The sequence below is a fragment of the Mycobacterium sp. NGS22 genome (assembly GCF_059813095.1).
This window is the reverse complement of record NZ_JCALDY010000008.1, coordinates 56,305-113,975: the sequence shown is the minus strand read 5'-3', so window position 1 is coordinate 113,975 and position 57,671 is coordinate 56,305. Positions and strand designations below refer to the sequence as shown.

Annotated in this window: 47 protein-coding genes, 1 tRNA gene and 1 pseudogene (2 of these 49 only partly in view); 30 read left to right on the top strand and 19 right to left on the bottom strand. The window is 66.5% G+C overall.

Going from position 1 to position 57,671, the window contains the following annotated elements; all coding sequences use genetic code 11:
- The 3 genes from AC5Y47_RS09975 to AC5Y47_RS09965 form a co-directional block, all read left to right on the top strand.
- Positions 1-82: the 3' end of an ATP-binding protein gene (locus AC5Y47_RS09975; protein ID WP_499943789.1), read on the top strand. 347 nt of this gene lie to the left of the window's left edge; only the last 82 of its 429 coding nucleotides appear in the window; its start codon lies off the left edge, out of view; it ends in the stop codon at positions 80-82.
- 102 nt (positions 83-184) lie between these two features.
- Positions 185-1,945 carry an N-acyl-D-amino-acid deacylase family protein gene (locus AC5Y47_RS09970; RefSeq protein ID WP_499943788.1) on the top strand — a complete coding sequence of 587 codons (1,761 nt, stop codon included), beginning with the start codon at positions 185-187 and terminating at the stop codon, positions 1,943-1,945.
- Positions 1,946-1,955: 10 nt separating this feature from the next.
- The gene (locus tag AC5Y47_RS09965) at positions 1,956-3,248 is read left to right on the top strand and encodes an aromatic ring-hydroxylating oxygenase subunit alpha (RefSeq protein WP_499943787.1); all 1,293 of its coding nucleotides are present in this window, start codon (positions 1,956-1,958) and stop codon (positions 3,246-3,248) included.
- A 67-nt stretch (positions 3,249-3,315) separates the two neighbouring features.
- On the opposite strand, the gene AC5Y47_RS09960 is transcribed toward AC5Y47_RS09965, so the two are convergent.
- The gene (locus AC5Y47_RS09960; RefSeq protein ID WP_499943786.1) at positions 3,316-6,621 is read right to left on the bottom strand and encodes a helix-turn-helix transcriptional regulator; all 3,306 of its coding nucleotides are present in this window, start codon (positions 6,619-6,621) and stop codon (positions 3,316-3,318) included.
- 209 nt (positions 6,622-6,830) lie between these two features.
- Here AC5Y47_RS09960 and AC5Y47_RS09955 point away from each other — a divergent pair, with 209 nt between their 5' ends.
- The 4 genes from AC5Y47_RS09955 (at position 6,831) to AC5Y47_RS09940 (ending at position 11,150) form a co-directional block, all read left to right on the top strand.
- A complete protein-coding gene (locus AC5Y47_RS09955; RefSeq protein ID WP_499943785.1) occupies positions 6,831-8,054 on the top strand; it encodes a cytochrome P450 in 1,224 nt (407 codons plus the stop codon).
- Between the two features lie 118 nt (positions 8,055-8,172).
- Positions 8,173-8,877 carry a PP2C family protein-serine/threonine phosphatase gene (locus AC5Y47_RS09950; RefSeq protein ID WP_499943784.1) on the top strand — a complete coding sequence of 235 codons (705 nt, stop codon included), beginning with the start codon at positions 8,173-8,175 and terminating at the stop codon, positions 8,875-8,877.
- Positions 8,878-8,886: 9 nt separating this feature from the next.
- On the top strand, positions 8,887-9,537 hold the full coding sequence (locus AC5Y47_RS09945; RefSeq protein ID WP_499943783.1) for a hypothetical protein: 651 nt from the start codon (positions 8,887-8,889) through the stop codon (positions 9,535-9,537).
- Entirely contained in the window at positions 9,534-11,150 is a 1,617-nt protein-coding gene (locus tag AC5Y47_RS09940) for an FAD-binding protein (RefSeq protein WP_499943782.1), read from the top strand. Before AC5Y47_RS09945 ends, AC5Y47_RS09940 begins: the two co-directional genes overlap by 4 nt.
- Here the strand turns inward: AC5Y47_RS09940 and AC5Y47_RS09935 are convergent.
- Positions 11,126-12,067 carry an alpha/beta fold hydrolase gene (locus AC5Y47_RS09935; protein WP_499943781.1) on the bottom strand — a complete coding sequence of 314 codons (942 nt, stop codon included), beginning with the start codon at positions 12,065-12,067 and terminating at the stop codon, positions 11,126-11,128. The genes AC5Y47_RS09940 and AC5Y47_RS09935 overlap by 25 nt on opposite strands.
- 66 nt (positions 12,068-12,133) lie before the next feature.
- On the opposite strand from AC5Y47_RS09935, the gene AC5Y47_RS09930 reads away from it, so the two are divergent.
- Positions 12,134-13,294, top strand: coding sequence for an NDMA-dependent alcohol dehydrogenase (locus tag AC5Y47_RS09930; protein ID WP_499943780.1), 1,161 nt, complete (start codon positions 12,134-12,136; stop codon positions 13,292-13,294).
- Between the two features lies 1 nt (position 13,295).
- On the opposite strand, the gene AC5Y47_RS09925 is transcribed toward AC5Y47_RS09930, so the two are convergent.
- Genes AC5Y47_RS09925 through AC5Y47_RS09910 form a run of 4 tightly spaced genes read right to left on the bottom strand, consistent with a single transcriptional unit; the run spans position 13,296 to position 18,036 of the window.
- The gene (locus AC5Y47_RS09925; protein WP_499943779.1) at positions 13,296-14,078 is read right to left on the bottom strand and encodes an SDR family NAD(P)-dependent oxidoreductase; all 783 of its coding nucleotides are present in this window, start codon (positions 14,076-14,078) and stop codon (positions 13,296-13,298) included.
- A complete protein-coding gene (locus AC5Y47_RS09920) occupies positions 14,071-15,675 on the bottom strand; it encodes an AMP-binding protein (RefSeq protein ID WP_499943778.1) in 1,605 nt (534 codons plus the stop codon). The genes AC5Y47_RS09925 and AC5Y47_RS09920 overlap by 8 nt, the downstream gene beginning before the upstream one ends.
- Before the next feature lies 1 nt (position 15,676).
- A complete protein-coding gene (locus AC5Y47_RS09915) occupies positions 15,677-16,426 on the bottom strand; it encodes a GntR family transcriptional regulator (protein WP_499943777.1) in 750 nt (249 codons plus the stop codon).
- Positions 16,426-18,036 (bottom strand): SMP-30/gluconolactonase/LRE family protein, encoded by a 1,611-nt coding sequence (locus AC5Y47_RS09910; protein ID WP_499943776.1) that lies wholly within the window; start codon positions 18,034-18,036, stop codon positions 16,426-16,428. Before AC5Y47_RS09910 ends, AC5Y47_RS09915 begins: the two co-directional genes overlap by 1 nt.
- A gap of 215 nt (positions 18,037-18,251) precedes the next feature.
- Here AC5Y47_RS09910 and AC5Y47_RS09905 point away from each other — a divergent pair, with 215 nt between their 5' ends.
- The 12 genes from AC5Y47_RS09905 to AC5Y47_RS09850 all read left to right on the top strand — a co-directional run bounded on the left by AC5Y47_RS09905 (position 18,252) and on the right by AC5Y47_RS09850 (position 34,616).
- The gene (locus AC5Y47_RS09905; RefSeq protein WP_499943775.1) at positions 18,252-19,097 is read left to right on the top strand and encodes an SDR family NAD(P)-dependent oxidoreductase; all 846 of its coding nucleotides are present in this window, start codon (positions 18,252-18,254) and stop codon (positions 19,095-19,097) included.
- Complete coding sequence (locus AC5Y47_RS09900; RefSeq protein ID WP_499943774.1) at positions 19,097-20,482, top strand: aromatic ring-hydroxylating oxygenase subunit alpha; 1,386 nt, start codon at positions 19,097-19,099, stop codon at positions 20,480-20,482. The genes AC5Y47_RS09905 and AC5Y47_RS09900 overlap by 1 nt, the downstream gene beginning before the upstream one ends.
- Positions 20,479-22,329: a flavin-containing monooxygenase gene (locus tag AC5Y47_RS09895; RefSeq protein WP_499943773.1), complete on the top strand. Its 1,851-nt coding sequence runs from the start codon at positions 20,479-20,481 to the stop codon at positions 22,327-22,329. Before AC5Y47_RS09900 ends, AC5Y47_RS09895 begins: the two co-directional genes overlap by 4 nt.
- Positions 22,330-23,253, top strand: coding sequence for an SDR family NAD(P)-dependent oxidoreductase (locus AC5Y47_RS09890; RefSeq protein WP_499943772.1), 924 nt, complete (start codon positions 22,330-22,332; stop codon positions 23,251-23,253). It abuts the gene before it with no gap.
- 235 nt (positions 23,254-23,488) lie between these two features.
- Positions 23,489-24,706 (top strand): CaiB/BaiF CoA transferase family protein, encoded by a 1,218-nt coding sequence (locus AC5Y47_RS09885; RefSeq protein ID WP_499943913.1) that lies wholly within the window; start codon positions 23,489-23,491, stop codon positions 24,704-24,706.
- A gap of 2 nt (positions 24,707-24,708) precedes the next feature.
- Positions 24,709-26,415 carry a thiamine pyrophosphate-binding protein gene (locus AC5Y47_RS09880; protein WP_499943771.1) on the top strand — a complete coding sequence of 569 codons (1,707 nt, stop codon included), beginning with the start codon at positions 24,709-24,711 and terminating at the stop codon, positions 26,413-26,415.
- A gap of 24 nt (positions 26,416-26,439) precedes the next feature.
- Positions 26,440-27,873 (top strand): aldehyde dehydrogenase family protein, encoded by a 1,434-nt coding sequence (locus AC5Y47_RS09875; RefSeq protein ID WP_499943770.1) that lies wholly within the window; start codon positions 26,440-26,442, stop codon positions 27,871-27,873.
- 7 nt (positions 27,874-27,880) lie between these two features.
- Positions 27,881-28,864 (top strand): acrylyl-CoA reductase (NADPH), encoded by a 984-nt coding sequence (acuI, locus tag AC5Y47_RS09870; protein WP_499943769.1) that lies wholly within the window; start codon positions 27,881-27,883, stop codon positions 28,862-28,864.
- Positions 28,865-28,876: 12 nt separating this feature from the next.
- Positions 28,877-30,058, top strand: coding sequence for a MaoC family dehydratase (locus AC5Y47_RS09865; RefSeq protein ID WP_499943768.1), 1,182 nt, complete (start codon positions 28,877-28,879; stop codon positions 30,056-30,058).
- A gap of 2 nt (positions 30,059-30,060) precedes the next feature.
- Entirely contained in the window at positions 30,061-31,758 is a 1,698-nt protein-coding gene (locus AC5Y47_RS09860) for a class I adenylate-forming enzyme family protein (RefSeq protein WP_499943767.1), read from the top strand.
- Positions 31,759-31,873: 115 nt separating this feature from the next.
- Positions 31,874-34,111 carry an NADP-dependent isocitrate dehydrogenase gene (locus AC5Y47_RS09855; protein WP_499943766.1) on the top strand — a complete coding sequence of 746 codons (2,238 nt, stop codon included), beginning with the start codon at positions 31,874-31,876 and terminating at the stop codon, positions 34,109-34,111.
- 226 nt (positions 34,112-34,337) lie between these two features.
- Complete coding sequence (locus AC5Y47_RS09850; RefSeq protein WP_499943765.1) at positions 34,338-34,616, top strand: ribbon-helix-helix domain-containing protein; 279 nt, start codon at positions 34,338-34,340, stop codon at positions 34,614-34,616.
- On the opposite strand, the gene AC5Y47_RS09845 is transcribed toward AC5Y47_RS09850, so the two are convergent.
- Together AC5Y47_RS09845 and AC5Y47_RS09840 are read right to left on the bottom strand one after the other, a co-directional pair.
- A complete protein-coding gene (locus tag AC5Y47_RS09845) occupies positions 34,552-34,938 on the bottom strand; it encodes a RidA family protein (RefSeq protein ID WP_499943764.1) in 387 nt (128 codons plus the stop codon). The genes AC5Y47_RS09850 and AC5Y47_RS09845 overlap by 65 nt on opposite strands.
- A gap of 14 nt (positions 34,939-34,952) precedes the next feature.
- Complete coding sequence (locus AC5Y47_RS09840; protein WP_499943763.1) at positions 34,953-35,780, bottom strand: phytanoyl-CoA dioxygenase family protein; 828 nt, start codon at positions 35,778-35,780, stop codon at positions 34,953-34,955.
- Between the two features lie 150 nt (positions 35,781-35,930).
- Here AC5Y47_RS09840 and AC5Y47_RS09835 point away from each other — a divergent pair, with 150 nt between their 5' ends.
- Entirely contained in the window at positions 35,931-36,548 is a 618-nt protein-coding gene (locus AC5Y47_RS09835; RefSeq protein WP_499943762.1) for a TetR/AcrR family transcriptional regulator, read from the top strand.
- A 485-nt stretch (positions 36,549-37,033) separates the two neighbouring features.
- Here the strand turns inward: AC5Y47_RS09835 and AC5Y47_RS09830 are convergent, their stop codons facing one another.
- The gene (locus tag AC5Y47_RS09830) at positions 37,034-37,627 is read right to left on the bottom strand and encodes a hypothetical protein (RefSeq protein ID WP_499943761.1); all 594 of its coding nucleotides are present in this window, start codon (positions 37,625-37,627) and stop codon (positions 37,034-37,036) included.
- A gap of 98 nt (positions 37,628-37,725) precedes the next feature.
- On the opposite strand from AC5Y47_RS09830, the pseudogene AC5Y47_RS09825 reads away from it, so the two are divergent.
- The 3 genes and pseudogenes from AC5Y47_RS09825 to AC5Y47_RS09815 all read left to right on the top strand — a co-directional run.
- Positions 37,726-37,833: pseudogene (locus AC5Y47_RS09825) on the top strand (hypothetical protein); the annotation flags it as partial.
- Positions 37,834-37,890: 57 nt separating this feature from the next.
- A complete protein-coding gene (locus AC5Y47_RS09820; RefSeq protein WP_499943912.1) occupies positions 37,891-39,111 on the top strand; it encodes an acyl-CoA dehydrogenase family protein in 1,221 nt (406 codons plus the stop codon).
- Positions 39,108-40,145, top strand: coding sequence for a phosphotransferase family protein (locus AC5Y47_RS09815; RefSeq protein WP_499943760.1), 1,038 nt, complete (start codon positions 39,108-39,110; stop codon positions 40,143-40,145). Before AC5Y47_RS09820 ends, AC5Y47_RS09815 begins: the two co-directional genes overlap by 4 nt.
- A 103-nt stretch (positions 40,146-40,248) precedes the next feature.
- On the opposite strand, the gene selB is transcribed toward AC5Y47_RS09815, so the two are convergent.
- The 3 genes from selB to AC5Y47_RS09800 all read right to left on the bottom strand — a co-directional run bounded on the left by selB (position 40,249) and on the right by AC5Y47_RS09800 (position 43,472).
- On the bottom strand, positions 40,249-42,027 hold the full coding sequence (selB, locus tag AC5Y47_RS09810) for a selenocysteine-specific translation elongation factor (protein ID WP_499943759.1): 1,779 nt from the start codon (positions 42,025-42,027) through the stop codon (positions 40,249-40,251).
- Between the two features lie 11 nt (positions 42,028-42,038).
- Positions 42,039-43,346, bottom strand: a complete 1,308-nt coding sequence (gene selA / locus AC5Y47_RS09805; RefSeq protein WP_499943758.1) for an L-seryl-tRNA(Sec) selenium transferase — start codon at positions 43,344-43,346, stop codon at positions 42,039-42,041.
- A gap of 32 nt (positions 43,347-43,378) precedes the next feature.
- Positions 43,379-43,472: transfer RNA gene (locus tag AC5Y47_RS09800), tRNA-Sec, on the bottom strand.
- 129 nt (positions 43,473-43,601) lie between these two features.
- Here AC5Y47_RS09800 and selD point away from each other — a divergent pair.
- Positions 43,602-44,567 (top strand): selenide, water dikinase SelD, encoded by a 966-nt coding sequence (gene selD / locus AC5Y47_RS09795; RefSeq protein WP_499943757.1) that lies wholly within the window; start codon positions 43,602-43,604, stop codon positions 44,565-44,567.
- Here the strand turns inward: selD and nrfD are convergent.
- From nrfD to fdh, 3 genes are read right to left on the bottom strand one after another with little or no spacing between them, the layout of a single operon-like run.
- On the bottom strand, positions 44,564-45,634 hold the full coding sequence (gene nrfD / locus AC5Y47_RS09790; protein ID WP_499943755.1) for an NrfD/PsrC family molybdoenzyme membrane anchor subunit: 1,071 nt from the start codon (positions 45,632-45,634) through the stop codon (positions 44,564-44,566). The two genes, selD and nrfD, sit on opposite strands and share 4 nt — an antisense overlap.
- Positions 45,631-46,596, bottom strand: coding sequence for a 4Fe-4S dicluster domain-containing protein (locus AC5Y47_RS09785; protein WP_499943754.1), 966 nt, complete (start codon positions 46,594-46,596; stop codon positions 45,631-45,633). Before AC5Y47_RS09785 ends, nrfD begins: the two co-directional genes overlap by 4 nt.
- Positions 46,596-49,871 carry a formate dehydrogenase gene (gene fdh / locus AC5Y47_RS09780; RefSeq protein ID WP_499943753.1) on the bottom strand — a complete coding sequence of 1,092 codons (3,276 nt, stop codon included), beginning with the start codon at positions 49,869-49,871 and terminating at the stop codon, positions 46,596-46,598. Before fdh ends, AC5Y47_RS09785 begins: the two co-directional genes overlap by 1 nt.
- A gap of 97 nt (positions 49,872-49,968) precedes the next feature.
- Between fdh and AC5Y47_RS09775 the strand changes: the two genes are divergently transcribed.
- From AC5Y47_RS09775 to AC5Y47_RS09765, 3 genes are read left to right on the top strand one after another with little or no spacing between them, the layout of a single operon-like run.
- Positions 49,969-51,024 carry a DUF1214 domain-containing protein gene (locus AC5Y47_RS09775; protein WP_499943752.1) on the top strand — a complete coding sequence of 352 codons (1,056 nt, stop codon included), beginning with the start codon at positions 49,969-49,971 and terminating at the stop codon, positions 51,022-51,024.
- A complete protein-coding gene (locus tag AC5Y47_RS09770) occupies positions 51,021-52,256 on the top strand; it encodes a sulfotransferase family protein (RefSeq protein WP_499943751.1) in 1,236 nt (411 codons plus the stop codon). Before AC5Y47_RS09775 ends, AC5Y47_RS09770 begins: the two co-directional genes overlap by 4 nt.
- Positions 52,253-53,722 (top strand): flavin-containing monooxygenase, encoded by a 1,470-nt coding sequence (locus tag AC5Y47_RS09765; RefSeq protein WP_499943750.1) that lies wholly within the window; start codon positions 52,253-52,255, stop codon positions 53,720-53,722. Before AC5Y47_RS09770 ends, AC5Y47_RS09765 begins: the two co-directional genes overlap by 4 nt.
- Here the strand turns inward: AC5Y47_RS09765 and AC5Y47_RS09760 are convergent.
- Positions 53,709-54,284 (bottom strand): TetR/AcrR family transcriptional regulator, encoded by a 576-nt coding sequence (locus AC5Y47_RS09760; RefSeq protein ID WP_499943749.1) that lies wholly within the window; start codon positions 54,282-54,284, stop codon positions 53,709-53,711. The two genes, AC5Y47_RS09765 and AC5Y47_RS09760, sit on opposite strands and share 14 nt — an antisense overlap.
- A 94-nt stretch (positions 54,285-54,378) precedes the next feature.
- Here AC5Y47_RS09760 and AC5Y47_RS09755 point away from each other — a divergent pair, with 94 nt between their 5' ends.
- Both AC5Y47_RS09755 and AC5Y47_RS09750 read left to right on the top strand, forming a co-directional pair.
- Complete coding sequence (locus AC5Y47_RS09755; protein WP_499943748.1) at positions 54,379-54,780, top strand: hypothetical protein; 402 nt, start codon at positions 54,379-54,381, stop codon at positions 54,778-54,780.
- The gene (locus AC5Y47_RS09750) at positions 54,777-56,255 is read left to right on the top strand and encodes an FAD-dependent oxidoreductase (RefSeq protein ID WP_499943747.1); all 1,479 of its coding nucleotides are present in this window, start codon (positions 54,777-54,779) and stop codon (positions 56,253-56,255) included. The genes AC5Y47_RS09755 and AC5Y47_RS09750 overlap by 4 nt, the downstream gene beginning before the upstream one ends.
- Before the next feature lie 3 nt (positions 56,256-56,258).
- On the opposite strand, the gene AC5Y47_RS09745 is transcribed toward AC5Y47_RS09750, so the two are convergent.
- The 3 genes in view from AC5Y47_RS09745 to AC5Y47_RS09735 are tightly spaced (at most 3 nt apart) and all read right to left on the bottom strand, a layout consistent with a single transcriptional unit that may run on beyond the window.
- Positions 56,259-57,461 (bottom strand): NAD(P)/FAD-dependent oxidoreductase, encoded by a 1,203-nt coding sequence (locus AC5Y47_RS09745; protein WP_499943746.1) that lies wholly within the window; start codon positions 57,459-57,461, stop codon positions 56,259-56,261.
- Positions 57,462-57,464: 3 nt separating this feature from the next.
- Entirely contained in the window at positions 57,465-57,653 is a 189-nt protein-coding gene (locus tag AC5Y47_RS09740; RefSeq protein WP_499943745.1) for a ferredoxin, read from the bottom strand.
- A protein-coding gene (locus AC5Y47_RS09735) for a metal-dependent hydrolase (RefSeq protein WP_499943744.1) crosses the window boundary here: on the bottom strand, positions 57,650-57,671 show its 3' portion. The gene runs 923 nt beyond the window's last position; 22 of the gene's 945 nt are visible here — the last part of the coding sequence; its start codon lies off the right edge, out of view — the gene reads right to left on this strand; the stop codon is at positions 57,650-57,652. The genes AC5Y47_RS09740 and AC5Y47_RS09735 overlap by 4 nt, the downstream gene beginning before the upstream one ends.

Below are 57,671 nucleotides of genomic sequence, written 5' to 3'. Positions count from 1 at the left end.
GCTGGCCGACACGGCCAGGATCGACGGCACGCCGCACGGCACGCAGGTCACGTTGACCTGGCGTCATCTGACCGCCTCCTGAGTCATTGACTCGGGCGAGCCGGGCGCCTACCGTCGTCAGTACATACGCTACGCATCGTAGCGAAATAACCATTCGGCCCTGGTTCGCTGCCCTGGAGGCATCATGTTCGACCTGAAAATCATCGGTGGCACCGTCGTCGACGGAACCGGCGCCGAACGTTACCGCGCCGACCTCGGCATCAGGGACGGAAAGATCGTCGAGGTCTTCCGTCGCGGCACGGATTCCGCGGAACTCGCCGGCGAGGCCGCCGAGACCATCGACGCGACCGGACGTGTGGTGGCGCCGGGATTCGTCGACATCCACACGCACTACGACGGACAGGTCAGCTGGGACAGTTCGCTGGAACCGTCCAGTGGCCACGGGGTCACCACGGTGGTCACCGGCAACTGCGGCGTCGGCTTCGCGCCGGTGCGACCGGGAACCGAGGATTGGCTGATCAGCCTGATGGAAGGCGTCGAAGACATTCCCGGCACCGCGCTCACCGAAGGCATCACCTGGGGCTGGGAGACCTACCCCGAGTATCTCGACGCCATCGACAAGCAGCAGTTCTCGATCGACGTCGGCAGCCAGGTCGCCCACGGCGCCATCCGCGCCTACGCGATGGGCGGGCGGGGTGCCCGCAACGAGCCGGCCACGCCCGAGGACATCGAAGCGATGGGGCGTCTGGTCACCGAGGCGGTCGAGGCGGGCGCACTCGGGTTCTCGACGTCGCGGACGATGGGGCACCGCGCCATGGATGGCGAACCCGTACCCGGCACTTTTGCCGCCGAAGACGAACTGTTCGGCCTGGGTCGGGCCATGGCCGCGGGCGGCCAGGCGGTCTTCGAACTCGCCCCGCAGGGCTCGGCGGGGGAGGACATCATCGCACCCAAGAAGGAGCTCGAGTGGATGCGGCGACTCGGCGCCGAGATCGACCGTCCGGTGTCGTTCGCGCTGATCCAGGTGGATGCCGACCCCGGGTTGTGGCGGGAGATGCTGGATCTGTCGGCGGATGCACACTCCGCAGGCGCCCGCCTGTACCCGCAGATCGCGGCGCGTCCGTTCGGCATGATGATCGGCTTCCAGGGCCACCACGGGTTCAGCCACCGGCCGACCTACCGGCGACTGAAAACCGAGTGCGGCCGCGAGGAGCTCGCGCAGCGTCTGGCCGACCCCGCGGTGAAAGCCGCGATCCTGGCCGAGGACGATCTTCCGGTTGATCCGTCCCTGTTGTTCGACGGCATGTTCGCCCTGGTGCAGCACTCGCTGCACCGGCTTTACGCGCTGGGGAACCCGCCCGACTACGAGCCCACGCCGGACCGCACGGTCCAGGCGATCGCGCAGGCGCGCGGCGAAGACCCGCTCTCGACGCTCTACGACCTGATGCTGGAGCGGGACGCGAGCGCGATGCTGATGCTGCCGCTGTTCAACTACGCCGACGGCAACCACGACGCGATCCGGGAGATGCTGCTGCATCCGGCCGGTGTGCTGGGCCTGTCGGACGGCGGCGCGCATTGCGGAATGATCTGCGACGCTTCCTATCCCACGTTCCTGCTGACGCACTGGGCGCGTGACCGGCACCGCGGGGACAAGTTGTCACTGGAATACGTGATCCGCAAACAAGCCCGCGACACCGCGCATCTGTTCGGCCTCACCGACCGCGGCACCATCGAGCGCGGCAAAAAAGCCGACCTCAACGTCATCGACATGAACGCGCTGACGCTGCACCCTGCGGCGATGGCGTGGGACCTGCCGGCGGGCGGAAACCGAATCCTGCAGGGCGCGAGTGGATACGACGCGACGATCGTCAGCGGCACCGTGACCCGCCGCAAGGACGTCGACACTGGCGCCCGGCCGGGACGATTGGTGCGTGGCGCGCGTTAGGGTTTCGTCTGTGGACGTGATGGCGGGCAACCCGGCCCGGGTGCGCGACGAGGACGCTATCGGCGACCCGCCCGCGTCTCCGACCCTGGTGCCCGCCGAGCGCTACTACTCACCGGCGTTCGCCGCTTTGGAGATCGAGCGGATGTGGCCGAGGGTTTGGCAGGTCGCCTGCATGGTGGACCACGTCGCCGAGGCGGGTGACTACTTCGAATACCGTTGCGGCCCATATGGAGTGCTGATCGTCCGCGGTGACGACGGGGTGCTGCGCGCCTTCCAGAACGCGTGCCGCCACCGCGGCAACTCGTTGTGCGTCGGCTCGGGTTCAGGGCTGCGCGAACTCAAGTGCGGGTACCACGGCTGGACGTGGGACCTGGCCGGGATGCTCAAGCGGGTGCCCAACCGCAAGGGCTTCGGGTCGCTGAAGATGTCCGAATTCCCGTTGCTGCCCGCCGCCGTCGACACCTGGGGAGGCATGGTCTTCGTCAACCTCGACGTCGAGGCGATGCCGTTGATCGAATACCTGGACGCTGTTCCGGCCGACATCGCCTGGTGCAACATTGACGACTTCCGTTGCTACGCAACGTTGACGGTCGAGGTCGAGGCCAACTGGAAGACGATCGCCGACGGGTACAGCGAGACCTATCATATCCAGACGCTGCATCCCGAGTTGTTGCGCTGTGTCGACGATATTCATGCGCCGCAACAGATTTGGCTCCACGCGGGTAAGTCCGACCAGCCCTACGGTGTGCAGAGCCCGCGGTTCGAGGGTGCCCTGACCGACGAGGAGGTCTGGGACGCTTACGTGTACACCCAGGGCGCGCTGATGGGTGCGGCCGAGGGCACGCCTTTTCCCGAGCGCACGGGGGATCAGACCGTCGCTGACCTGATCGCGGCCCGCACCCGGGAGTTCGCGGCCGGACGCGGGGTGGATCTGGACTGGGCCGACACCGACCGCATCACGCGCCTGCACCAGTACAACGTGTTCCCGAACATGACGTTCCTGGTCAACGCCGACCACCTGACGATCATGACGTCGCGGCCCGGCCCGGATCCGGACCACGGCGAGTTGACCATGTTCCTGATGACTCGGATGCCACCGGGAGCGCCGCGTAACAGGCCCACCGATATGCGGATGTCGGCCGCCGATGCCGAACCGGGAATCGTTCTGACCCAGGACATCCGGGTGTTGCCGGGGCTGCAGCGCGGCCTGCATCAGCCCGGCTTGACGCACCTGGTGTTGTCCAACGAGGAACGTCGGGTGATCAACATGCACCGCAACCTGGAGCGCTATCTCGACCTTTAAGCGCGAGCAGACGCAAAAGCGCCCCAAAACGGCACGTTTTGGGTGCTTTTGCGTCTGCTCGCGGGAGTTAGTGACGCGCGGCTTCCTGGGCGAGTTGGACACGGGACGTCAGGCCCAGCTTGGTGTAGACGTGGGTGAGGTGGGTCTCGACGGTGCGCGGTGAGACGAAAAGCCTTGCGGCGATGTCCTTGTTGCCCAGGCCGTCGCTGACCAGCCGGACGACGTCGAGTTCGGCCGGGGTCAGCGAGCCCCAGCCGGTGGACGGGCGTTTGCGCTCGCCGCGGCCGCGCCGCGCATAAGCGATCGCCTCCTCGGTGGAGAGCCCGGCTCCTTCTACGCAGGCTACGTCGAAGTCGTTGTCTCCCATCGCCTCTCGCAGCGCCGCAACCGAGGCTTCGTAGTCGGGCTGATGGATTGCATACCGCACCTCGCCGGTGCGCTGGCGGATACCCGCGGCCGCGCCGAAGAGTCGGGCCGCTTCCACATGGCTCGCACCTCGCGCGGCCAGCCTGGCAAGTCCCTCGAAGACATCGGGCGCGCCCAGCTGCGCCCCGGTATCGGAAGCACACGCCAAAGCCTCATTCGCATAGCGCTCGGCGGCTGCCCAATCGTTCTCGGCGAGAGCCACGCGGACACGGGCATTCAACGCGAGCATCCGGAAATATCCCGCGGTCACCGACACCGCCTGATCGGCCCAGAGGCGGGCCGTGCCGATGTCGCCTGTCGTGCGCTCGGTGTCAGCTCTCCACATCAGGTTCGTCGACGAAAAGCCGGCATCCGGTATCCGGCCGTAGGCCTTTGCCAGAGCGTCCTTGGCGGCCACGGCGTCTCCCGCGGCCAGGTGCGCTGCACCCAGCGCCAGATAACCGAGTCCCTCGATGGACGCGCCGAGCTCGGCGGCGGACTCGATCGCCGCCTCCGCGGCAGCGAGCGCCGCGATTGTCTTGCCCTGCCACCCGAGCACAAAGCTTTGCGCAATCAGGGCGTTGAACCTGGTCAGCAAGTCGCCGGCCGCATCAGCGTCGGCGAGTACATCGCGGACCTCGTCCTCAGCGCCCTGCAGGTCGCCACGCATCGTGCGCCCGCCGGCAATACCGTACAAACGGCACTGGCCCGAGGCGACCCGGTCACCGATCGCGTCGGCAAGTTCGCGCCCTTCGGCGGCCGCGTGCTCCGCGATCGAGCTGCCGGCCATAGACGCCGCATAGGCTTGGAAGCCGAGTAGCTGGCTCAGTCTCCAGTTGTCGCCCAGGGCGCGCGCCAAATCGATGGCTTCGACGAAGAATGTTTCTGCCTGCTCTGGGTTCAAAGCGGCCGCGGTAGCGACGCAGCCAGTGAGGGCACGGACCAGCAGCACAGGGTCGTCGAGTCGGCGAGCGATCGCGAGCGCTTCGGTGGCCTGTTCCATCCGCGCCGGCAGACCGAGCCAGCCGTCGAACAAGGCCGCGTCGCCCAGCGTTCGCGCCAGCACCGCCGGTGCGACCTCGCGATCAGCGGAGTCCGCGTCGGCGAGCGCCTCGTCGATCCACCTCATTCCTTCCCGCAGGCGGCCGCGCGTGAGCCACAGCGGCTGCAGCGACGTCGCGAGCTGCAAGGCCGACTCGATGTCACCGTTGTCGCGGCTCCAGGTGAAAGCCCCGCGCAGGTTGTCGATCTCGGATTCTGTTTGCTCGACCCGGTGCTGGTGGCCGGTGGCGGCGGGCGCGTCGAGCACGGCAGCCATCGCCAGGTAATAGTCCCGGTGACGTGCCCGCACAGCGTCCTCCTCGCCGGATTCACCGAGCTTTTCCGAGGCGTACTGGCGCACGGTCTCCAACAGGCGATAACGCATCTGACCGCCGGTGTCGTCGGCCACCACCAGTGACTTGTCCACCAGCAGAGTGAGCTGGTCGAGGACCTGGTACCGCTCGATCCCGGTGTCTCCGGCGACAGCACGCGCGGCGGCGAGGTCGAATCCACCCTGGAATGCGGCGAGGCGTCGGAACAGCACCCGCTCGGAGTCGGTCAGCAGCGCGTGCGACCAGTCCACCGACGCGCGCAACGTCTGCTGGCGACGCACGGCGAGGCGCCCGCCGCCGGTCAGCAACCGGAAGCGGTCGTGCAGGCTGTCGACGATCTCGTCGAGTGACAACGCCCGCACTCGCGCCGCCGCCAATTCGATGGCCAGCGGCATGCCGTCCAGGCGACGGCAGATCTCCTTGATTGCAAGGACTTTGGCGTCGGCTATGTCCAGATCGGATCGCACCCGCCGCGCCCGATCGACAAACAGCGCGACCGCATCGTCATCCAGCGACAGGGACGGCACCCGCCAGGTCACCTCACCTGGCACGTCGATCGGCTCGCGACTGGTCGCCAACAACGTCAACCCGGGGCATGGGGTCAGCAGCGCGACCGCCAGTGCGGCAACCGCGTCGAGAAGGTGTTCGCAGTTGTCCAGCACCACCAACATTTGACGGTCTGCTATGAACCGGGTCAACGCTTCGGTAGTGGAACGGCTCGGTTGATCGGCCAAACCGAAGGCACCCATCATCGCGTCCGGCACCAGATCGGCATCGGTGATCGGCGTGAGGTCGACATACCAGGAGCCGTTGCCGAAATCGGCGGCTACCTGCCCCGCCACCTGGATGGCAAGCCGGGTCTTACCCACGCCGCCGGCACCGGTCAGGGTGATCAGCCGGTTGCCTGCAAGGATCTGCTTCACCCCGTCGATCTCGGCGCCCCGGCCGATGAAGTTCGTCAGTTGAACCGGAAGATGTTCAGCGCCAACGTGTCTGGATGTTTTGAGCGGCGGGAAGTCGTTGTTGATGTCGGAGTGGCACAGCTGGGCCACCCGTTCGGGACGCGTGATTCCGCGCAGTTCGTGCCTGCCGAGGTCGGTCAGCCACGCATCGGGCGGCAGCGAGTCTACGACGATGTCTTCGGTGGTGCCGGACAGCACCGTCTGGCCGCCGTGGGCGAGATCGCGCAGCCGCGCCGTCCTGTTGATGGTCGGGCCGACGTAGTTTCCCTCATCCCGTAGCTGCACCTCACCGGTGTGCAGGCCGATGCGTAACCGGATCGGAGCGAGCGGCGCCCGCTGCAACGCCAGTGCGCACGCAACCGCAGCGGTGGCGCGGGCGAACGCGACCACAAAGCTGTCGCCCTCGCCTTGCTCCACGGGCCGCACCCCGCCGTGTACGACGAGTAGTTCGTCCAGCACCCGGTCCAAACGGGCAACAGCCGCCGTCATCTCCTCCTGTTGGGTTTCCCACAACCGCGTGGAGTTCTCGACGTCGGCGAGCAGCAGCGTCACCGTGCCGGTTGGCAGCTCACCCACGACCAACTCATTCCAGGTCAACGACGGCGGATCCGCACGTGGATCAGTCTCGGTCATGCTAGCCAGCATCCGCTGGCGAAGGGCTGCAAAACATCGTGGAAACCCCGTAGCGGGGGCGCATTCACTCTGCGCTCAGGGCGAACCCTGCTCGCGCTTTCGTCGCCGTAGCCGCAGATACGCCGTCTTCGGATTTCCGCGTTCTCCCCGATGATGCGCGGCCCCGAACACCAGATAGTCGATTTCGAACCGACTCGAGGAGGATCTCCATGACCGTCACGACCCAGTGCCCCGGTGTTTTCGAAGCCGGGCTTCCGACCGTCGACTACGAATCCGCCCAGCACCCAGACGACGCTCACGCGATCATTCAGCGCGTCCGCGCGGAGTCGCCGATCGCCGTCGGCGCCTACGGACCCGAGTTGCTGAGTTACGACCTCGTCCACACCGCACTCCGCGACCCGCGTTTCCGGGTACCGCAGGGCATGTTCCTTGCGGCGCAGGGAATTACGTCCGGACCGCTGTGGGACCGCATCGGCGATCTCATCATCAGTCTCGACGGCGAACAGCACCATCGGCTGCGCCGACTGGTCAGTAAAGCCTTCACACCCAAGGCGACGGCACGGTTACGCACGACGATCGTCGACATCATCACCGGGTTGGTCGACAGCGTGAGCGCGAGCGGGCGATGCGACGTCGTCACCGACATCGCCCGGCAATATCCCATTCCGGTCATCTGCGCATTGATCGGCGCGCCACCCGAGGACTGGGAGCTGATTTCGGACTGGGCCGATGACATCATGGAGGCCTTCGGCTGGAACGCCGCGAGCCAGGCGCCGCAAATTCTGGCAGCGTGGGAGGCATTCGACGCCTACCTCGACGAGATGCTCGCCTACCGGCGCCGGGCACTCAAAGACGACCTGATCTCCGAGCTGATCCGCGCCGAGGACGACGGCGACCGCCTCAATGGCGATGAACTGCGCAACATGGTCGCCGCGTTGCTGCTGGCAGGTACCGACACTACCCGCTTGCAACTGGCTGCGGCGGTGCACGTGCTCTGCGATCACCCCGACCAGTGGGCACTGCTGGGCCGGCAGCCTGAACTCGCCGCCGGCGCCGTCCACGAGTTGATCCGTCACTCGCCGATGTCGTTCGTCACCTTGCGCATCGCCGTACAGGACGTCGAACTCGCCGGCGTCACGATTCCGGCGGGCACCATCGTCGTCGTCAACACCGGCGCCGCCAACCGCGACCCCGCCGTCTACGACGATCCCGACCGTCTCGACATCACCCGCGTGGGAGCCGCACCGATGCAAACGTTCGGCGGCGGCGCGCACTACTGCCTGGGCGCCAACCTGGCCCGTCTCGAGTTGGCCGAAGCGCTGGCGGTGATGACCCGGCGGATGCCGAATGCCCGACGCACCGGGCCCGCCCTGTGGAACCGGGTGAGCGCGTTGGGTGGGCCCGTCACCCTGCCGATCGAATTCGACACCTGACAGCCAGGTATCGTGCTCACCCATCGACACAGACCGTGACCCCACGCTGCCGGAGAACGCGAACGCGCCCGGCGGTGACACGACATCCGGCAAGGTCCAGTTCGCGGGTCTGAGTGACGTGGGTCGACTGCGCGCCACCAACCAGGACCATTGGGGCGTCGACGCCGATCAGTCGCTGTTCATCGTCGCCGACGGGGTGGCCCGCAGCACCGACGGCGCGCTGGCCGCCCACCTGGTTGTCGAACTGTTGCCCACCTATGTGGCCCGCCATCTCAAGCCGGACGACGACGCCACAGCCGAGTTACTGGGACAGGCAATGATCGACTACTGCAACGACTTTCGCACCTACGCGGCCACCGACACCCGCGCCGCCGGCGCCAACACGACCGTGGTGGCTGCCGTCGTCGCCGGGTCACGCGCACTGCTGGCTCACCTCGGCGACAGCCGCGCATATCTGTTCCGCGACAACAAGATCGAACAGCTGACCCGCGATCACAGCGTGATTCAGGACCTGATCGACGCGGGCGAGGTCTCGCCCGAGGAGGCCGAACAACACCCCACCCGCGCCATCCTGACCCGGCACGTGGCGATGATTCCGGATCCGTTGCCCGACACCGCCACCGTGGATCTGCTGCCGGGTGATCGGATCCTGCTGTGCAGCGACGGATTGCACGGTGTCCTCGACGACGCCACTCTGGCCGCGATTCTCGACTCGGATCCCGAACCGTCGGATGCGTGCGCAGCCATGATCGCCGCGGCCAACGAGGCCGGCGGGCCGGACAACATCACCGCGCTGGTTGTCGATATCTCCGACGATCAATAGCCTTACGCGATGACAAGTCGCTTGGCCGTGATGGCGGCCCTGCTCACCGCACTGATTGTGCCCGTCGCCGGGTGCTCGACTTCGAGCCGACCTGCTGCTACCAGCACCAGCGCGTCGGCCCCGTCGAATCGACCGGCAACCACCACGCCCACGACGTCCGCACCCGAAGGGCCAAGGCGCCACGGAACGGCCGACGGCCTGTCCATCACCCTTGCTCCGCAAGGCGACACGACCATCAGACCGGGCGGGCGGCCGCTGTCCTTCAACGTCGCGCTGCTCAACACCACCCCGGCCGACATGAGCCAGATCGGATTGGTGGTGTCCCTGGGTCACTGCGGCTGCGGCTCACCCGAGGAACACATGATGCCGCTCGGGTCGTTGCGCATGCTCGACCCGAACACAAACAAGTGGGTCGTCGCTCCCTACAACCGGCAGGCAGGCGGAATGGACTTCCTGCTGCAGACGCTGGTGCCGCCGTTCGACCTCAAGGCCGGGCAGATCGTCAACTATCAACTCGAGTTGCAGCTCGACGCGCACCAGGACTTCACCGTCGGCAAAGGTGACGGCGCCGTCAACGTCACCAGGACCAACGTCGGCACCCATGATCCGATCGGCCCCAATCCCGCGGCGGCCCTTCGGTTTTCGGTGGAACCATCATGAGGGATGAGGGGCACTGGTCCGAATCCGCCGACGTCGTGGTGGTCGGCTTCGGGGCGGCCGGAACGTGCGCGGCGATCGCCGCGCGGGAAGAAGGCGCCGACGTCGTCGCCGTCGATCGCGCCAATGGCGGTGGCTCGACCGCGATTTCGGGTGGAATCATCTACGCCGGCGGCGGTACCTGGGTTCAGCAAGAGGCCGGCGTCGAGGACACCGCCGAGCAGATGCTGGCCTACCTTCGCCTCGAGGTCGGCGATGCCGTCAGTCCCGAAACCTTGGAGTCCTTCGTGGCGGGCAGCCCGGAGATGATCCGCTGGCTCAGCGAACGCGGCGTGCCGTTCGACTCAACGTTGTGCCCCTACAAGACGTCGTACCCGAACAACCGCTACTACCTGTACCACTCCGGCAGTGAGAACGCCGGCGCCTTCCGCAGCCGCACCCCGCCCGTCCAGCGGGGACACCGGGTGAAGGGCAAAGGCACCTCCGGCAAGGAGCTGTATGCGCCGCTGGCGAGATCCGCACTGGCCCTAGGTGTTCAATTCCATCCGCACACCATCGTCACGGATTTGGTGCAGGACTCGGCCGCCCGGGTGACCGGGATACGTGCCATGACGATGCGCGATGCGCCGCCCCGCATCCGGCAGGTGTACTCCCGGTTGGCCGCGCTGTCGACCAAACCCGGTATCTACTACCCACCGCTGCGCACTCAGATGGAACGACGGCTGCGAGGTCTCGAGCGCCGGTACGCACGCCCGATACAGATCGAAGCGCGACGCGGCGTAATCCTCTGTGCCGGCGGCTATATGGCGAACAACGAGTGGATCCAGCGGTACGCGCCGCAATACGCCGGGGGTCTGCAGCTCGGCACCAGCGGTGACGACGGCAGCGGTATCGCGCTGGCGCAGAGCGTCGGCGCCGTCACCGAGCGGATGGACAATGTCTCGGCGTGGCGATTCATCACGCCGCCAAGCGCTTTCATCAGCGCGATCATCGTCGACGAGCAGGGCCGGCGCATCATCGACGAGACCCGCTACGGCGCGGCGGTCGGACACGCCATGGTGCGACACCACGACGGCAAGGGCTGGATCCTGGCCGACGCTGATCTGATGAAAGAAGCACGACGGCAGATGATTTCGCAACCGTTGTGGTTTCAGCGCGGGCAATCGGCCGCGCAGATGCTGCTCTCGTCGTCCAAAGGCGCTTCACTGCGCGAGGTCGCCGAACGCGCCGGCATCGACCCCGACGGACTGACAGCCACCGTCGATGCGCACAACCAGGCGTTCGATGCCGGTGACCCGGATCCGGTCGGGAAGCCAAGCGATTTCGTGCGCCGCATCAGCACGCCCCCGTACACCCTGCTGAACATTTCGATCCGGCCGAATCTGTTCAATCCGACCCCGATGCTGACCCTTGGCGGTATCCGGGTGGATGAAGCCACCAAAGCGGTGCTCGACGGATCGGGCGCACCGATTCCCGGCCTGTACAGCGCGGGACGCACCGCGACCGGGATCTGCTCCAACTCCTACGTCAGCGGACTGTCGCTGGCCGACTGCGTGTTCGGCGGCCGGCGCGCAGGCACGCATGCCGCCGCTCAGCGGTTGGTGCCGGACCGCTGAATCACCAGCTCGACGGCGGCCGCGACGAGGTCGGGTTGGTGGATCTGGACGAAATGGTCACTGCCGGTGGCCTGCACGTGGGGTGTCTGCGGCCGCAGACCGACGAGTTTGGCGGTGGCGTCGCGCCAGGCCTGTTCGAGCTTGGCGGCTTTGTCGGCCGGCAGGTCCGGCGGGATCAGGAACGGTTCGGTCCGGGTCAGGACGACGGTGGGGATGGCCGGGAACGGTGCTGCCGCGGCGACTTGGGCGACACTGGCGTCGATGTCGATCTCCTCGAACCACTTCGGGTCCCCGATCTGCGCGGGCGGTGCGTCCAGTTCGCGCCGATAGTCGGGCCAGTCGGGTCCCATCAGGTCGGGGATTTCGATGCCGAACGCGTCGACGAACACCATCGCGCGCACCTGGTCCGGGTAGGTCTGGGCATACAACCGCGCGAACAGGCCGCCCAGCGAGTGCCCGGCAAGCACGTACGGGCCCGGCACGTGCGCGGCGTCGAGCAGCGTGTGCAGGTCGGTGACCACGTCGCGTGCGGTGCGCGGCATGGGCACAGGTGAGCTGCTGTCGACGACGACGGGCGGATCGGAGAAGCGCAACGTACCGGGCCGGTCGTAGGCACAGACACGATGTTCACGGGCAATCGTGGACAGCACCGCGGGACCGGTCGCCGGAGCGGTCGCGTCGGACTTGCTCCACGGATCCGACGAGTTGTGGTAACCGGATTCCAGAATGACCGTCGGGGCGCCCTGGCCGCGGCACTCCAGATAAAGGTGCCGTCCGTTGCCGATCTCTACCGGACCGGCGATGTCACCCGGGGCGAGCGGCGCGGGCCGGCTGCCCGCAGGTTTGCCGGCGCAACCCGTCAAAGCGAGAAGCAGCGCAGCGATCAACAGGGATTGGCGGAGACCCGATGCCAGCATTGGGCCATTGTGTCGGGTGTGCGCACCGGCGCGTAGGTTGAGCCTCACGTCACCACGGAGGATGCAATGAAATGTCGTGCCGCTGTGCTGCGGGGGGTCGGTGAGCGTTGGGAGATCGTCGAAATCGATCTCGGCGCGCCGCGCACCGGTGAGGTCCTGGTGCGGATGGCCGTCGCGGGTGTCTGCCATTCCGATGACCACCTGATCACTGGTGATGTGGTGCCGACGCCGGAAGTGCTGGCCGCGAGCGGAATGGTCGCGCCGGACTGGTTTCCGCTGTTGGGTGGTCACGAAGGCGCCGGCGTCGTCGAAGAGGTCGGTCCCGGCGTGACGACGGTGCAGCCCGGGGACCGGGTGGCGATGTCTTTCATCCCCGCATGCGGGAACTGCCGATTCTGCGTCAACGGCCAGAGCTACATCTGCGACGCCGGCGCCAGCCTGTTCGCTAAAGAGATGCCCACCGACGGAACCTGTCGTCGTCACCTCGACGGCGAAAAGCTGTTGGCTTACGGCCAACTCGGCACGTTCGCCGAATACGCGGTGCTGTCGGAACGGTCCGTCATCAAGATCGACGACGCGATTCCCTTTCACGCCGCCTCGCTGGTGTCGTGCGGCGTCAGCACCGGCTGGGGTTCGGCGACGGTGTCGGCGGGGACCGAGCCGGGCGACACCGTTGTCGTCATCGGCACCGGCGGTGTCGGGATGAACTCGCTGCAGGGTGCGCGCGCCGCGGGGGCAACTTATATCGTCGGAGTCGATCCCGTTGACACCAAGCGGGATTCGGCCAAGATCTTCGGCGCCACGCATACCGTCGCCAGCTGCGAGGAGGCGATCCCACTCACCGAAGCCCTCACCGCCGGGGTGATGGCAGACCGCGTCATCGTGACAGCCGGCGTGGTGCATGTGGACCTGATCCCGTTGGCGATGCGGCTGCTGCGCAAGGGCGGTACGTGCGTGGTCACCGGCATCACCCCGTACAGCGAACCCTTGGTGCCGCTGGTGTTGCAGGAGATGGTGCTGTCGGCCAAACAGCTCAAAGGGGTGCTCTACGGCGGGATGAATCCACGCACCAGCGTGCCGAAGCTGCTGTCGATGTATCGCGCCGGGACCCTGAAACTCGACGAGTTGGTCACCCGCCAATACCGGCTCGACGACATCAACGAAGCCTTCGAGGACCTGCGCGACGGCCGGAACATCCGCGGCATCATCGAGTTTGGCGACCTGTGAGTCAGCGGGCGACCCATTCCGATGTCAGCGCGAATTCGGAGAGGTACTTCGTCGCGCTCCAGCCGCCGTCTACGACTATCGTCTGCCCGTTGATGAAACTCCCACCCGGTGAGCACAGGAACGCGACGGTGCTGGCGATGTCGTCGATGCTGCCCAGCCGCTGATGGGGCGTCATCTCGGTGTTGATCTTGCGGAATCGCGGGTCTTCCAAACGCTTTTCGGTCATCGGCGTCACCGCCACCCCCGGCGCGACCGCGTTGCAACGAATGCCTGACGCCCCGTATTGACAGGCGATGTGGGTGGTCAGCGCGGTCAGTCCGCCTTTGGCAGCGGAGTACGCGCCGCCGCGGAGACCGCCGATGACAGCGAAAGTCGACGTGACGTTGATGATCGCCGCTCCGGCCCGCATGTGGGGCAGCACGTCGCGGGCCAACCGGAACGGGGCACGCAGCATCAGATCCAGGAAATAGTCCAGCGTTTCGTCGTCGGTTTCGTGTAGTGGCTTGGGACTGCCCACCCCGGCGTTGTTGACCAGGAAATCGATGCGGCCCCACCGATCTACCGCACGTTCCACGATGCGCCGCGGTGCGTCGTCGTCGGTCAGATCGACAGCCAGCGTCGCGACCCGGTGCGGATCGTCGATGGCGTCCTCCAGCTCCGCCAACCGCTCGTCGCTGCGCCCGGTGCCCAGGACCGCCATTCCCATCTCGGCGAGTTTCGTCGCGCACCCGAAACCAATGCCACTGCTTGCTCCCGTGACGATTGCGACCTGCATCTCAGCCATCCTTCTGCACCAGCACCGCTCTGATCTGATGCTTGAGAACTTTCCCCGCATCGTTTTTGGGCAACGCATCCCAGATGAAGACCTGTTCTGGCGCTTTGAATTTCGCGACACCCATCCGTTCGAGCATCGACCTCAGACTTGCGACGTCCGGTGGCTGCGGGCCGGCTGGCACGATCACCGCGCACGCCCGTTCCCCGGTGCGCTGGTCGGGAACCCCGACGACCGCGATTTCGGCGATGCCGTCGTGGCCGACGAGCCAGTCTTCGACTTCTTTGGCCGAAATGTTCTCGCCATTGCGCACGATGATGTCCTTGGCCCGACCGGTCACGACGAGGTACCGGTCCTCGACCCAACGGCCCAGATCACCGGAGCGGAAAAACCCGGCGGCGTCGAAGCAGTCGCGGTCGTCCTCCGGATGCCGGTAACCGACCAGCATCTGCGGACCGCGCAGACAGATCTCCCCTTCGCCTGCTGGCGCGGCGGGGTGGGCGGCGAGCGTGATCTCGGCGATGCCGGGTCGTCCGTCGGTGTCTGCGGCGTACCCCGCTTCGTCGGGGCGCGGTGCGCCGACGGTCGCGACGGGCACCTCGGTGCAACCGTAGACCCGGGTGATCACCGCCCGCTCGAAATGAGCGGCGGCACGGCGGATCAGCGTCGGTGACACCGCGGCACCCCCGCAGATGAACACCCGCAAATGGGGCAGGCGGTTGCCGGTACTGTCGGCGGCCGCCAGAAGTTGCTGCAGAAAAGGTGTCGCCCCGGCCATGTGAGTGCACCGCTCACCGTCCATCAGCGCCAACGCCGTTGCCGGATCCCACTTGTCCATCAGTACCGCGGTGGTGCCCAGCAGCAGCGGGCACTCGACCGCGTAGATCGAGCCGCCGATGTGGGCGACCGGGGACGGCACCAAAAAGGTGTCGCCCGGCTCGACGGCCCAGGCCTCGCGGATCTGGCGGATCAGTGCATGGATCGAGTTGTGGCTGTGCAGAACACCTTTGGGGCGTCCCGTGGTACCTGATGTGTACAGCACCAGGCGCACGGCGTCGGGGTTCAGCTCCGGTAGCGGCTCCGGTTCGGGATCGCTTAGCTGCAGCAACGCCGAAAACGGTGTGTGCGAGCCGGAATCCCCACGCACCACCACCACCTCGGGGGGCGAGCTCATCGCGGCCGCCACCCGGTCGAGCATCCCCGCGTAGTCGTGACCGCCGAATTGCCCCGGGACGAAGATCATCCCAGCCCCGACGTCTTCGAGGATCACCCGCAGATCGTGATCCCGCAGCGACGGCAGGATCGGGTTGACCACCATCCCGGCCAGCGTCGCGGCCAAATACACCACGGCGGCCTCGTGCCAGTTCGGCAACATGAACGACACCACGCTGCCGGTCGGCAGGCGGGACAGCAGTGCGCCCGCCAGGGTGGTCGCCTGGTCGTAGAGCGTCGCGCAGTCCAGTCGGACATCGTTGTCCACCAATACTATTCGCTGGGGAGAGCTGGCCGCGGCAGCGCGGATCGAGTCCGCCAGCGTGGTATGCACCCACAACCCGCGCCGGTATGCCTCCGCCGCGCGGGCCGGGTCCTGATGCGCCCGGACCGTCACCTCAACCGGCGTATCCAGTCACGCGGCGCATGGTGATCGCGTACCGAAAGCTCGACGACAGGTGCGTGTTGACGGTCACCTGCGCGATCTCGCCGTCCGAGGTTTTGTACGTGCGCCGCATCTGCAGCGCCGCCGTTCCCGTCTCGACGCCGAGCGGGCCGGCTTCCTCGGGTGGCAGCAGCACGGCGGCGATCTCCTGCTGCAACTCGGCGATACTGACGCCGAACAAGTCCTCGATCAACGGGAACACCGGGCCGGTGTGCCGTTGCAGGAGCCTGCCGACCGCGGCGAATGCCCGGTTGATGTAGTACTCCGCCCGGCACAGCGGCACCGACGCGTCGTCGGCCTGCCGGTAGCCCCGCACCGACAGCCACTGCGTGCCGACGTCGAGTCCGGTGCGGCCGGCAAGCTCGCCGTCGATTGTCACCATCGCGTTGGACTCGATGGTGAGCTGCGCCCCGGAGGCGAAGGCGAGCAGGTCGTCGATCGACATCACGTCCTGCGCATAGGAACTCGCCGTCGCCCGGGGTACCACGCGGGTGCCCGCGCGTGGCCGCGACGCGACGAGGTTGTCTTCACGCAGCCGCCGCAGCGCTTCGCGCACTGTGTAGCGGCTGACGGCGAATCGCTCGCACAACTGCTGCTCGGTCGGCAGTTGCGAGCCCACCGGATACACGCCGTCGACGATCTCCTTGCGCAGGGTGCGCGCGATCTGCAGATAACGGTGATCGTTCGAGATGGCCTGGGACATCACGGCCCGTCCGGTGACGGGCGCAGGGCCAGTACGCTGCCGTCGGCGTCGGCCGAGATGAACAACGTGCCGTCGGGCGCGGCCGCGATGCCGGCGAAGGGTCCCTGGGGTCCGGAGAACGGCGGCATGCCCTTCAACGGTTTGGCGACCACACCCGGCGCAGGTCCGACCGGCAGGCCGGACACCAGGGTGCGCCGCGCATTGGTCTGCAGATCGTAGGAGATCAACTGCTTGGCTCCGGAGTCGACGATGTACAACACACCGTCGCGCACCAGAATGCCTTCCGGGCGTTGCAGATTGGTGACGACGGCCTCGGCATTCAGGCCACCGACTTTCACCACTTGCCCGGCGCCGGCCTCCGCGGTCAGACACGCTCCGTCGGCGTCGATTGCGACCCCGATCGGTTCGCGCAGCCCGGTCGCGAGCACCTCTGTGTGTCCCGACCGCACGGACAGCACCCGCCCGGTGCCGAACTCGGCAACGATCACCCCGCCCGGCACGACCGCGACACCATAGAGTTGGTCGAAACCCTCGGCCAGTACTTCGCTTTCGTTCGCGGCCGGTCGGTAGCGGGTGACCTGTCCGATGGAGGTGGTCACGATGAACTCACCGGGTCCGCTGACGTCGACGCCGCGCAGGAATCCCGGATAGCCGGGACTGAACAGCATCGCCACGGTCTGCAGGGAGCCGCCGGGCTCAGCGGCGTAGAAGTACGTGCCGTCGGCGATGTAGAGCCGCCCATCGTGGCCGACGGTCAGATCCAGCGGCCAGTTCAGGCCACCCGGCAACACCATCCGCATCCCACCGTCCGGGGACAGCTCGGTGATCTCGCCGGTGAAGTTGGACACGAGCAGCTTGTCGTCGACGAAGGTGCAGTTGTCCAGGCCCGGATTGAGTTGGGCCAGCACCTGTTTGGCGCCGCTGCGCGGATCGATGCGCAGCACCTGTCCACTGGCCACCTGGGTCGAGACGATGAAGCCCTGCGCGTCGAACTTGACCGAGTCGGGTACCCCGAGATCGCCTGCGACGACCTGGGCTTCGCCGCCCTCCGGATCGACGCGCCAGATCTCGTTGGCGCCCATCACCGGGAAGTACAGCAGTCCGTCCGGACCGACCTCCATCGCGTTGGGCATCGGCAGGTTCTCCAACAGCAACCGGGGCGGGCCGCCGTTGAGATCCAGTTCCAGCAGCCGGCCACCTTCCCGGCACTCGTTGATGAACAACCGGTCCTGATAGACGGTGATGCCGTTGGCCGACGGAAGATCGTCGCGCAGCAGACGAGTTCCCCCGGCGGGATCGAGCATGCTCACCCGACCGTCCATCACCTCGGTCGCATAGAGGTTCCCGTTGGTGTCGAACGCGACGTCGTCGGGCGCGATGATGTCGCCACCCTTGGCGCTGACCGTTGTCACCAGTCCGGTGCGGTGATCCAATGCGCTGATCTGACTGCCGGTCACCTGCGCGATGTAGATGCGGCCGTCCGGGCCGGTTCGCAGACCGTTGGCGCCGAATAGACGACTCGGCGGGGTGACCCGTTCGAGTCGCCAGCCCTCGGCGACTTCGACCGGGTGCGCCAGTGCGTACCGCGAGGGCTGCGCCATCAGAGCCATGGTCCCGCTCGGATCCTTCCGCTTCGAAACACGTGCGTCGTCGGGACGTTATCAAGATGCAGCTAGTCCAGACAATAGCTGCGTAAGCAGCTGCCCTCATCTTGACAGGCCCGTCTCACGATCGGAATAGTGTTCTCGTATAGACAGAATGCCATATTTTGTCCGGACAAAATGGCGGCAGCGACTTTCGCCCGGCCGCAGCAACGGAAGCAGGTATGGAGGACTTCCTCAGACTCGACGGTCGCATCGTGGTAGTTTCCGGCGCCGGCGGCGGCGGTATCGGCACCACGGTGACCGCGATGACGGCCCGTGCGGGCGCCACCGTGATCGCGGTCAGCCGATCGCAGCAAAACCTCGACGAGCACGTCGCACCGCTGGCGCGCGAAGGTCTCGCGGTCATCCCTGTCGCGGCCGACGCGTCCACCGACGAAGGCATCGAGTCGATCATGGAGCAGGTGCGGCGTACCGACGGCAGCCTCTACGGTCTGGTCAACGTCGCCGGCGGCGCCGCGCCATCGACGTGGATGCCGTCCACCCGGGTCGCGCGCAGCGACTGGCGCCAGATCTTCACCGACAATCTCGAAACGGCGTTCTTCATGAGCCGCGCCGTCGCAGCCGAACTCGTTGCGCAGCAGCTACCCGGATCGATCGTGTCGATCTCGTCGATCAGCGGCATGAACAGCGCTCCCTTCCACATCGCCTACGGCACAGCGAAAGCCGCGGTCGTCGCCATGACGCGCACGATGGCTGTCGAGCTCGCACCGTCGGGCATCCGGGTCAATGCGGTCGCGCCGGGGGTCACCGAGACCGCGGCCTCGCGCACCTACACCGAAGCGGACCCCGAACGGGATCAGCGGGCGATCGCCATGGGCAGGCGGGGCCGCCCCGAGGAGCAGGCCGGCGCCATCCTCTTCCTGCTCTCGGAGCTGTCGGGCTACATCACCGGACAGACGCTGCTCGTCGACGGCGGGCTCAACCTCAAATGGAACCATCTGGGTGCCGACAACACGTCGCTGTTTCTCAAAGACGAATCCTTCCGCGCGTCGATTAGGAGGATGTGATGACCGATGTCGCGAAAGACGTGAATTCTGCTGCGGCCGAGGAACTCTCGACCCCGATGACCATCGGTGTCGACGCATACATCAGCGCGGACTATGCCCGAGCCGAGCGCGACAAGCTGTGGCGGAAGGTCTGGCAGCAGGTCGGCCGGGTCGAAGAACTGCCCGACGTGGGCAGCTACCTGACCTACGACATTCTCGACGACTCGATCATCGTGGTGCGCACCGGCGAGCACGAGTTTCACGCGCACCACAACGTCTGCATGCACCGCGGCCGTCGCTTGATCGACACCCCCGAGGGCGCCAAGAACGCCCGCGGGCGCGCCCGCAAGTCGTTCGTCTGCGGCTTCCACGGCTGGACCTACAGCCTGGACGGGGCATGCACCCACATCCGCGAGCAAGACGACTGGCAGGGGACGCTGTCCTCCGACAACACCCGACTGCGCCCGGTCCGAGTCGACACCTGGGGCGGTTGGTTGTGGATCAACATGGACCCCGACTGCGAGCCGCTGGCCGATTACCTGTTTCCCGCCGCCAAGATCCTCGACCCGTTCGGCCTGGAGAACATGCGCTGCAAATGGCGCAAATGGCTGTCCTTCGACTGCAATTGGAAGGTCGCGCTCGAGGCGTTCAACGAGACCTACCACGTTTTCACCACGCACCCGGAATTCAACAAGTTCGGCGAATTCAAGGGCTGGGCCAAGGCGCAGGGCCGGCACAGCAACATCGGCTATGACGCTCCGAAGGACATGGAGGCCACCAAGTCCAAGATCCGCCTCGGCATCGGCACCGATCCGCGTGTGTCGACCGCGGAGATGCAGATCTACACGATGGAGGAGACCAACGCCACCACCACCGAGACGCTGGTGAAAGCCGCCAAGCGTCTGGTGGACGAACTGCCCGAGGGGACACCGGCCGACAAGGTGCTCGAACACTGGTTGGCCTCGGCACGCCGAGACGACGAAGCGCGCGGCGTGGTCTGGCCGACGATTCCGGCCGACATCCTGGGTCAGGCCGGTACCGCGTGGCAGATCTTTCCGAACTTCCAGATCGGGCAGGGCCTGACCAGCGCGCTGTGCTACGGCGCGCGGCCGCACCCCAGCTACAACCCCGACAAATGCATCTTCGAGGTCTCGGTCTTCGAGCTGTACCCGAAAGGTCAAGAGCCGCAGACGGAGTGGGAGTACACCCCGGTGGGTGACCCCAGGTGGCGATCGGTGCTGCCGCAGGACTTCTCCAACATGGCCGCGGTACAGCAGGGCATGAAATCCCTTGGCTTCCCGGGCACCAAGCCCAACCCGTACCGCGAACGCAGCACCGTCAACCTCCACTACCAACTGGCGAAATACATGGGTACCGGCGAACCGCAGGAGCTTCGAGACAAATGACACTATTCGAGACCTGCGGACCCACGCGGACCCCCGACGACATCGACATCGACGCGCTGCGAGAGAAGTACCGGATAGAGCGCGACAAGCGTCTTCGCCCGGAAGGGTCCAAGCAGTACCTGGAACTCGCGGGCGACTTCTCGGAGTTCTCGGAGGTCGATCCGCACACCCCGGTGACGCCCCGAACGCCGATCGACGAGAACATCGAAGTCGCGGTTCTCGGTGGCGGCATCACCGGCCTGCTGGCCGGCGCCTACCTGAAGAAGGCGGGCGTCGACGACGTCCACATCATCGAGATGGGCGGAGACTTCGGCGGGGTCTGGTACTGGAACCGCTTCCCGGGCATCCAGTGCGACAACGACGCCTACTGCTACATCCCCATGCTGGAAGAACTCAACTACATCCCGTCCAAGAAGTTCGCCGACGGCGCCGAGATCTACCAGCACTGCCAGCGCATCGCAAAACATTTCGGTCTCTACGACGGTGCGATCTTCTCGACCCAGGTGCGCGAGGCGCGCTGGGACGAGTCGATCAAGCGGTGGCGCTTGAGCACCAATCGCGGCGACGACATCCGGGCCCGGTTCGTGGTCATGGCGCAGGGCTCGTTCAACCGTCCGAAGCTGCCCGGCATCCCAGGAATCAAAGACTTCCAGGGACACATCTTCCATTCCGCCCGTTGGGATTACGACTACACCGGTGGGGATGCCAACGGCGGACTGCACAAGCTGCACGACAAGCGGGTCGCGCTGGTCGGCACCGGTGCGACCGGGGTCCAGCTGGTACCCCACCTGGGCCGAGATGCGCAGCATCTGTACGTCTTTCAGCGCACCCCCTCGTCGGTGGACCTGCGCGGCAACGTGCCCACCGACCCGCAGTGGGCGGCAGCACTGCAGCCGGGCTGGCAGGAAGAACGCAAGCGCAACTTCCACCGTTGGTCGCCGCTGGGGGAGGGCGCGGTGTTCGACGAACCGGACATGGTCTGCGACTTCTGGACGGAGCTGGGGCGCAACCTGACCGCGCGAATCGCCGCTTCCGAGGATCCGACCGCGCTGAGCATCGAGCAGATCATGACCTTCCGCGAAGAAGAGGATTACAAGGTCATGGAGCGACTGCGGCGTCGTGTCGAGGAGGTCGTCGAGGATCCGGCGACCGCCGAGGCCCTGAAGCCGTACTACCGCTTCATGTGTAAGCGTCCCTGCTCCAACGACGAATACCTGCCGACCTTCAACCGTCCGAACGTCACGCTGGTCGACGTGTCGGAATCCAAAGGGGTGGAACGGCTTACCCCGAAGGGGATCGTCGCCGGCGGCGTCGAGTACGAGGTGGATTGCGTGATCTTCGCCAGCGGTTTCGAGATCACCACGGACATCAGCCGGCGGTACGCGCTCGACGCGATCGAGGGCCGCGGCGGCCTGTCGCTCTTCGATCACTGGCGCGACGGATACAAGTCGCTGCACGGCATGACGAGCCGCGGCTTTCCCAACCAGTTCTTCACCGGCTTCATCCAGGGCGGGGTGGCCGGCAACACCACCGCGATGCTCGAGCAACAGGCCGAACACATCGCCTACATCATCTCCGAGGCAACAGCGCGCGGTGCGGCGACCGTCGAACCGAGCCAGCAAGCCCAGGACGACTGGGTCCAGACGATCCGCGAAACCTCCATCGACGCATCGGAATTCGCGATCTCCTGCACACCCGGCTACTACAACAACGAGGGCGGCGGGGGTGGGGAAGGCATTCGTTCGGCAATCGGGGACCCCTACATGCCGGGCTTCTACGTCTTCGACGAACTCCTCGCGCAATGGCGCGCCCAAGGCGACCTCTCCGGCCTGGTTCTCGGTAAATAGGTGGCTGACTTGCGATTCGACGGCAGGGTGGCGGTTGTCACCGGCGGTGGGCGCGGGTTGGGCCGCAGCTACGCCACACTGCTCGCGGCCAGGGGGGCGGCGGTCGTCGTCAACGATCCCGGCGGTGGTCTGACCGGTGACGGTGGCGACGGCGCTCCGGCCTCTCAGGTGGTGCGCGAGATCGTCGCCGCCGGCGGTCACGCCGTCGCCAACACCGACTCCGTGGCCACCGCAGCCGGCGGCAAGGCGATCATCGACGCGGCGCTCGACACCTATGGCCGCCTCGACATCCTGGTGCACAACGCCGGGATCGTGCGCCGCGCATCGCTCAAAGAGATGAGCTACGAAGACTTCGAGGCGGTGCTCGACGTCCATCTACGTGGGGCCTTTCATGTTGTGCGGCCTGCGTTTCCGGTGATGTGCGCCGCGGGCTACGGCCGCATCGTCCTGACGTCGTCCATCGGCGGGCTGTACGGAAATCACGGGGTGGCCAACTACGCGGTCGCCAAAGCCGGTGTGATCGGGCTGTCCCACGTCGCCGCTCTGGAGGGGGCGGCCGAGGGAGTGAAGAGCAACGTGATCGTGCCGGCGGCCGTGACGAGGATGGCCGAAGGCATCGACACGTCGGCATATCCGCCGATGGAACCTGAACTGGTGGCGCCGGTGGTGGGCTGGCTGGCGCACCAGTCCTGTTCGGTGACAGGCGAAGTGCTGATCGCGTTGGCCGGTCGGGTAGCCAGGGCCGTCGTCGCCGAAGCGCCTGGTGTGTATCGGCCCTCGTGGTCGATCGAGGATGTGGACGCCGCTATCGAGGCGATCCGCGACACGTCGAACCCGGTCGTGTTCCCGGTGGTGCCGGACGGGCACGGTGAGCACATCCGCTACAGCTTTTCGATGGCCGCCCAGGACGCGCGCCGTGCCTAGCGGCGATCGCAAGCGCGGCGATAGCCGGGCGCCGCGGGTCGCCGCCAATGGACCTAGCGGCGATCGCAAGCGCGGCGATAGCCGGGCGCCGCGGGTCGCCGCCAATGGACCTAGCGGCGATCGCAAGCGCGGCGATAGCCGGGCGCCGCGGGTCGCCGCCAATGGACCTAGCGGTGATCGCAAGCGCGGCGATAGCCGGGCGCCGCGGGTCGCCGCCAATCGACCTAGCGGTCCACTGGCCGGCATCCGCGTCATCGACCTCACCGCGATGGTGATGGGGCCGTACTGCACGCAGATCATGGCCGACATGGGTGCGGACGTCGTCAAAGTTGAACCGCCACAAGGCGACAACACCCGCTATATCTCGGTGGGCCCCGCACCGGGCATGAGCGGGGTGTTCGTGAACGTCAACCGCGGCAAGCGCAGTGTCGTGCTGGACCTGCGGACCGACGCCGGGGCGCGGGAACTGCGGATGCTGATCGAGACCGCGGACGTCTTCATCCACTCGATGCGCGCCAAAGCCATTGCCAAGCTCGGATTCGGCTACGACGACGTCGCCGCCATCAACCCGGCGATCGTCTACACCAACTGTTACGGGTACGGCCGTCGCGGACCCGCCCGTGACCGGCCGGCCTACGACGACACCATCCAAGCCGAATGCGGCCTGCCGGCTGTCCAGCAGCAACTCACCGGCGAGGCCGACTACGTCGGGACCATCATGGCCGACAAGATCGCCGGGTTGACGGCGCTGTACGCGACCACCATGGCTTTGTTCCACCGGGAGCGCACCGGGACGGGTCAGGAAGTCGAAGTCGCCATGTTCGAAGCCATGGCGTCGTTCATGCTCGTCGAACACGCCAACGGTGCGCTGTTCGATCCGCCCCTGGGACCGGCGGTATATCCACGCACCGTGGCACCCAACCGTCGTCCGTACCGCACCAGCGACGGCTTCGTCGCCGCGCTGATCTACAACGACAAGCACTGGAACGCGTTCATGAACTCGGTACGGCCCCCGTGGGCCGACGAGTCGTACTCGACGCTGGAGCAGCGCGCGCGTCAGATCGACACCATCTACGGATTGGTGGCCGAGACCATGAAGGAACGCACCACCGGTGAGTGGCTGAGGCTGTTCGACGAACTCGAGATCCCCGCCGCCCCGCTGAACGAACCCGGCGCGTTGTTCGACGACCCGCACCTCAACGCCGTCGGCATGTTCGAGACCGTCGACACCCCGCACGGACCGGTGCGTTTCCCCGGCGTGCCCACCTGGTTCTCCCAGACGCCCGGCCGCGTTGCAGGCCCGGCACCAGAACTGGGCGCCCACACCGAGGAAGTGCTCGCTGAAATCGGCGCGCGCAAACGCAACAACTCCCCCAATGGCCTGCCCGATGGGGAGTTCACACTCCCCCGCAAGCGGGCGGTACCCCCGGCCCGCGAAGGAAAGGAAGTCTGACCATGACCGTGCCCGTGTACAAACGGATCCTGGATCTGTTCGAAGCCGAAGGTGTGCGCACGATTTTCGGCATCCCCGACCCGAACTTCGTGCACATGTTCCACGAGGCGGACGCGCGTGGCTGGTCGGTGGTGGCACCGCACCACGAGTTGAGCGCCGGGTTCATGGCCGAGGCGGTGTCGCGGATGACCGGCCAGCCCGGCCTGTGCATCGGCACCCTGGGCCCCGGTGTCGCCAACATCGCCGGCGCGATGATGTGCGCCTTGGTGGAGAACTCGCCGGTGATCTTCCTCGGGGGTCAGCGAGCCCGCATCACCGAACGGCGGGTGCGCCGCGGCCGAATCCAATTCGTGCAACAGGAAGGTCTGTTCACCCCGTCGGTCAAATACAGCAGCTCGATCGAGTACGCCGACCAGACCGACGAGATCGTCCACGAAGCGATCCGCCGATCGATGTCCGGTACCCCGGGACCGTCCTACATCGAGTTCCCGTCGCACGTGATCCTCGAAGAGCTCGACGTCGCCGACCCGTTGCCGCCCAACAGGTATCGCCTCGTCAACCAGGGCGCCGGAGCGGGTGAGGTCGACGAAGCCGTCCGGTTGATCCGGGCGGCCAAGAGCCCGATCCTGCTGGTGGGACACGGCGTGCACACCTCCCGCACCGGGGCGGCGGTCAAGGAACTCGCGGACCTGATGGCCTGCCCGGTGATTCAGACTTCCGGCGGCACATCGTTCATCGCCGGGCTGGAGGACCGCACCTTCGCCTACGGCTTCTCACCGGCCGCTGTCGAGGCAGTGGTGCAATCCGACCTGTGCCTGGCGCTCGGCACCGAACTCGGCGAGCCGAGCCATTACGGCAGGACGCGGCACTGGGCGAAGAACAACGCCGAACGCAAATGGATTCTGGTCGAGCAGGATCCGGTTGCGATCGGTGTGAACCGTCCAATCGACGTGCCGTTGGTCGGGGACCTGCGCGGCGTCGTCCCCCAGCTCGTCGACGCGCTGCGCGACAATCCGCGCCAGCCCTCCGCTGACCTCGATCGCTGGATTCGGGAGGACGCCGAAGAACTCGCCCAACTCGCGGAGAATGCGCCCAGCGGGCGAACCCCGGTGCATCCGGCCCGCTTCGTCGTCGAGGCGACCCGAGCCTTCCCCGAAGACGGCATCCTGGTGCGCGACGGCGGGGCGACTGTGATCTTCCAATGGACCTACTCGCAAGCCAAGCCGCACGACGTGATCTGGAATCAGAACTTCGGCCATCTCGGCACCGGTCTGCCGTACGCGGTGGGCGCGTCGGTCGCCGACGGCGGCAAGCGCCCGGTCATGCTGCTGACCAGTGACTCCGCGTTCCTGTTCCATATCGCCGAATTGGAAACCGCTGCGCGGCACAATCTTCCGCTGGTGTGCGTGGTCGGCGTCGACCACCAGTGGGGGCTGGAGGTAGGCGTCTACAAGCGCACGTTCGCCCAGCCGTCGGCGCAACCCGGGGTGCACTGGAGTAAGGACGTGCGATTCGACAAGATCGCCGAGGGATTCGGTTGCCACGGTGAGTATGTCGAGAAGGAGGACGAGATCGGCCCCGTCATCGCGCGGGCCTACGCCAGCGGCAAGACAGCCGTGGTTCATGTTTGCATCGACCCGAAGGCAAACTCCGAAGAGATGCCCAAGTACGACGAATTCAGAACGTGGTACGCCGAAGGCACCCAGTGATGCGCGAGCAGGAAGGCTGATCCCATGCGTGAATACCTGAAGTTCTACATCGACGGCCAATGGGTCGACCCGTTGCGGCCCAACACTTTCGACGTCGAAAACCCGGCCACCGAACAGGTCTCGGGAAAGATCTCACTCGGTTCGGCCGCCGACGTCGACGTGGCGGTCAACGCGGCCCGGCGCGCCTTCGCCTCCTGGTCGCAGAGCAGCCGCGAAGAGCGTTTGGACCTGCTGCAGGCCATTCTCGCCGAATACCAGAAGCGGGCAACGGATCTCGCCGATGCGGTCACCGAGGAGATGGGCGCACCGCCGTCGCTGGCTGCCGGCCCGCAGGTCCAGCTGGGTATCGGTCACCTGATGACGGCGATCGACGTGCTGAAGAATTTCTCCTTCGAACAACAGCGTGACGCGACGCTGATCCTCAAGGAGCCGATCGGCGTCTGCGGGCTTATCACCCCGTGGAACTGGCCGCTCAACCAGATCGCGGTCAAGGTCTACCCGGCATTGGCGACGGGTTGCACCATGATCCTCAAACCGTCGGAGGTGGCGCCGTACTCGGCCCACATCTTCACCGAGGTGCTCGCGTCGGCGGGAGTGCCGGCCGGGGTGTTCAACCTGGTCAACGGAGACGGTCCGGGCGTCGGCATGGCTCTTTCCAGCCATCCCGACATCGACATGGTGTCGTTCACCGGATCCACCCGGGCCGGAGTCGAAGTGGCGCGCAACGCCGCGCCGACAGTGAAGCGGGTGACGCAGGAACTCGGCGGCAAGAGCCCCAACATCGTCCTCGACGACGCGGCTTTTCAGGACAGTGTGCGCGCCGGGGTGCGCAACATGATGCCCAACTCGGGGCAGAGCTGTAACGCACCGTCGCGGATGCTGGTGCCGAATTCGCGGATGGCCGAAGCGATCGACATCGCGCGGGAGGCGGCCGAGCAGGTCAAGGTCGGTGATCCCGCGGACAAGACCGCAATCGGACCGGTGGCGTCCAAGATGCAGTTCGAGAAAGTCCAGGGCCTGATCCAGAAAGGCATCGAGGAGGGCGCGACCGTGGTCGCCGGTGGCGCGGGCCGGCCGGACTCGTTGGACAACGGCTACTACGTCAAGCCGACCGTCTTCGCGAACGTCACCAACGACATGACCATCGCGCGCCAAGAGATCTTCGGTCCGGTGCTGTGCATCCTCGGCTATGACGACCTGGACGAGGCCGTCGCGATCGCCAACGACACCGATTACGGTCTGGCCGGATACGTGTCGGGTGCCGACCTGGGCAAGGCGCGGGAGGTGGCCCGCAAGATCCGCGCCGGTTGGGTGACGATCAATCACGCTTTCGACATGAACGCACCGTTCGGCGGTTACAAGCACAGCGGCAACGGCCGCGAGTGGAGCGACGCCGGGTTCCACGAATACCTGGAGGTCAAAAGCGCCTTGGGCTACGCACCCGACGAAAAGGAGTGAGACACAGATGTTTTCCGCAGTTCTGATCGAAAAGGGCGGGGACGGCCAGACGGTCGGCGTCACCGAGGTGGACGAGGCGCAGCTGCCCGACGGTGATGTCAGCATTGAGGTCGAGTACTCCACGCTGAACTACAAGGACGGGCTGGCCATCACCGGCAAATCTCCGGTGGTACGCAAGTTTCCGATGGTCGCCGGTATCGACCTGGCCGGAACGGTGACCGACAGCGACCACAGCGACTGGAAGCAGGGTGACCGTGTCGTACTGAACGGGTGGGGCGTCGGCGAAACCCATTGGGGCGGACTGGCTCAGCGTGCGCGGCTCGACGGTAACTGGCTGGTGCCGCTGCCGTCGCAGTTCACCACCCGCCAGGCGATGGCGATCGGCACCGCCGGATACACCGCCAGCCTGTGCGTGGAAGCTCTGATCCAGCAAGGGGTTTCACCCGATGCAGGTGAGATCCTGGTCACCGGCGCCACCGGCGGCGTCGGGACCGTCGCCGTCGCGCTGTTGGCCGCAGCCGGATTCAAACCGGTCGCCTCCACCGGGAAATCGTCCGAAGAGCAGTTCCTGAAGCAACTCGGTGCCGTCGCGATCCTGGACCGCGCCGAGTTGAGCGAGAAGGGCAAACCGTTGCAGAAGGAACGGTGGGCGGGTGTCGTCGACACCGTCGGCAGCCATACCTTGGTCAACGCCTGCGCGCAGACCCGCTACGGCGGGGCGGTAGCCGCCTGCGGACTGGCGCAGGGCATGGACTTTCCGGCGACAGTTGCCCCGTTCATCCTGCGGGGTGTTTCGCTGCTGGGCATCGACAGCGTGATGGCACCCAAGGAGCGCCGCCTGACAGCCTGGGAACGACTGGCACGCGACCTGGACCCGCAGGCGCTGGATTCGATCGCCCGGGAGATCGGCCTGGGCGAGGCAATCGACTCGGCACGAGAACTGATGGACGGCAAGGTGCGCGGGCGCATCGTCGTCGACGTCAACCGCTGAGGGAGCGCTGAGATGCCCGAGCACAGTCCGCAACTCGATCTGTCCGACGTCGAGCACCGGGTCGGCAAACCCGTGGGCGGCGGCCAATTGTGGGACCCGTGTAGTTCCTCCGACATCCGCCGCTGGGTGATGGCGATGGACTACCCGAACCCGCTGCACTGGGACGAGCGCTTCGCCCGTGACTCGAAGTTCGGCGGCATCGTCGCGCCCCAGTCCATCGCGGTCGCCCTGGACTACGGGCACGGCGCCGCGCCGGCCTGCGTGGGCCATATTCCCAACAGCCACTTGATCTTCGGTGGTGAGGAATGGTGGTTCTACGGTTGTCCGGTGCGACCCGGGGACAAGCTGTTCCAAGAGCGGCGGTTTCACGACTACAAGGTGACCGAGACGAAATTCGCGGGCCCGACGATGTTTTCCCGCGGCGACACCACCCACACCAACCAGCACGGCACCCTGGTCGCCCGGGAGCGTTCCACCGCGATCCGCTACCTCTACGAGGAAGCGACCAAACGGGGAATGTTCGAAAGCCAGCTCGGTGAGATCAAGCGCTGGACCCAACTCGAACTGGAGGAGATCGAGCGGCTGCGCCGGGATTGGCTGGAGTCCAACCGGACGGGTGTTTCGCCGCGCTTCGACGAAGTGAAGATCGGTGATACGTTGCCGCGCCGGGTGATCGGCCCGCACAGCATCGCCAGCTTCACCACCGAATACCGGGCGTTTCTGTTCAACATCTGGGGGACGTTCCACTGGGTCGCGCCGCCCGGTATGGACGATCCGTGGGTCTACCAGGATCCCGGCTGGGGCAAGGATTTCGCCTTCGACGAGGAAGACGCGATGATCGATCCCCGCAAGCGCGACGGCCTGTACGTCGGCCCGTCGCGCGGGCATATCGACGCCGACCGGGCCAGCGAGGTCGGCATGGCGCGCGCCTACGGTTACGGCGCGACGATGGGCGCCTGGTGCACCGACTATTTGGCGTACTGGGCCGGCCACGAGGGCATGGTGCGCCACTCCAAGGCCGACTTCCGAACCCCCGCCTTCGAGGGCGACGTGACCTACTTCGACGCCGAGGTCGTCGACAAGAAGGCGGAATCGACCTGGGGTGTTCCCCTGGTGCAGGTCAAGCTGCGTCTGACCAATCAGAACGGCGAGCTGCTGGTGGGCTGCACAGCCGAGGTCGAGCTGCCGCTGTAGCCATGGTTGACGATACGGAACCGCCAGCGGCGCACAATCTTTCGCTCGTCTCCGGGCCGCCGCTGTCCGAGGAGCCCGGGCTCGGGACGTTGACGCTGCCGGGATTTCTGCGCGAGGTCACGCAGGCCTACGGCGAACGCGAGGCGCTGGTCTGGCACGCCGGCGACGACGTCACCCGGTGGACGTATACGCAATTGTGGGAACGGGCGGTCGAGGTAGCGCAGGCGCTGCGCGGGTGCGGACTGGGTAAGGACGCCCGGGTCGGGGTGTTGATGACCAATAGGCCCGAATGGCTTGCCGCGGTATTCGGGACGGCGCTGGCCGGCGGGGTGGCGGTCACCCTCAGCACCTTCTCCACGCCGGCCGAACTCGACTATCTGCTGCGGGCCTCCTCGGTTTCGGTGCTGCTCCTCGAGCGCCGGGTGCTGACCAAGGACTTCGCGGCGACTCTGGTCGAGCTGGAGCCGGCGATCGGCGTTGCGGGCCCGCTGCAATCGGCGAAGTATCCGTTCCTGCGCCGCATCGCGGCGGTGGGCGACGCGGCGCCCGGCATCGAGACATGGGATGAGTTCTTGGCCGCCGGCTACGACGAGCCCCGCGAAGTCGTCGAGGCGACAGCCGCGGCGGTGCTGCCCAGCGATGCGGCGGTGCTGTTCTTCTCGTCGGGCTCGACAAGCAAGCCCAAGGGAATCCTCAGCTCCCACCGCGGGGTCTCGATCCAGCTGTGGCGGTTCCGCCGCATGTACCGCTTCACCCCCGACGACCGCGTCCGGGGCTGGACCGCCAACGGCTTCTTCTGGTCCGGCAACTTCGCGATGGTGCTCGGCTCGACACTGGCCAGCGGCGGATCCCTCGTCCTGCAGTCCACCTTCGACGCCGCCGGAGCGCTCGAGTTGATGCAGGCCGAGCGGGTGAACTTCCCGTTCGCCTGGCCGCACCAATGGGCCCAATTGGAGGGCGCACCGAACTGGAACGAGGTGGACCTGAGCTGCGTCAGGTTCGCGGACTTCAAGACCCCGATCGCGCATCATCCAACGGTCTCCGGCGAGTGGTACGAGCCGGGCCACGCCTACGGCAACACCGAAACATTCACCATCACAACGGGTTACCCGGCCAACACCCCGCCCGATGTCCATCGGGACAGTTTCGGGGTGCCGTTGTCCGGGGTGACCCTGAAGATCACCGACCCGCTCACCGGGCAGATCGTTGCGCGCGGGGAGCCCGGCGAGATCGGCGTCAAGGGACCCACGCTGATGCTCGGCTATATCGGCATCCCGCTGGCCGAAACGCTGGACTCGGAGGGCTTCTTCCCCACCGGCGACGGCGGCTACCTCGACGACGACGGCCGGCTCTTCTGGCAGGGCCGGCTCACCGACATCATCAAGACCGGCGGGGCCAACGTCTCGCCACGCGAGGTGGACGAGGCGCTCATCGCGCACTCCGGGGTCCGGGTTGCGCAGACGGTCGGCGTCCCGCACGACAAGCTCGGCGAGCTCGTCGTCTCCTGCGTCGTCCCGCACGACGGAGCGACCATCGACACCGAAGAGCTGTTGGTGTTCCTGCGGCAGCGGTTGGCCAGCTACAAGGTGCCGCGTCACGTGCTGTTCTTCCGTGAGGACGAAGTGGCGGTCACCGGGAACGCCAAGATCAAGGCCGGTGAGCTCCGCGAACTGGCCGTTCAGAGACTGTCAGCCAGGTGACGTCGCAGCGTCTGACCCGAACCCCGATCGGCCCCGTACGTTAGGGTCGCTGGTGTGGCTGACGAAGAACTGAGCCCTCCACAATCCGACCGACACTGACGCCGGGAGACTACGCATGAGCGCCGAGCAGCCGACCATCATCTACACGCTGACCGACGAGGCGCCTTTGCTGGCGACCTACGCTTTCCTGCCGATAGTGCGGGCCTTCGCCGAGCCGGCCGGCATCAAGATCAAGACCAGTGACATCTCGGTCGCGGCCCGGATCCTCGCCCAGTTCCCGGACGAACTCGACGAAGATCAGCGCGTGCCCGACAACCTGGCAGAGCTGGGCAAACTCACCCAGGATCCGGACACCAACATCATCAAGTTGCCCAACATCAGTGCCTCGGTGCCGCAGCTGGTCGCGGCAATCAAAGAACTGCAGAACAAGGGCTACAACATTCCGGACTTCCCCGGCAACCCGAAGACCGACGAGGAGAAGGAGATTCGGCAGCGTTACGCCAACGTCCTGGGTAGCGCGGTCAATCCCGTTCTGCGGGAAGGCAACTCGGATCGGCGTGCGCCCAAGGCGGTCAAGGAGTACGCGCGCAGGCACCCGCACAGCATGGGCGAGTGGTCACAGGCCTCCCGCACCCACGTCGCGACCATGAAGCACGGCGACTTCTATCACGGCGAGAAGTCGATGACGCTGGACCGGGCGCGCAACGTGAAGATGGTGCTGAATACCAAGAGCGGGGAGACCATCGAGCTCAAGCCGAAAGTCGAGCTGCTCGAGGGCGACATCATCGACAGCATGTTCATGAGCAAGAAGGCTCTGATCGAGTTCTACGAAGAGGAGATGGAGGACGCGCACAAAACCGGTGTGATGTTCTCGCTGCACGTCAAGGCGACGATGATGAAGGTCAGCCACCCGATCGTGTTCGGGCATGCGGTGCGCATCTTCTACAAGGACGCCTTCGCCAAGCACCAAGAGCTGTTCGACGAGCTGGGCGTCAACGTCAACAACGGGCTGACCGACCTCTACGACAAGATCGAGTCACTGCCGGCGTCCCTGCACGACGAGATCATCCGGGACCTGCACGCCTGCCACGAACACCGCCCCGAGTTGGCGATGGTCGATTCGGCCAAGGGGATCTCGAACTTCCATTCCCCCAGCGACGTGATCGTCGACGCTTCGATGCCCGCGATGATCCGCGCCGGCGGCAAGATGTACGGCGCCGACGGGCGGCAGAAGGACACCAAGGCCGTCAACCCTGAATCCACGTTCTCCCGCATCTACCAAGAGATCATCAACTTCTGTAAGACCAACGGCCAGTTCGATCCCACCACGATGGGCACCGTGCCCAACGTCGGTCTGATGGCCCAGCGCGCCGAGGAATACGGCTCGCACGACAAGACATTCGAGATCCCCGAGGACGGGGTGGCCGACATCGTCGATCTCGAATCGGGTGAAGTGCTGCTCACCCAGAACGTCGAGGAAGGCGACATCTGGCGGATGCCCATCGTGCGGGACGAACCGATTCGGGACTGGGTCAAACTGGCCGTCAACCGGGCACGCAACTCGGGCATGCCGGTGCTGTTCTGGCTCGACCCGTACCGCCCGCACGAGAACGAGCTGATCAATAAGGTCAACACCTATCTGAAGGATCACGACACCGAAGGTCTGGACATTCAGATCATGTCGCAGGTGCGTTCCATGCGGTACACCCTCGAGCGCCTGATCCGCGGCCTGGACACCATCGCCGCCACCGGCAACATCCTGCGCGACTACCTGACCGACCTGTTCCCGATCCTGGAGCTCGGCACCAGCGCGAAGATGCTGTCCATCGTGCCGCTGATGAAGGGCGGCGGACTGTACGAAACCGGCGCAGGCGGTTCGGCGCCCAAGCACGTGCACCAGCTCAAGGAGGAGAACCACCTGCGCTGGGATTCACTCGGCGAGTTCCTCGCGCTGGGCGCCTGCTTCGAGGACATCGGGATCAAGACGGACAACGCGAGGGCCAAGATCCTGGGCAAGACTCTGGATCAGGCGATCGGCAAACTGCTGGAGAACAACAAGAGTCCGTCGCGCAAGACCGGCGAGCTCGACAACCGGGGCAGCCAGTTCTACCTCGCGCTGTACTGGGCGCAGGAACTAGCCAATCAGGACGACGACGAAGAACTGAAGGAGCACTTCGGCAAGCTCGCCGACGTGTTCGCCAAGAACGAAGAAAAGATCGTGTCCGAGCTCAACGAGGCGCAGGGCAGCGAAGCCGACATCGGCGGCTACTACTACCCGGATGCGGAGAAGACCGCGGCGGTGATGCGGCCGAGCAAGACACTCAACGACGCGCTGGACGACGCGCGGGAGTAACGCCGCGCCCTGGCGAGCTTGGCTTGGCTCCCGGCTTGGCCACGTCTTCGGGCTTGGCCGCGCCCTCAGGCTTGGCGGCGCTTCAAGCTTGGCCGCGCCCTCGGGCTTGGCCGCGAGCGTGACGCCACTGCGAAATTTTGAACGGAAAATCGCAGCCACGTCACGTTCGCGGCCACGCCCCTCAATGACAGCATGCTGTCATTGGGGGTGACGCTATGTTGTCACAATGCGCACGACCGTAACTCTGGACGACGACACGGTCGTCGTGGTGCAGCAACTGATGCGGGAGCGTGGCGTGTCGTTCAAGCAGGCGCTCAATGACGCAATACGCGCCGGTGCCCGAGGCCGTCCCGCACCGCCGCCCTTCCAGACCCGCGTCGCCGATCTGGGGACTGGTGCGCCGCCCCCTCCGCTACCGCGGCGCAATGGAACTCGGCCCGCTACCGCGTTATCCGCGCAGTCAACTGAATCTCCACCAGCGCGCCGGGAACGGCGAGTTCGGTGACGCCGACCGCCGTCCACGCCGGATAGGGTGCGACTATGAACTCGTCCTTGACCGTCGTGAAAGTCGTTATGTGCGTCTGCAATCCGACATGGTAAGAGTTGATCTCCGTCACGTCGGCGAATGTCAGACCGGCCTCGTCGAGAAGTCCGCGCAGGTTCTCGAAGGCCTGAGTGAACTGTGCCGCCGGGTCTTCCGGAACGCTGAGATCCGGTCGCAGCCCGATCATTCCCGAGCACCGCAGGTGCTCGCCGTCGATCAGCGCGGGCGCGAAATGATGGGTGTCGTAGAGCGGCTTCATCCACTCCGGAATGATTTGCTTCATGGCTTGGTCCTCACTCAGCGCAGTTGGGCAAAGTAGTTGGGGTGGTAGGGATCTCCCGCGACCAGCGACGGGTCGTTGAGGGAACTCGGATCGGCCGCGAAATTGGCCCGCTTCTCCGGCAGCGGCCGGTAGAACAACTTGTCGCCGAAGAACCTGAGCACCAGGGTGTGACGGACCGGGCAGGCCGGCGACACCGGAGCGCCGCCGTGCAGACTTCCGGAGTGGAACACCAGCGCATCGCCCGGTTCGATGTCCCACGAGATGACGTCCCAGGACGTCGGGTCCTGCTTGCGCTCGGTCTCGATGTCAGGCAGCCGGGGGAAGTGCTCCGCACCCCAGACCGGCGCGGTGGGATCTGTCGGATCGAGGTAGGACGTACCGTCGTATTCGACGCCGCGGTGCGAGCCGCGCACGAACTCCAGTGAGTTCTCCTTCGGGATCCGCTCGAAGCTGATCCAGATGTTGAGCAGGTGGGGGCCGTTGGCCGGCATGTAGGCGGTGTCCTGATGCCAGGGTGAGCGGCCGGCCTTGCCGCCGGACTTGATGAACAGTTCCTCGCCGAGGAACCAGACGTTCTGCGAATCCCACAGGGACGCAACGAATTCTTCGAGTTCGAGTTCCTTGATGAGCGCCAGGTACTGCTCGATGTTGGCGGGGTTGCCGTACTCGTTGAAGTGTTCGTCGTCGGTTCCCTCGTAGACCTTGCTGGCCTGTCCCGGGTGCGCGATGCCGTAATCGAAGCACTCCCGTACCCGCTGCAGTTGTTCGGGCGGAAACAGACCGCGGACGACGATGGCGCCGTCGGTGGCCAGGTCGTGCTTCATTTGCTGGGTGACTAGCATGGCATGCTCCTAGTTTCTCAAACTCGATTCGTAATCGACTTTAAGGTTTGCGATGAGCGGTTGTCAATGCACGAGTCGAGTCTTTGTCGAACACGGTTACCGCACAACATGATTGAGCCGAGCCATCGGCGGCTGATACGATCTCGACTCGTGTTCGATGATTCCGCCCGCCCGGCCGTGGTGCAGCGCCGCGGGATCGAACGCGTGCAGGCGATCCTCGATGCGGCCGAGTTTCTGCTCGGCGAGCACGGCTACGAAGCCGCGACGCTGAAGGCGATCGGCGAGCGTGCCGGCATCCCGACCGCCTCGCTGTACCACTACTTTTCGGACCGGCATCAGGTCGACGCCGCGCTGGTGCAACGTCATCTGCGCGAACTCGATGCGCAGATCTCCGCCTCGGTGGGCAATTCGAAGGTGCGCACCCTGGGCGACGCCGTCGACGCCGTCGTCGATCCCTACCTCGCCTACTTCCGCGAGCACCCCGACTTCCTGCAACTGTGGTTCGCCGGTCGGACCCCGACGCTGAGCGAACTGGCGCTGCAATTCGACGAGTTCCAGGCCAAGCAGTTCTGGAGCTATCTGATCGACCGGAAGTTGGTTCGCGCCGACACACCTCAGCTTGTCGTGCAGTTGGCCTTCGAGGCCGGCAACCGACTGTTCGACGTCGCCTTTCGGGGGTCTCCCGCCGGTGACGAAGCGGTGCTGGCTGAGGTGCGTCGTTTGTTGACCGCCTATCTCCAGACGTATGCGGCACGCCGGTCGAGATAGTCGGGCGTGAAGCCTGGGCGTTGGGTGTGAAGCCTGGGCGTTGGGCGTGAAGCCTGGGCGTTGGACGTGAAGCCTGGGTGCGGATCTGGCCGAAATCCCGCCCTGAGCTCACTCTCAACGCCGTAGTTTCACAATGAACGCCAACGGTTCACACGCAAGCATGAAACGGCACCAGCGAATGCTCGCCGTCGGAAGTAGCCCGCGGTCCGAGATAGTCGGGCGTGAAGCCTGGGCGTTGGGTGTGAAGCCTGGGCGTCGGGCGTGAAGCCTGGGTGTGGATCTGGCCGAAATCCCGCCCTGAGCTCACTCTCAACGCCGTAGTTTCACAATGAACGCCAACGGTTCACAAGCAAGCATGAAATGGCACCAGCGAATGCTCGCCGTCGGAAGTAGCCCGCGGTCCGACTCACGCTGGTATCGCACCCCATGCCTTGGTGCGAAGGCAGCAGCCAACTCTCGGAATGGCTCGCGAGTGGCGGCGGAGTTCAGTTATCGCTGGCAAGTCGCGCAATGTGATGGCCATCAGCGATGCATAGGTCGCGATAGTAAGCACTGTCTTTTGGTCCGGTGATATTACCCACGCTCGTCGTATCCCGTTCGATGCACTCGGCCGCATCATGCATCATCGGCTCAGCAGCAAGGTTTTTGACATATCGGACTTCGTCGCGATGAAGGAGCATGTCCACCAGATTGTAAAAAGTTTCTGCCGCATATCGCGCGCTCGAGCGCGACTCAGTCGAGTCCTCCCATGCGCGAATAGAGTAAATCGTTGAAGTGAGCGCATCATTCACGACAGAGTTATAAAAACCGTAGGACTCGTCGTCCTCGTCTACGAGGCGTGCCATGAGAGGCGGAAGCAACGCGGTCAGAGTGGATACATCCCGTGTGTCGCGCACAGACCAGCATGTATCGAGTGCACCGAGCAGAACTTCGCGATCCTCACTTTGCACGCCGTGTAGGACGTCTTCGGCTAACGTCCACGCCCGCTGTGCGCTCGAGAGCGCAAACAACCCCCGATGAACTGGCGATGCTGTTGACAGAAAACGTGCAATAGAAGTCCCGGGAAACGGCTGCGTCATGACAAATTGGCTCCCGATCCATCCGGTAACAGAGTGCCGCCCGAATCAAGGATAGTCTCCGGTGCGAGGCTCACCCTCACCGAAAAGACCATCCGTGACTGAAGCTCGACGAACTGGTGACGACCAGGTACTCCCTCGCGCAGGTCAACCAGGTCAACCAGGATCTGCGCGACGGCAAGAACATTCGCGGCGTCATCATCCATTAGGGGCGCACGGTGTAGGAAGGGAAGAACACACCGTCTCCCTAGATGGCCGAGGTCCTCATGTCCCTGTTCGACATCTCCGATCGCGCCCGGCAATACCAGTCCGATCTGCTCGAGTTCATGGATTCGCATGTCTACCCGGCCGAGGCCGTTTACGACCAGCAGATGCGGGACGCCGGTGATCCGCACTTCCACCCGCCCATCCTGGAGGATCTGAAGGCCGAGGCGCGAAAGCGCGGTCTGTGGAACCTGTTTCACCCGCACCCCGAGTGGGGCCCGGGACTGACCAATCTCGAGTACGCGCCGCTGGCCGAGATCATGGGGCGTAGCCATTTGGCATCCGAGGCGTGCAACTGCAGCGCCCCGGACACCGGCAACATGGAGGTGCTGACGTTGTTCGGCACCGGAGAGCACCAGGAGCGCTACCTCAAGCCGCTGTTGGACGGCACGATCCGGTCGGCCTTCGCGATGACTGAGCCGGCGGTTGCGAGCTCAGATGCGGCCAATGTCGAGATGTCGATGGTCCGAGACGGTGACGACTATCTTCTGAACGGTCGAAAGTGGTTCGCCTCCAACGGCATGCACCGCAACTGCAAGGTGCTGATCGTGATGGGTAAGACCGATCCGGATGCCGCCCCGCACCGCCAGCAGTCGATGATGGTGGTGCCGATCGACGCGCCCGGGCTCACTGTTCGGCGCAATCTCTCGGTCTTCGGCTACCAGGACCGCGAGGGACATGCCGAGATCGACTTCGTCGACGTGCGAGTGCCCGTCAAAGATGTCCTCAAGGGTGAGGGTGAGGGGTTTGCGATCAGCCAGGCCCGGCTGGGACCCGGACGCATCCATCACTGCATGCGCGCCATCGGGATGGCCGAACGCGCGCTGGAGCTGTTGTGCAGGAGGGCCCAATCCCGCGTCACCTTCGGGAAGCCGATCAGCGACAATGCCAACATCCGGGACTGGATCGCCGAGGCCCGCATCGACATCGAGATGATCCGATTGCTCACCCTGAAGGCCGCCTACCTGATGGACACCGTGGGAAACAAAGAGGCCCGCACCGAGATCGCCGCGATCAAAGTAGCCGCGCCCAACATCGCATTGAAGATCGTCGACCGCGCCATCCAGGTGCACGGCGGCGGCGGTGTCACCGACGACTTTCCGCTGGCGATGGCGTGGGCGCATCTGCGCACGCTGCGGCTGGCCGACGGGCCCGACGAGGTGCACAAGCGCGCCATCGCCAGCCAGGAATTGCGCAAGTACCGCGCAGAGGCACCGTCATGACCTCCGAAGCAAGAACCGCCGGACTCGACCCCGACGCCGTCGCCCGCTGGCTCACCACGCTGGGCATCGAGTTCGAGATGCCTCTGCAGTTCCAGCGGATCGGCCTGGGTCAGTCGAATCTGACGTATCGCGTCGAGGACGCCGCCGGGCGCGCCTGGGTGCTGCGCCGCCCGCCGCTGGGTCACTTGTTGGCGTCAGCGCACGACGTCCTGCGGGAAGCGCGCATCATCGCAGCCCTGGCCGACACCGATGTGCCGGTACCTCGAATCCTTGCCACCACAACCGATCCCGAGTTCTGCGACGCACCGCTGGTGTTGATGGAGTTCGTCGACGGGTTGGTCGTCGACACGATGAAGGTCGCCGAGGCGCTGACCCCGCAGCAGCGTCATCAGATCGCGGTGGACCTGCCGCGCACGCTGACCAGGATTCACGCCGTCGACCTCGCCGAGGTGGGATTGGCGGACCTGGCCAGCCATAAGCCGTATGCGCAACGCCAGATCAAACGCTGGACGGGCCAATGGGAGTTGTCCAAGACGCGGGATCTGCCGGAACTCGACGACCTCACCCGTCGACTCACTGCCGCCGCACCCGAACAACGCGAAATCAGCCTGGTCCACGGCGATTTTCACCTGCGCAACCTCATCACTTCGCCGGAGACCGGGGAGATCGTGGCGACCCTGGACTGGGAATTGTCCACCCTGGGAGATCCGTTGGCCGACATGGGTTCACTGCTCACCTACTGGGCGGAGCCGGGTGAAGCGTTGCAGGGCGACTACGCGCCGTCGACGCTGCCGGGTTTTCCCGACCGCGCGGAGATGACCCGGCTGTATCTCGAAGCGACGGGGCGTGATTCGAGTGCGTTGCAGTACTGGCACGCACTGGGGCTGTGGAAACTGGCGATCATCGCCGAAGGTGTGATGCGCCGCGCGCTGGACCATCCCCTGAACAAGGCGTCGGCTGGCACTCCCGATACCAGCTGGATCGACGCACGGGTACGCAGGGCACGCGAAATCGCCGACGCGGCAGGCATTTAACTCTGCCGCCGACCAACCAGGTGCCAGGTGCGCATGACATCCTTGTCTTTGACGTCGACGGCGCCGCGCTCTTCGAACGGTTTGGCTAAGCCGCGTATCGCCGCTAGCGCACGACTTCGCGGTGGCCGGCGTCGACTCGGCGGGTCCAGCCGCGGGCGTCGAGATGTTCCAGTAGTGGTATCGCGACACGTCTGGTGGTGTTAAGTGCTTGTCGCGCTTGGCTTGTGGTGAAGGGTTGATCGAGCTGGGCGAGTTGGCGCATCGCCAGCGCGGGCGCGTTGGGCAGCAGCACGATGCCGTCACGCAACCGCAGCACCCTTCCGGCGCGCTCGGCGGCTGCCAATTCACGGATGCCGAGTGTCAGTGCTTGCAGTTCGTGAGCTTCCGGGGCCCGGAACGGTTCGGCCTGCAGCCGGGTTTCCAATTCGGTGATCGCGGTTTCTGCAGCGCCGAGGTCGGTGCGAGCGCCTGTCGCTCTGAAGTGGCCGGCGTGCTGTTCGAGACCCGCGTCCCGGGCGACGGCATCGATGAGGGCCTCGTCCGGCAACGCCAGCAGATCGGCCGCGGCACCCCGAGAGATGCCGTCGGCCAGTGGATCTCGTGCGGCCAGATCCTGAATCGCCGCTCGCAACCGCTGCTGCCAAGCGTCATATGTCGGGGTGTGTATCCACCAATCATCGATTACGTGAACCTGTTCCGGGACCGCGCCAGGCGACAGCCCGAGCCGCCGCAGGTGGCTGGCCCGCACCGCTCCCCGACGCGCCACCTCGTGGCCGACGTCGCCGGCAGCGTCCAACCCGTTCAGCGCCGCGGCGCGCCGGGCGCTGTCGCCGCGCCGCCGGAGCGCGGGCGGCTCGGCGTCGAGCACCTGAGCTCCACCCAGCACCCGGGCGCTGCCCGGATCACGCAACACCAGGCGGTCACCCAACACCAACGGCAACCGACGGTCCAGGGTGAGGCGGGCGTTCTCGCCGTCGAACGGCCGCAGCCGCGCGGGCACGGCCGCGGTGCCCACATGGACGACGAGCTGCGCGGGCGCGTCGGTGAACGGCCCGCCGGTGGTGCGCCGAACGTCGAGCGTCCGGGTGCTCGGCCAGGCGCCGGGAGTGACCAGCACGTCACCGCGGCGGACGGAGTCGCGAGCGACGCCGCGCAGGTTCAGCGCCGCCCGGGTCACCGGACCCAGCCTCGGATGCGGTTCGCCGCAGCTCTGCAGTCCGCGGATCGTCACGCCCCGGCCGCGTGAGCTGCCGAGGAGTTCGAGTCGGTCACCGACGGCCAGCGAGCCCGCCGACAGGGTTCCGGTCACCACCGTGCCGGCACCGGTGATGGTGAACGACCGGTCGACCCACAGCCGCAGCCGGGCGCTGGTCTGCGGAGCCGGAAGGTGTGCCAGGACATCGTCCAGGGCAGCACGCAGGTCGCTCAAACCGGTGCCGGCTGTCGCCGAGACGACGACTGACGGCGCGTTGCGCAGACCGGTGTCGGCCAGCTCCGCGCGGGCCTGCGCCAGAGCTTCGGCGCCTTGGTCCGGTGCCCGGTCGGCACGGGTGACGACGATGAGTCCGTGTCGAATATCCAGTGCCGCAACGGCATCGCGGTGGTCACTGGACTGCGCCTGCCATCCTTCGTCGGCGGCCACGACGAAGCAGACCACTGGGGCCGGTCCGAGTCCGGCCAGTGTGTTGCCGAGGAACCGGTGGTGACCGGGCACGTCGACGAACGCGACTCGTCGACCCGAGGGCAGGCTGGTCCAGGCGAACCCGAGGTCGATCGTCAGGCCGCGGCGGCGTTCCTCCTCCCACCGGTCGGGCTCCATGCCGGTGAGCGCGTGGATAAGGGTGCTCTTGCCGTGGTCGACGTGGCCGGCGGTGGCCACCACGTGCGTCGTGTTCAGCGTTGTGCACCCAACGCCGTACGTACCGCGGCAAGCAGCCTGTCGTCGTCGGCTTCGGGGATGCAGCGCAGGTCCAGCAGGCAGGCCCCGTCATGCACCCGCGGCAGCACCGCCGGGTCACCAGCGCGCAACGCGGCGCCCGTCGACTCCGGTAGGCGCACTGCCCATCCCGGCAGCGGCACCCCGGGTGCTCCCCCGCCCCCGACGCGTCCGTCGTGCGCGACGACGGTCGCTCCCACTGCGGCGGCGAGCGTTTCGGTGCGGCTCCGCAACCGTTCACGGTCGGCGTGCAGCGCCTGCGTCACCGGGGATTGGTCGGCGCGGACGGTGGCTTCCAGGGCGGCCAACGTGAGCTTGTCGGCGCGGACCGCGCGCGCCAGCGGATGCCGTGCGAGGCGGCCGAGAATCTCAGCGCGCCCCAGGATGATGCCGGCCTGCGGGCCGCCGAGCAGTTTGTCGCCGCTGGCGGTGACGACGTCGGCGCCCTCGGACAGTGCGGTGGCGGCGTCGGGCTCGTCGGGTAGCAGCGGGTCGGGTTGCAGCAGGCCGCTGCCGAGATCGGCGATCAGCGGAATCTGGTTGGCGTCGGCCAACTTTCGCAACTCCGTGAGCGACGTGGCGGCGGTGAACCCGTCCACCCGGAAGTTGCTCTGATGCACTTTGAGCACGCAGCCGGTGTCGGGCCCGATGGCGGTCTGGTAGTCGTGCAGATGCGTGCGGTTGGTGGTGCCGACTTCACGCAGCCGGGCGCCGGTGGAGGCGATCAGGTCGGGCAGCCGGAAGCCGGCGCCGATCTCGATCAGCTCGCCGCGGCTGACGACCACCTCGCGACCGGTGGCCAGCGCGGTGGTGACCAGTACCAGCGCGGCGGCGCCGTTGTTGACGACGAGCGCGTCCTCGGCGGCGGGGCAGGCGTCGCGCAGCGCTTGGCGGACGCCGACGCCGCGCTTGGACCGGGTGCCGGTGCCCAGGTCGAGTTCGACGTCGACGTAGCCGCTGGCCGCGACCAGCGCCTCGACCGCGCCTTCCGACAGAGGTGCGCGTCCGAGGTTGGTGTGGACGACGACGCCGGTGGCGTTGAGCACCGGGCGCAGCGAGGTGGTCCGGTGTCTTTCCAGCGCTGCCGCGAGGGCGTCCTGCACCTGATCGGGCGGCAGGTCACCGCGGCGGGCCCGGTCCTGCAACTCGCGCACAATCGCGCGAACAACGTTGTCGCCGAGCCGATTTCGCGCCTCCCGCACGGCGGATAGGGCAAGCAACTGATCCGTGCGGGGAATCGCCCGGCGCGGGTCCGTTTGCGTCACTGCTCGTCCCTGCTTCCGTGGTGGGGCCGTACGCGGAGGCGGACGGGAATCGAACCCGCCAGACCGAGATACTCGATCTCACCGGTTTTGAAGACCGGGGGGACCACCAGGAACCCAAACGCCTCCACCGGTGAATTTAGTCGGACAATCGGGCCGTCCACCCGGGGACCTCGCGCCCGGTGTGCGGCCAGCCGCACGTTCGGCGCCCGGGCGGACCAACCCGGCAGCCACCCGCCCCCCGCGTACGCTCGCCCCATGACGCGGCTCACCGGGTACGCCCACGGCGGCGGCTGTGCCTGCAAGATCCCGCCCGGCGAGCTCGAAGAAGCGGTGCGCGGTCTGGTCGGCCAGCACGGCGACAACGTGCTGGTCGGTCTCGACGACGGCGACGACGCCGCCGCGGTGCTGGTCGGCGACCTCGCGGTGCTGTCCACCGCGGACTTCTTCACCCCGGTCGTCGACGACGCCTACGACTGGGGCCGGATCGCCGCCGCGAACGCGTTGTCGGACATCTACGCCATGGGCGGCCGCCCGGTGGTCGCCATCAACCTGGTCGGCTGGCCGCGCGACAAACTCCCGCTCGAGCTGATGACCGAAGTGCTGCGCGGCGGGCTGGCCGTGGCATCCGAAGCCGGCTGCCCGGTGATCGGCGGGCACTCGATCGACGACCCGGAACCGAAGTACGGCATGGCCGTCACCGGCGTCGCCGACCCGACCAAGCTGCTGCGCAACGACGCGGCCGAACCAGGTCTGCCGCTCACCCTCACCAAACCGCTGGGCACCGGCCTGCTCAACAACCGGCACAAACAGACCGGCGAGGTCTGCGCCGAAGCCGTCGCAACAATGACTCAGCTCAACCGGGACGCCGCCGCAGCCGCCGCCGCGGCGGGTGCAAAGGCGGCCACCGACGTCACCGGATTCGGGCTGCTCGGTCACCTGCACAAGATGTGCCGGGCCTCGAACGTGGGTGCGGTCGTCGACCGCGCGGCTGTGCCGGTGCTCGAGGCCGCCCGCGCGGCACTGCGGGACGGGTTCGTCTCCGGCGGCACCCGACGCAACCTGGACTGGGTGCGGCCACACCTACGTCACGACGTGCCCGAGGACGACCTGCTGCTGCTGGCCGATGCGCAGACCTCCGGTGGGCTGCTGGTGGTCGGCGAAGTGCCCGGCTATGCGGTGATCGGGCACACCGTCACGGAACCGGGGATCCAGATCCGCTAACCGGCCGTCGTGATCGAGTCGTCGGTGATACCCGCCGCGCGCCGCGCCGCCAGCCGCCGCTTCTGCGGCTCGATGGTGTAGCGCGGATCGCGCGCCGACGCCTTGCCCGCCTCGAAGAAGCCGAACCGCATGAAAGCCGACGCTGTCATGAGGGCAAGGCCAGACAACACGGCGACGCCGCGGTGCCGTCCACCGAGCAAAGCGGCCAAACCGCCTGCGATAGCGAGCCTTTCGCTCCACGGCAGCATCCACCCGGGCGTGCCGTGGTGCAGCGGTTCAGTGGTCACCGGGTCCATCCGGTGCTCGGTGACCCGGGCGGAGACCAGATCGCCGATCGCACCGATGACGGCGAGCCGCCGCGCCGGGCCGGCCTCGGCGACCGGCGTGGTGATCATCGCCAATCCGGACGCGGCCATGCTCGCCGAACTGACGAACACGAACGGCAGATCCTTGTAAGCCGCGTTCCAGGTCGGGGTCGCGGTGTCGGACAGCAGCACCGCGGTGTAAGCCGCCAAGGGCGCGGCAAACACCGCGGCCTCCAGACCGGCCGGCCCCTCCACCGCCCGCAGCACCGGACGCAACACACCCAGCGGCAACCGCGACCCCGTCAGCCGATCCAGTTCCGACACCGAGGCAACGCCGATACCGGCGCTGAAGGCGCTGAGAATCCACGACCCGACGCTCATCGGGGACGTCAGCTTGATGGTCCGCAACATGTTGACGAACCGCTCCGGCCGGCCCAGGTCGTACACCAGAGCACCCGCGCTCAGCACCACCGCCGCCAGAGCGGACAGCCGGGTATTGCGCCGCAGCAACGGCCGCCCGGTGAGCTGCGCACCCGCGGCCAGCAAGCCCGAACCTCCGGCCAGACCGCCCAGGAACAGGTAGGCCGCCACCTCGTGGCCCCACGGCGCCGGCTTGACCACCGGGCGTCCGTAGTAACTGCTGAACTCCGCCTCCGGCACCATCAGCGACTCGTCGCGGCGGCGCCGGTTACCCCGACGGCGACGCTTCGGGCCGCGGGCGGGTTCGGGCGGACGCAGACTGTCGAACTCCGACGTCGTCACCGGCGCCCCCCGAGGAATGCCCAAGCCGCCGCGGCGACCATGCCCGCTCCGGCGAGGCCAGCGCGCTTGAACATGGTCACCAGGTCCGTCGTGCACACCCGCGGATCGGGCGGCAGCCCGTAGACCTCCGGCTCGTCCAGCAACAGGAAGACCGACCCTATGCCGCCCACCCCGTCGTGCTCGTTGGCGCCGTACAGGCGGGCTTCGGTGAGTCCCTGCGCGTGCAGTTTGGCGACGCGTTCGCGGGCCTGGGCGACGAGATCGTCGTGATCGCCGTACTTGATCGAGGTCGTCGGGCAGGCTTGCGCGCACGCCGGTGTCTGGTCCTCGAGCAATCGGTCGTAACACAGGGTGCACTTCTGGGCGACACCGGTGACGAACTCGTGCCCCGGCTGCTCGGAGCGTTTGACCGGTGTGGCGTAGGTGCCGTCGCTGCGGCGTTCGACCACGCCGAACGGACACCCGGCCACACACGTGCCGCACCCGTTGCAGACGTCGTGCTGCACGACGACGGTGCCGAACTCGGTGCGGAACAGCGCACCCGTCGGGCAGACGTCCAGGCACCCGGCGTGCGTGCAGTGCTTGCACACGTCGGACGCCATCAACCAGCGAAACTCCGGAGTGTCCGGCGGGCTGGTGTCCGGACGTCCCGCGACCCCGGGCATCCCCAAATCGACCAGCGCACGCCCGGATTCGCGGGCCTGTTCGATGCGCTCGCGCCCCTGCTCGACGAACGCGACGTGCCGCCAGGTGCTGGCACCCAGCTGGCCGGTGTTGTCGTAGGACGACCCGAGTATCTGCAGGTCGCCGTCGAGCGGATTGCGGTTCCACTCTTTGCAGGCCACCTCACATGCTTTGCAGCCGATGCAGATCGAAGTGTCGGTGAAGAAACCCTTGCGTGGCTGAGGTTGCGGCCATCTCGCGTCCGCGGTGGGATCGGTCGGCCCGGCCAGCTGGCCCATCAGCCCTCCCTCTCGGCGTCGGTGACGCGCCTATTGTCCGTCTCGACGGTTACCCCCGCGCGCGACTGGTATTCCTCGATGAGCCGCAGCAATGCCTCACCCTGGGGTCGGCGACCGGGCCGGATGTCACAGGACCCCGCCTTCGATTCCTGGATCTGCACGTTCGGGTCCAGCGTGACACCCAGCAGATCGTTGGCCGCGTCCCCGCTGACGACGGCGTCACCCCCGACGCCCCAGTGATAGGGCAGGCCGATCTGGTGGATGGTCTGCCCGCCGATCACCAGCGGTGACATTCGTTCTGTCACAAGCACTTTGGCCTCAATCGCCGCGCGCGGCGAGATGATGGTGGCCCACCCGTACGGTTCGAGACCGCGTTCGGCGGCCAGTTCCGGTGAGACCTCGCAGAACATCTCCGGTTGCAACTCGGACAGGTACGGCAGCCAGCGGCTCATGCCGCCGGCGGTGTGGTGTTCGGTGAGCCGGTAGGTGGTGAAGACGAACGGGTAGACGTCGACGCCGGGCTCCCCCGCGCTGGGCGCCCACAGATTGTCCTTGCGCGGGAACATGATCCGTGACGGATTCTGCTGTTGCGGGTAGAGCAGGTTGGCGACGGGGGACTCCTGCGGTTCGTAGTGGGTGGGCAGCGGTCCGTCCACCAGGCCCTTGGGCGCGAACAGCCAGGCCTTCCCGTCGGCCTGCATGATGAACGGATCGTCGCCGGCCAACGCATCCGGCCCGCCGACGTCCGGGTCGGGCCGAGCGTGCGGTGGGCGGTCTTCGGGAAAGTCGGGAACGTCGTCGCCGACCCAGCGACCCCGTTGCTCGTCCCACCAGATGTAACGCTTGCGCTCACTCCACGGCCTGCCGTCGGGGTCGGCCGAGGCACGGTTGTAGAGGATGCGCCGGTCGGCGGGCCACGCCCAACCCCACTCGGACTGGCTCGGGCTCGGTCCGCCCAGCGGCGCGCGGCGCGCGGCCATATTCACGCCCTCGGCGTACACCCCGGCGTAGATCCAGCACCCACACGACGTCGTGCCGTCGGCCCGCAATTCGGGATAGCCGGACACAGGTCGGCCGGCGTCGGGGCCGGCGAGGTGGCAGCCGTTGATCTCGGCGAGCACCGCCTCCGAGTCCGGCTCGCCGTGCTCGTCGACGGGATAGTCCCAAGTCAGATCGAGCAATGGCCGGTCGCGTGGGTCGGTCGAACCGGCGAGGCGCCGGCGGATCCGGTGACCCAACTCGACGAAGAACTGCAGCTCGCTCTGGCAGTCCCCGGGCGGGTTGACGGCCTGATGCCGCCACTGCACCATGCGTTGGGTCTGGGTGAACGAGCCGGCCTTCTCGACGTGCGTCGCCGCCGGGAAGAAGAACACCTCGGTCTCGATGTCCTCGGTGTTCAGCTCGCCCGACGCGATCTCCGGGCCGTCCTTCCAGAACGTGGCCGACTCGATGAGGTTGAGGTCGCGCACCACCAACCATTTCAGGTGCGACATACCCATCCGCTGCATCCGGCCGTGCGCGGATCCGACGGCCGGGTTCTGGCCCAGCAGGAAGTACCCGTCGACTTCGTCGTCGAGCATCGCCATCACGGTCTGATAGGTACCGTGCGGACCCGACAGCCGCGGCAGGTAGTCGTAGGCCCAGTCGTTGTCCTCGCGGGCGGCCTCCCCCCACCACGCCTTGAGCAGGCTGACCAGGTACCTGTCGGCGTCGGCCCAGAAACCCTTCTGCTGTTTGGGTCCGACCGCCTCGACGTAGTCGCGGAAGGTGTCGTGACTGCCGGCTTTGGGCATCGGCAGATAGCCGGGCAGGAGGTTGAACAGTGTCGGGATGTCGGTGGAGCCCTGGATGGTGGCGTGGCCGCGCAGCGCCATGATGCCGCCGCCCGGACGGCCGATGTTGCCCAGCAGCAGCTGCAGAATCGTTGCGGCGCGGATGAATTGAGCACCCAGCGTGTGCTGGGTCCAGCCCACGGCATAGGCGAAACAGGTGGTCCGTTCGCGTCCCGAATTCTCGGTCACCGCGCGCGCCAGGTAGGTGAAATCCTCGATGCTGATGCCGCAGACGTCGCGCACCATCTCCGGTGTGTAGCGGGCGTAATGCCGCTTGAGGATCTGGAACACGGTGCGCGGATGCTGCAGCGTCTCGTCGCGTTGCACGTGGGCATGCCGCAGCGGGGGGCCGCCGCTGCCATGATCATCCCCTGCGGCGCGCGCCGAAGCACTCGCGCCGTGTTCGTCGTCTGATTCGTGTTCGGCATAGGCCCACGTCGAGGGGTCGTAGTGGCCCGTTTCGGGATCGAACCCGGAGAACAGCCCGTTCAAATCCTCTGTGTCGCGGTACTTCTCGTTGATCAGCGTGGCGGCGTTGGTGTAGGCGATGACGTAGTCGGCGAACCACAGGTCGTGGGTGATCACGTAGTTGATCAACGCACCGAGCAGCACCACGTCCGACCCGGCCCGGATCCCGATGTGCTTGTCGGACACCGCCGACGTACGGGTGAAGCGCGGGTCGACGTGAATGACCTTGGCGCCGCGGGCTTTAGCTTCCTCCACCCACTGGAAGCCGACGGGGTGACACTCGGCCATGTTGGAGCCCTGGATGACGATGCAGTCCGCGTTGGCCATGTCTTGCAGTGATTGAGTGGCGCCGCCGCGCCCGAAGGAGGTTCCCAGACCGGGAACCGTGGAGCTGTGTCAAATACGCGCTTGGTTCTCGATCTGTATGGCGCCCGCGGCGGTGAAGAGTTTCTTGATGACGTAGTTCTCTTCGTTGTCCAGCGTGGCCCCGCCCAACGCCGCGATTTTCATGGTGCGCCGCAGGGGGTGGCCCTTCTTGTCGATGTCCTGCCAGGCGTGGCGGCGCGCTTCGATGAACCGGTCGGCCACCATGTCGATAGCGGTGTCCACGTCCAGTGACTGCCACTCGGTGGCCCGGGGCGGCCGATACAACATCTTGGTCTGCCGCCCCGGCGAGTTCACCAATTGTTCGCTGGCCGAACCCTTCGGGCAGAGCCGGCCGCGGGAAACCGGCGAATCCGGGTCGCCTTCGATCTGGACGACTCGCTCGTCCTTGACGTAGACCCGTTGCCCGCAACCGACCGCGCAGTACGGGCACACGCTCTGCACCACCCGGTCGGCCGTGGCGGTGCGCGGGGTGAGCGCCCGGGTCTGCTTGGAGGTCACCGCCGGACCGCGGCCCAACACGTCACCGGACCGCAACTGCCGCACCACGGGCCATTCCAGGAACAGGCGGGACAGGTTTTTGGGAGCCATAGTCGAAGACTAGTGCGTCCGCGTCGACGACAGCCACGCCGAACGCGGGCTCTTCGCGCGTTGACAGGCCAGTGCCGCTGAGCGAAACTCGCTTCCGATGGTCACGGGCGGCTCGGGCGACGGCTGGCGGGATCTGATTTCCGGGCTGTCGGCTGCCAGTGAAGCGATGTCGGCTGCCGAAGACGATGCCGACGCTCAACTCGCGTTGTTGCGGGCGCTGAACAATCTGCTCGGACGGGTCGAAATCGACCGTGATGTCCCCGAACTCGTGCCGTTCAACGGTTGGCGCGAGAAGTTCTTCATGGACAATCCGGATTACCGCTACTGGATCACCGACATCCGCGACGACGGCGAGTACCGGATCACCGGCAACATCGGCGACTCGGTGTATCAGTCGGTCACGGTCTACGCCGGGACGAATATCGCGACGACGAGCGCCGTGGCGCGCATCGACAGCGGCGACCTGGTACCCGACGCCGCCGGTGAGTTCTCGATCGCGTTGTCCCCCAACAGCTCCGATGATGGTGTGGCTTTGCGGTTGCCGGAAGGTTCGACCTCGGTGTGGGTGCGTTACGTCCACGACGAGACTCGTCCGGCCCGTCCGGGGTGGTGTCGCATCGAGGCGCTGAACGGTGCGGCCGTGGCACCGGTCGACCGGCGACGCGTGGACCGCGAGCTGTCTCGGGTCGGCACGTTCGTGGGTCAGCTGCCCACGCTGCTCGGGTTCGCTGTGGCCGACGACCTCAAGGCGCCCAACACCGTACGTCACTGGACGTCGATGGTCGGCGGGGCGGCGTTCACCGAGCCCGGGATCCACTATCTACGCGGAGCCTGGCAGCTGGGACCCGACGAAGCGCTTGTCGTGGAGGGGCCATCGGTGACATGCCGGCATTGGAACATCGTGCTGTACAACCGTTTCCTGAACTCGCTGGACTATCGCCATCGGGTCGTTTCACGTACCGGGGCGACCAGCACGCTCACCGACGGACGCTTTCGCTTCGTACTCGCCGGCCGGGATCCGCACGTCGCCGGATACGACTGGCTCGACACCGAAGGACGTGCCTTCGGCCTGTTCGTCATGCGGTTCCTGCAGCCGGCAACCGAACCGGAGCTGCCCACCGTGCGCCGCGTCCCACTCGGTGAGCTCGGATGAGCTGGCGCGCCCCGGCACGAAGCCCGGAGGCAGCCGCCATCTATGCGGCCGCCGAACGGGAACGCGCAGAGCATCCCGAGCGATACCTCCTCGATCCGCAAGCCGTGATCGAGAAGGCCTCGCGCCGCTGCGACGAATCGCTGTTCGCCGACGGCTGGCGCAACGGACTGGACGCGTTCTTGAAGTCAGCGCACCAGGATGCGCGGCTCAACGCGATCGGGATACGAATGGCGCGTCAACTGGCCGTCGGCAGACTGACCGCCGGTGCCACCATCGCTCAGTACCGTGCCGATCACCCCGAAGTCGCTGCCGCACAGCTCGTCCCGCCGATCGTCATCATCGGTGGCTGGCGGACGGGAACGACGTTTCTGTTCCGGCTGCTGGGTAGCGACCCACGTTTGCGCGCTCCGCTGCCCGCAGAACTCGTCGCCCCATGGCTGTTCGCCGGCCCACAACCGCCCCCGGACCCGTTCATCACCGCGCCGGCAACCCTGATGCTGCACACACTCAATCCCGATATGGCGTTCGTTCATCCGTCGGGACCCACGCTGCCCGAGGAATGCGTGTTGGGGATGGGGACCGACCTGCGCAACTGGGGTTTCACGTCGATGCTGCGGTTGCCGCAGTACGCAAAGTGGTTGTCCGAGCAGGACTTCGGCGCCAGCTACGCCCGCTATCGGGAAGTCTTGCAGCTGCTGGCGACGCACGACGACCGCCGCTTCGTCCTCAAAGCACCGGCCCACACCGCGGAACTGCGGCATCTGGTCGCCACCTTTCCCGGCGCCGTCGTCGTACAGATCGAACGCGACATCGTGGAGACGCTGACGTCGGGATCCAGCTTGTTCGCCGTGTACCGGTCCACCTACAGCGACGACGTCGATGCAGTCGAGGTCGGCCGACAACAGGTCGAGCAGAGCGAACTGTGGTTGCGTCGGGCGAGCGAGTTCCGCGCGTCGCCCGCAGCGAACGACGTGACCTTCGTCGACCTCGACTACCGCCGATTCACCGCGAATCCTGCTGCCGCACTGGATGTCATCTATCGTGCCGCGGGCATGGAGCCGCCGGGCGCACTCGAGCAATTCGTCGCCGACTACCATTCGTCGCACACCGCCGACAGGGGACGGCACCGCTACACGCCAGCGGAGTTCGGGATCGATGAGGACGAGCTGCGGGAACGGTTCGCCTTTCTGTCCCGAACGGGTGCCCCTAGACCCTCGAGGGAGAAGCGATGACGGACCGGTGCACGACATCTGCGCCCAGAGTCGTGATCATCGGCGCGGGGCTGGCGGGGATCACCGCGCTGCACGTCTTCACCCAACGCGGATTCGACGACGTCACCGTGCTGGAGAAGGGCACCGACGTCGGCGGAGTCTGGCACTGGAACCGTTACCCCGGCCTGACCTGCGACGTACCCTCGCAGATCTACCAATTCGGGTTCGCGCCCAAGCCCGATTGGTCCCATATCTGGGCCGACGGGGACGCCATCCAGCGCTACCACCGCGACGTGGTCGACCGACTCGGGCTCGCCGAGCGGATCCGGCTGAACACCGAAGTCGTTGCCGCGCAATGGGATGAGGACCGTGCCGGCTGGACGTTGTGCACCGACGCCGGCGAGGAGATCGCTGCCGACGTGGTCGTCTGCGCGACGGGCGTGCTGCACCATCCCGCCATCCCCGACATACCCGGACTCGATGAGTTCATTGGCCCGGTCGTGCACACCGCACGGTGGGACGACACCGTCGACACGGTCGGGAAGCAGATCGCGGTGATCGGGACCGGATCCACCGGCGTGCAGATCGTGTCCGCCCTGCAACCGAAGGCGCGCTCCGTCACTCACTACGTCCGCTCTGCGCAATGGATCCTGTGGGCCCCGATGTCGTTGCGGCAGAGCAGCTTTCTCGGGGCCGCGCTACAGCGCTTCCCTACCGCCCACGACTGGATGTATCAGAGGTTGCTGTGGGTTTCGGGCATTCTGGCCGACGTCACCACCCGCCCGTCCTGGCGGCGGCGCGCGGTACAGGGTTATGCCCGCCTGTGTCTGCGTATACAGGTGCGTGACCAAGCACTGCGGGCAAAGCTCACTCCCGACTATCAGCCGCTGTGCAAACGGCAAGTGGTCTCGGGAACCTATTACCGCGCAATCCAATCCGACAACGCCGAGCTGGTGACCGAGCGGATCGCCGAGGTCACCCCGGCCGGTGTCCGCACGGCCGACGGCCGGACCCGGCCTGCCGACGTCATCGTGCTGGCCACCGGATTCCTGGCGCACAACTACATGCGCCCCATGGAGATCACCGGACGCGACGGCCTGACCATCGACAAGGCCTGGGCCGCCGGACCGAGGGCGTACCGGATGACGGCGATCCCGGGATTCCCCAATCTTTTCACCGTCCTGGGCCCCAACTCCCCCACCGGATCCATCTCGCTGCAGTATTCGGCGGAACGGACGGCCAACTACATCGCCCGGTTCTTGGAGATGCTTCGCGACGGCGAGGCCACGTCGATCGAAGTGACCGAGGAAGCCACCGACGAATTCAATGCCGACGTGGCCGAGGCGATGGGACCGACGGTGTGGAACACCGGCTGCAACTCGTGGTATCTGACCGAGAACAACAGCGTCGACCTGTGGCCGTACGACCGCGCGACGCTGACGAGCATGCTCGCCGAACCGGAGTCCGGCCACTTCACGGTCCGCTAGGGCCGGCCCCGGTCAGGTAGTGCGCGAGCACCGGCCGCAACCACTCGGTCAGAGTCGCGTCGTCCATGTCGGCCAGTGCCGGAATCCGCAACACGTAGCGTGCGGTCGCCAAGCCCAGTATCTGCGATCCGACCAGCGCGGCGCGCTCGGCGGCGCGATCGGGAACGGCTGCGGCCAGGGCCGGGGCCACCCGCTCGACGAACACCTCGAGCAACGCGTCCGCGGCAACGGGGTTGGTGGCCGCGGCGCGCAGCAGGGGCAGAAACGGTCCCTCCGAACCCCACACCGAGACGAACATCGGCAGCAGCACGTCGGCGAGGCGCTCGGGCGCGACACCGGACAGATCCGGGAACGTGATGTCGAATCGCGAAGCGGCGGCGAACAATTCGGCCTTGCTTCCGAAGTAGTGCATGACCAGCGCGGGGTCGACACCGGCCGCGGACGCCACCGAACGGATGGTCGTGCGTTCGAAACCGTGGTCACCGAACTGGGACCGCGCGGTGGCCAGGATCGTCGCCCGGGTGGTCTGCCCGTCTCGGGTATCGCGCGTCCTGGAAGCCATGCCAGCAGTGTATTCAACAACTGTTGACATGGCCATCCGCGGGGTCTACGTTGAGATTCAACAGTTGTTGAACTCGCGGCAGGAGGTAGCGGACATGGCCGTCACAGCAATCCAGATCGGGCTCGATCCCGACGTGATCGACTACTCCTCGCCCGACTTCGCCCAGTTCCCGGGCCTGAACAGGGAGGGGCTGCGCGCCGCCAACGACGACAACGTCGCCGCGTTGCGCGCCGCCGGTTACCACGTCGACAACTGCCTGATCGGCTTCGGCGAGCCCGGTGCCGCCAAAGCCCGCCGGTGGCTGGAAGCCGGCCACTACGACGCGGTACTCATCGGAGCCGGCGTACGACTGGTCGCAGCCAACACGTTGCTGTTCGAAGCCATCATCAACGCCGCGCACATCAGCCAACCCGGCTGTCGATTCGTCTTCAATCGCGCGGCCCAGTCCACCCCGGACGACATCCGGCGCTGGTACCCCGAGGCGGTGGCGAAATGACCGCTCATGACGTTGACGTGCTGGTCGTGGGCGCCGGACCCACCGGACTCACCGCCGCCGGTGACCTGGCCTGGGCGGGCCGGTCGGTGATCGTGCTCGACCGCTGGCCGACGGTGAACCCGTCCAGCCGCGCGTTCGCCACCATGGCCCGCACTCTCGAGGTGCTGGACGCCCGCGGCCTGGCCGAGGATCTGCTGGCTCAGGCGCATCGGGCGCCGGGTGTGACGATTTTCGGCGGTGCGCGCATCGACCTGACCCATCTCGACTCGGCCTACCGTTTCGTGATGGTGACGCCGCAGGTCAATGTCGACCAGGCACTACATGACTACGCCGCCGCCCACGGTGCCGACATCCGCCGCGGCGTCGAAGTCACCGAACTCCAGCAAGACGCCGACGGTGTCACCGTCACGACCAAAGACGGAACCCGTTGGCGCGCACGCTATGTCATCGGTGCTGACGGTGCGCACAGCACGGTTCGCACGCTACTGGGCGCGGACTTTCCCGGAAAGACGATCTTGTCGTCGGTGGTGCTGGCCGACATCAAGGTGGCACGCCGACCGGCCGGCGACAGCCTGCGAGTCGGCAGCACCCGGAACACCTTCGCGTTCCTGGCGCCCTACCGCCGCACCGACGCCGCCGGCACCTGGTACCGCACGATGGTCTGGGACCGCAACAACCAGCTACCCGACAGCGAACCGGTACGAGACGCCGAAATCACCGGCATCCTGGCCCAATCGATCGGCGCCGACCTCGACGTGCTCGACATCGAGTGGAAGTCCCGTTTCCATTCTGAGGAAAGGCAAGTCACGCGCTATCGGCACGGCCGCGTCTTCCTGGCAGGCGACGCCGCGCACGTCCACTCCCCGATGGGAGGGCAGGGCATGAACACCGGCATCCAGGACGCGGCGAACCTGGCATGGAAGATCGACGCGGTACTCGACGGCGCCGCCGATGCCGTACTGGACACCTATCACGACGAGCGTCACCCGATCGGCAAGCGAGTCCTGCTGCAATCCGGCCTGCTGGCCCGGGCCGTCACCCTCCATCCGCGGCCGGCACGCGCGCTGCGAAACATGTTGGCGCCCTTGTTGCTACGTCGGCCCCGGGTACGGGACGCGGTAGCCGGCAGTTTCGCCGGGACGGCGCTGCGGTATCCGCGCCGGCGCGGCGAGAGCCCGCTGGTGGGCACCCGGGCCACCCAGATTCCGCTGATGACCGGACGGCGACTGACCGAATTGCAGCGTCTGCTACCGGGTTTCGTGCTCGTCCGCGAACGCGGAGCACACCCCGTCGATGCGTTCGACCTGGTCCAGGCCGAACGGACGGACGACGGCCCGGCGGTGCTGGTGCGTCCCGACGGCTACATCGCCTGGGCGGGAGACTCGACCGATCGACCGGCGTGGTCCGCGGTGCTGCGGCGCTGGACCGAAGCGGCTCTGGTCACCGCCGCCGGTAACCATCTGGCGGGCAACTGATTTCTAATCCGGCCGGCTGGGCGGGAACGGCGCGCGGTCGGCGATCGCGTCGCGGTAAGCCCCCACTCGCCCTGTCACGGTTGCCAAAACCGCAATCGTCTGGCCGTTGCGTCCATAGGCGGCAACGAATTCCCACCCGTCCGGATCGCCTTCGACAACCTCGACTGCGTCGTAATCCGTTGGCACACCCAGCATCTGGACCTTGACGGCATACTGATCGGACCAGAAGTACGGAATCTCGTCATATTCACGTCCGTGTCCGGGCCCCGCGAGCAGCGTTTGAGCCGCCACCACGCCTTGCTGGCCGGCATGGTCCCAGTGTTCGACACGCAGCTGGCGCTCATAGAGCGGATGCCACCACGACGCCACGTCACCAACGGCGACGACGCCCTCACCGCCTTCGGCTGCGCCTGTTGCGTCGCAGACGACGCCGTCGTCGACGCGCAGTCCCGAGCCGTCCAGCCAATCGGTGGCCGGAGTCACCCCCAGCCCGATGATGACAAGGTCGGCCGGCAGCTCCGACCCGTCGGTCAGTCGCACCGACTGGACCTGCCCGTTGCCGATGAACTCGTCGACGCCGACGCCGACGCGCAGGTCGACGCCATGCTGACGGTGCAGGTCGGCCCAACGGGGAGCCAACTCCTTTCCCAGCGCGCCGAGTAAGGGATTATCACCCTGCTCGACGAGGACCACGTCCAACCCGATCGAGCGGCAGGTTGCCGCGACCTCGGCACCGATGAATCCCCCACCGACGATCACTACCCGGGGTCGCGAGGCAAGGCGTTCGCGGATGGCCAGGCAGTCCTCGACCGTGCGGAGCACCAAGACGCCGTCGGGAACCGGTCCCGCCGGCCATTCGCGGGGGACTGCGCCGCTGGCGATCACCAGACCGTCGAACGGCAGCGCGAGTTCGTCGTCACCGTCTCGGACCCGCACGGTCCTCGAGGACATGTCGACGCTCAGCGCCGATGCTCCGCGCAGTACGCGTGCCTCCATATCGAATTGCGGAGCCAGATCGATGCCGGCCCGGTGCACCTGCCCACTGAGGAACTTCTTCGACAACGGCGGACGATGGTACGGCGCGTGCCGTTCGGACCCCACGACGGTGAGTTCGCCGTCGTAGCCCTCCAACCGCAACGTCTCGGCGGCCCGCGTCCCGGCGACCCCGGCGCCGACGACGACCACCCGTTTCAGATCGGTCGGCATCACTTAGTCCCGCACCGTGATCGCCTGCGTCGGACAGGACACTTCAGCGCCCTTCAACTGCTGGCGCAGCGCTGCCTCGGGCTCGTCCTGAAGTACGTGCAGCCCGTCTTCCCGTACGTCGAACACCTCGTGGCAGATGCTCATGCAGACGCCGTTCCCATCGCATGTGTCGAGATCCACCGAGACTCTCATCGCACCGCGACCCTCTCC

Excerpts from the sequence above, each read along its gene's own strand:
- AC5Y47_RS09970 (WP_499943788.1), top strand. The coding sequence starts at position 185 with ATGTTCGACCTGAAAATCATCGGTGGCACCGTCGTCGACGGAACCGGC.
- AC5Y47_RS09960 (WP_499943786.1), bottom strand. The coding sequence starts at position 6,621 with ATGACCGAGACTGATCCACGTGCGGATCCGCCGTCGTTGACCTGGAAT.
- AC5Y47_RS09955 (WP_499943785.1), top strand. The coding sequence starts at position 6,831 with ATGACCGTCACGACCCAGTGCCCCGGTGTTTTCGAAGCCGGGCTTCCG.
- AC5Y47_RS09945 (WP_499943783.1), top strand. The coding sequence starts at position 8,887 with ATGACAAGTCGCTTGGCCGTGATGGCGGCCCTGCTCACCGCACTGATT.
- AC5Y47_RS09940 (WP_499943782.1), top strand. The coding sequence starts at position 9,534 with ATGAGGGATGAGGGGCACTGGTCCGAATCCGCCGACGTCGTGGTGGTC.
- AC5Y47_RS09935 (WP_499943781.1), bottom strand. The coding sequence starts at position 12,067 with ATGCTGGCATCGGGTCTCCGCCAATCCCTGTTGATCGCTGCGCTGCTT.
- AC5Y47_RS09930 (WP_499943780.1), top strand. The coding sequence starts at position 12,134 with ATGAAATGTCGTGCCGCTGTGCTGCGGGGGGTCGGTGAGCGTTGGGAG.
- AC5Y47_RS09925 (WP_499943779.1), bottom strand. The coding sequence starts at position 14,078 with ATGGCTGAGATGCAGGTCGCAATCGTCACGGGAGCAAGCAGTGGCATT.
- AC5Y47_RS09915 (WP_499943777.1), bottom strand. The coding sequence starts at position 16,426 with ATGTCCCAGGCCATCTCGAACGATCACCGTTATCTGCAGATCGCGCGC.
- AC5Y47_RS09910 (WP_499943776.1), bottom strand. The coding sequence starts at position 18,036 with ATGGCTCTGATGGCGCAGCCCTCGCGGTACGCACTGGCGCACCCGGTC.
- AC5Y47_RS09905 (WP_499943775.1), top strand. The coding sequence starts at position 18,252 with ATGGAGGACTTCCTCAGACTCGACGGTCGCATCGTGGTAGTTTCCGGC.
- AC5Y47_RS09900 (WP_499943774.1), top strand. The coding sequence starts at position 19,097 with ATGACCGATGTCGCGAAAGACGTGAATTCTGCTGCGGCCGAGGAACTC.
- AC5Y47_RS09895 (WP_499943773.1), top strand. The coding sequence starts at position 20,479 with ATGACACTATTCGAGACCTGCGGACCCACGCGGACCCCCGACGACATC.
- AC5Y47_RS09880 (WP_499943771.1), top strand. The coding sequence starts at position 24,709 with ATGACCGTGCCCGTGTACAAACGGATCCTGGATCTGTTCGAAGCCGAA.
- AC5Y47_RS09875 (WP_499943770.1), top strand. The coding sequence starts at position 26,440 with ATGCGTGAATACCTGAAGTTCTACATCGACGGCCAATGGGTCGACCCG.
- acuI (WP_499943769.1), top strand. The coding sequence starts at position 27,881 with ATGTTTTCCGCAGTTCTGATCGAAAAGGGCGGGGACGGCCAGACGGTC.
- AC5Y47_RS09865 (WP_499943768.1), top strand. The coding sequence starts at position 28,877 with ATGCCCGAGCACAGTCCGCAACTCGATCTGTCCGACGTCGAGCACCGG.
- AC5Y47_RS09860 (WP_499943767.1), top strand. The coding sequence starts at position 30,061 with ATGGTTGACGATACGGAACCGCCAGCGGCGCACAATCTTTCGCTCGTC.
- AC5Y47_RS09855 (WP_499943766.1), top strand. The coding sequence starts at position 31,874 with ATGAGCGCCGAGCAGCCGACCATCATCTACACGCTGACCGACGAGGCG.
- AC5Y47_RS09850 (WP_499943765.1), top strand. The coding sequence starts at position 34,338 with ATGCGCACGACCGTAACTCTGGACGACGACACGGTCGTCGTGGTGCAG.
- AC5Y47_RS09845 (WP_499943764.1), bottom strand. The coding sequence starts at position 34,938 with ATGAAGCAAATCATTCCGGAGTGGATGAAGCCGCTCTACGACACCCAT.
- AC5Y47_RS09840 (WP_499943763.1), bottom strand. The coding sequence starts at position 35,780 with ATGCTAGTCACCCAGCAAATGAAGCACGACCTGGCCACCGACGGCGCC.
- AC5Y47_RS09830 (WP_499943761.1), bottom strand. The coding sequence starts at position 37,627 with ATGACGCAGCCGTTTCCCGGGACTTCTATTGCACGTTTTCTGTCAACA.
- AC5Y47_RS09820 (WP_499943912.1), top strand. The coding sequence starts at position 37,891 with ATGTCCCTGTTCGACATCTCCGATCGCGCCCGGCAATACCAGTCCGAT.
- AC5Y47_RS09815 (WP_499943760.1), top strand. The coding sequence starts at position 39,108 with ATGACCTCCGAAGCAAGAACCGCCGGACTCGACCCCGACGCCGTCGCC.
- selD (WP_499943757.1), top strand. The coding sequence starts at position 43,602 with ATGACGCGGCTCACCGGGTACGCCCACGGCGGCGGCTGTGCCTGCAAG.
- AC5Y47_RS09785 (WP_499943754.1), bottom strand. The coding sequence starts at position 46,596 with ATGGGCCAGCTGGCCGGGCCGACCGATCCCACCGCGGACGCGAGATGG.
- AC5Y47_RS09775 (WP_499943752.1), top strand. The coding sequence starts at position 49,969 with ATGGTCACGGGCGGCTCGGGCGACGGCTGGCGGGATCTGATTTCCGGG.
- AC5Y47_RS09770 (WP_499943751.1), top strand. The coding sequence starts at position 51,021 with ATGAGCTGGCGCGCCCCGGCACGAAGCCCGGAGGCAGCCGCCATCTAT.
- AC5Y47_RS09765 (WP_499943750.1), top strand. The coding sequence starts at position 52,253 with ATGACGGACCGGTGCACGACATCTGCGCCCAGAGTCGTGATCATCGGC.
- AC5Y47_RS09760 (WP_499943749.1), bottom strand. The coding sequence starts at position 54,284 with ATGGCTTCCAGGACGCGCGATACCCGAGACGGGCAGACCACCCGGGCG.
- AC5Y47_RS09755 (WP_499943748.1), top strand. The coding sequence starts at position 54,379 with ATGGCCGTCACAGCAATCCAGATCGGGCTCGATCCCGACGTGATCGAC.
- AC5Y47_RS09750 (WP_499943747.1), top strand. The coding sequence starts at position 54,777 with ATGACCGCTCATGACGTTGACGTGCTGGTCGTGGGCGCCGGACCCACC.
- AC5Y47_RS09745 (WP_499943746.1), bottom strand. The coding sequence starts at position 57,461 with ATGCCGACCGATCTGAAACGGGTGGTCGTCGTCGGCGCCGGGGTCGCC.
- AC5Y47_RS09740 (WP_499943745.1), bottom strand. The coding sequence starts at position 57,653 with ATGAGAGTCTCGGTGGATCTCGACACATGCGATGGGAACGGCGTCTGC.